The organism is Bacillus sp. 5w2, from assembly GCF_054353775.1.
Genome location: NZ_JBTIWT010000002.1, coordinates 115,344 through 173,014, shown reverse-complemented (window position 1 = coordinate 173,014; position 57,671 = coordinate 115,344). Strand labels below are relative to the sequence as shown.

General features: G+C 36.3%; 64 protein-coding genes and 2 other annotated features (2 of these 66 cut by a window edge). Of the genes, 27 read left to right on the top strand and 37 right to left on the bottom strand.

The window, feature by feature from the left end; translation table 11 throughout:
- On the top strand, positions 1-136 hold the end of the coding sequence (locus tag ACXY7N_RS05125; protein ID WP_016088839.1) for a hypothetical protein. Its footprint begins 293 nt before the window's first position; only the last 136 of its 429 coding nucleotides appear in the window; its start codon lies beyond the left edge, outside the window; it ends in the stop codon at positions 134-136.
- A gap of 37 nt (positions 137-173) precedes the next feature.
- Here the strand turns inward: ACXY7N_RS05125 and ACXY7N_RS05120 are convergent, their stop codons facing one another.
- Positions 174-1,409, bottom strand: a complete 1,236-nt coding sequence (locus ACXY7N_RS05120; protein WP_098885270.1) for a TcaA 3rd/4th domain-containing protein — start codon at positions 1,407-1,409, stop codon at positions 174-176.
- A gap of 19 nt (positions 1,410-1,428) precedes the next feature.
- The gene (locus ACXY7N_RS05115) at positions 1,429-2,214 is read right to left on the bottom strand and encodes a zinc ribbon domain-containing protein (protein ID WP_016088841.1); all 786 of its coding nucleotides are present in this window, start codon (positions 2,212-2,214) and stop codon (positions 1,429-1,431) included.
- A gap of 196 nt (positions 2,215-2,410) precedes the next feature.
- Between ACXY7N_RS05115 and ACXY7N_RS05110 the strand changes: the two genes are divergently transcribed.
- Positions 2,411-3,244, top strand: coding sequence for a hypothetical protein (locus tag ACXY7N_RS05110; protein ID WP_116363186.1), 834 nt, complete (start codon positions 2,411-2,413; stop codon positions 3,242-3,244).
- A gap of 14 nt (positions 3,245-3,258) precedes the next feature.
- Here ACXY7N_RS05110 and ACXY7N_RS05105 read toward each other — a convergent pair whose 3' ends face one another.
- The gene (locus ACXY7N_RS05105; RefSeq protein ID WP_016088843.1) at positions 3,259-3,942 is read right to left on the bottom strand and encodes a DUF2278 family protein; all 684 of its coding nucleotides are present in this window, start codon (positions 3,940-3,942) and stop codon (positions 3,259-3,261) included.
- 248 nt (positions 3,943-4,190) lie between these two features.
- On the opposite strand from ACXY7N_RS05105, the gene ACXY7N_RS05100 reads away from it, so the two are divergent.
- On the top strand, positions 4,191-5,306 hold the full coding sequence (locus tag ACXY7N_RS05100; RefSeq protein WP_001142359.1) for an RNA-guided endonuclease InsQ/TnpB family protein: 1,116 nt from the start codon (positions 4,191-4,193) through the stop codon (positions 5,304-5,306).
- A 263-nt stretch (positions 5,307-5,569) separates the two neighbouring features.
- Here ACXY7N_RS05100 and ACXY7N_RS05095 read toward each other — a convergent pair whose 3' ends face one another.
- The 9 genes from ACXY7N_RS05095 to trpE all read right to left on the bottom strand — a co-directional run bounded on the left by ACXY7N_RS05095 (position 5,570) and on the right by trpE (position 13,981).
- On the bottom strand, positions 5,570-7,069 hold the full coding sequence (locus tag ACXY7N_RS05095) for an L-lactate permease (protein ID WP_016088845.1): 1,500 nt from the start codon (positions 7,067-7,069) through the stop codon (positions 5,570-5,572).
- 109 nt (positions 7,070-7,178) lie between these two features.
- On the bottom strand, positions 7,179-7,538 hold the full coding sequence (locus ACXY7N_RS05090; protein WP_016088846.1) for a DUF4029 domain-containing protein: 360 nt from the start codon (positions 7,536-7,538) through the stop codon (positions 7,179-7,181).
- A 74-nt stretch (positions 7,539-7,612) separates the two neighbouring features.
- Positions 7,613-8,389, bottom strand: coding sequence for a tryptophan synthase subunit alpha (gene trpA / locus ACXY7N_RS05085; RefSeq protein WP_098560793.1), 777 nt, complete (start codon positions 8,387-8,389; stop codon positions 7,613-7,615).
- 3 nt (positions 8,390-8,392) lie between these two features.
- On the bottom strand, positions 8,393-9,586 hold the full coding sequence (trpB, locus tag ACXY7N_RS05080) for a tryptophan synthase subunit beta (protein ID WP_016088848.1): 1,194 nt from the start codon (positions 9,584-9,586) through the stop codon (positions 8,393-8,395).
- Positions 9,583-10,197 (bottom strand): phosphoribosylanthranilate isomerase, encoded by a 615-nt coding sequence (locus tag ACXY7N_RS05075; RefSeq protein ID WP_488592311.1) that lies wholly within the window; start codon positions 10,195-10,197, stop codon positions 9,583-9,585. The genes trpB and ACXY7N_RS05075 overlap by 4 nt, the downstream gene beginning before the upstream one ends.
- Entirely contained in the window at positions 10,194-10,955 is a 762-nt protein-coding gene (gene trpC, locus ACXY7N_RS05070) for an indole-3-glycerol phosphate synthase TrpC (protein WP_016088850.1), read from the bottom strand. Before trpC ends, ACXY7N_RS05075 begins: the two co-directional genes overlap by 4 nt.
- Position 10,956: 1 nt before the next feature.
- The gene (gene trpD, locus ACXY7N_RS05065; RefSeq protein ID WP_488592310.1) at positions 10,957-11,982 is read right to left on the bottom strand and encodes an anthranilate phosphoribosyltransferase; all 1,026 of its coding nucleotides are present in this window, start codon (positions 11,980-11,982) and stop codon (positions 10,957-10,959) included.
- A complete protein-coding gene (locus ACXY7N_RS05060; protein WP_488592309.1) occupies positions 11,979-12,566 on the bottom strand; it encodes an aminodeoxychorismate/anthranilate synthase component II in 588 nt (195 codons plus the stop codon). The genes trpD and ACXY7N_RS05060 overlap by 4 nt, the downstream gene beginning before the upstream one ends.
- Positions 12,563-13,981 carry an anthranilate synthase component I gene (trpE, locus tag ACXY7N_RS05055; protein ID WP_488592308.1) on the bottom strand — a complete coding sequence of 473 codons (1,419 nt, stop codon included), beginning with the start codon at positions 13,979-13,981 and terminating at the stop codon, positions 12,563-12,565. Before trpE ends, ACXY7N_RS05060 begins: the two co-directional genes overlap by 4 nt.
- A gap of 52 nt (positions 13,982-14,033) precedes the next feature.
- Positions 14,034-14,278, bottom strand: a binding site (T-box leader).
- 42 nt (positions 14,279-14,320) lie between these two features.
- Positions 14,321-14,558, bottom strand: a binding site (T-box leader).
- Positions 14,559-14,864: 306 nt separating this feature from the next.
- On the opposite strand from trpE, the gene putP reads away from it, so the two are divergent.
- Together putP and ACXY7N_RS05045 are read left to right on the top strand one after the other, a co-directional pair.
- Positions 14,865-16,337: a sodium/proline symporter PutP gene (gene putP, locus ACXY7N_RS05050; protein WP_488592307.1), complete on the top strand. Its 1,473-nt coding sequence runs from the start codon at positions 14,865-14,867 to the stop codon at positions 16,335-16,337.
- A 161-nt stretch (positions 16,338-16,498) separates the two neighbouring features.
- Positions 16,499-16,897: an Ig-like domain-containing protein gene (locus ACXY7N_RS05045; RefSeq protein WP_016133916.1), complete on the top strand. Its 399-nt coding sequence runs from the start codon at positions 16,499-16,501 to the stop codon at positions 16,895-16,897.
- A 24-nt stretch (positions 16,898-16,921) separates the two neighbouring features.
- On the opposite strand, the gene ACXY7N_RS05040 is transcribed toward ACXY7N_RS05045, so the two are convergent.
- Complete coding sequence (locus ACXY7N_RS05040; RefSeq protein WP_116363187.1) at positions 16,922-17,317, bottom strand: PH domain-containing protein; 396 nt, start codon at positions 17,315-17,317, stop codon at positions 16,922-16,924.
- A gap of 87 nt (positions 17,318-17,404) precedes the next feature.
- Between ACXY7N_RS05040 and ACXY7N_RS05035 the strand changes: the two genes are divergently transcribed.
- Positions 17,405-18,076 carry a DUF4386 domain-containing protein gene (locus ACXY7N_RS05035; protein ID WP_116363188.1) on the top strand — a complete coding sequence of 224 codons (672 nt, stop codon included), beginning with the start codon at positions 17,405-17,407 and terminating at the stop codon, positions 18,074-18,076.
- Here the strand turns inward: ACXY7N_RS05035 and ACXY7N_RS05030 are convergent.
- Together ACXY7N_RS05030 and ACXY7N_RS05025 are read right to left on the bottom strand one after the other, a co-directional pair.
- On the bottom strand, positions 18,066-18,641 hold the full coding sequence (locus ACXY7N_RS05030; protein WP_016133914.1) for a Crp/Fnr family transcriptional regulator: 576 nt from the start codon (positions 18,639-18,641) through the stop codon (positions 18,066-18,068). The genes ACXY7N_RS05035 and ACXY7N_RS05030 overlap by 11 nt on opposite strands.
- A gap of 180 nt (positions 18,642-18,821) precedes the next feature.
- Positions 18,822-19,733, bottom strand: a complete 912-nt coding sequence (locus ACXY7N_RS05025) for a DMT family transporter (protein ID WP_016088859.1) — start codon at positions 19,731-19,733, stop codon at positions 18,822-18,824.
- Between the two features lie 203 nt (positions 19,734-19,936).
- On the opposite strand from ACXY7N_RS05025, the gene ACXY7N_RS05020 reads away from it, so the two are divergent.
- The 6 genes from ACXY7N_RS05020 (at position 19,937) to exsF (ending at position 25,152) form a co-directional block, all read left to right on the top strand.
- The gene (locus ACXY7N_RS05020; RefSeq protein ID WP_016133913.1) at positions 19,937-20,668 is read left to right on the top strand and encodes an alpha/beta hydrolase; all 732 of its coding nucleotides are present in this window, start codon (positions 19,937-19,939) and stop codon (positions 20,666-20,668) included.
- Positions 20,669-20,760: 92 nt separating this feature from the next.
- A complete protein-coding gene (locus ACXY7N_RS05015) occupies positions 20,761-21,279 on the top strand; it encodes a YjcG family protein (RefSeq protein ID WP_016088861.1) in 519 nt (172 codons plus the stop codon).
- A 1-nt stretch (position 21,280) separates the two neighbouring features.
- The gene (locus tag ACXY7N_RS05010; protein ID WP_016133912.1) at positions 21,281-21,703 is read left to right on the top strand and encodes a GNAT family N-acetyltransferase; all 423 of its coding nucleotides are present in this window, start codon (positions 21,281-21,283) and stop codon (positions 21,701-21,703) included.
- Between the two features lie 99 nt (positions 21,704-21,802).
- Entirely contained in the window at positions 21,803-23,869 is a 2,067-nt protein-coding gene (locus ACXY7N_RS05005; protein ID WP_016088863.1) for an ATP-dependent helicase, read from the top strand.
- A gap of 144 nt (positions 23,870-24,013) precedes the next feature.
- The gene (gene cotY, locus ACXY7N_RS05000; protein WP_016088864.1) at positions 24,014-24,487 is read left to right on the top strand and encodes a spore coat protein CotY; all 474 of its coding nucleotides are present in this window, start codon (positions 24,014-24,016) and stop codon (positions 24,485-24,487) included.
- Positions 24,488-24,648: 161 nt separating this feature from the next.
- Positions 24,649-25,152: an exosporium protein ExsF gene (gene exsF, locus ACXY7N_RS04995; protein ID WP_000492933.1), complete on the top strand. Its 504-nt coding sequence runs from the start codon at positions 24,649-24,651 to the stop codon at positions 25,150-25,152.
- 77 nt (positions 25,153-25,229) lie between these two features.
- On the opposite strand, the gene ACXY7N_RS04990 is transcribed toward exsF, so the two are convergent.
- Together ACXY7N_RS04990 and ACXY7N_RS04985 are read right to left on the bottom strand one after the other, a co-directional pair.
- Positions 25,230-25,415 carry a hypothetical protein gene (locus ACXY7N_RS04990; RefSeq protein WP_033659643.1) on the bottom strand — a complete coding sequence of 62 codons (186 nt, stop codon included), beginning with the start codon at positions 25,413-25,415 and terminating at the stop codon, positions 25,230-25,232.
- A 101-nt stretch (positions 25,416-25,516) separates the two neighbouring features.
- Positions 25,517-25,876, bottom strand: a complete 360-nt coding sequence (locus ACXY7N_RS04985; protein WP_016088865.1) for a DUF1360 domain-containing protein — start codon at positions 25,874-25,876, stop codon at positions 25,517-25,519.
- Between the two features lie 125 nt (positions 25,877-26,001).
- Between ACXY7N_RS04985 and exsY the strand changes: the two genes are divergently transcribed.
- Positions 26,002-26,460, top strand: coding sequence for an exosporium assembly protein ExsY (gene exsY, locus ACXY7N_RS04980; protein ID WP_016088866.1), 459 nt, complete (start codon positions 26,002-26,004; stop codon positions 26,458-26,460).
- A gap of 60 nt (positions 26,461-26,520) precedes the next feature.
- Here exsY and ACXY7N_RS04975 read toward each other — a convergent pair whose 3' ends face one another.
- The 10 genes from ACXY7N_RS04975 to ACXY7N_RS04930 form a co-directional block, all read right to left on the bottom strand.
- Positions 26,521-27,048 carry a CotO family spore coat protein gene (locus ACXY7N_RS04975; protein WP_098485906.1) on the bottom strand — a complete coding sequence of 176 codons (528 nt, stop codon included), beginning with the start codon at positions 27,046-27,048 and terminating at the stop codon, positions 26,521-26,523.
- A 141-nt stretch (positions 27,049-27,189) separates the two neighbouring features.
- Complete coding sequence (gene fabI, locus ACXY7N_RS04970) at positions 27,190-27,960, bottom strand: enoyl-ACP reductase FabI (RefSeq protein ID WP_000421885.1); 771 nt, start codon at positions 27,958-27,960, stop codon at positions 27,190-27,192.
- Between the two features lie 108 nt (positions 27,961-28,068).
- Entirely contained in the window at positions 28,069-28,923 is an 855-nt protein-coding gene (gene rfbD, locus ACXY7N_RS04965; RefSeq protein WP_016088868.1) for a dTDP-4-dehydrorhamnose reductase, read from the bottom strand.
- Between the two features lie 11 nt (positions 28,924-28,934).
- A complete protein-coding gene (rfbB, locus tag ACXY7N_RS04960) occupies positions 28,935-29,906 on the bottom strand; it encodes a dTDP-glucose 4,6-dehydratase (protein WP_016088869.1) in 972 nt (323 codons plus the stop codon).
- Between the two features lie 15 nt (positions 29,907-29,921).
- Positions 29,922-30,467 (bottom strand): dTDP-4-dehydrorhamnose 3,5-epimerase, encoded by a 546-nt coding sequence (gene rfbC / locus ACXY7N_RS04955; protein ID WP_098485907.1) that lies wholly within the window; start codon positions 30,465-30,467, stop codon positions 29,922-29,924.
- An 8-nt stretch (positions 30,468-30,475) separates the two neighbouring features.
- Complete coding sequence (locus ACXY7N_RS04950) at positions 30,476-31,213, bottom strand: sugar phosphate nucleotidyltransferase (protein WP_098485908.1); 738 nt, start codon at positions 31,211-31,213, stop codon at positions 30,476-30,478.
- 14 nt (positions 31,214-31,227) lie between these two features.
- Entirely contained in the window at positions 31,228-31,908 is a 681-nt protein-coding gene (locus ACXY7N_RS04945; protein WP_016088872.1) for a glycosyltransferase family protein, read from the bottom strand.
- Positions 31,909-31,920: 12 nt separating this feature from the next.
- Positions 31,921-32,607 carry a glycosyltransferase family protein gene (locus tag ACXY7N_RS04940; RefSeq protein WP_016088873.1) on the bottom strand — a complete coding sequence of 229 codons (687 nt, stop codon included), beginning with the start codon at positions 32,605-32,607 and terminating at the stop codon, positions 31,921-31,923.
- A complete protein-coding gene (locus tag ACXY7N_RS04935; protein ID WP_016133910.1) occupies positions 32,604-33,293 on the bottom strand; it encodes a class I SAM-dependent methyltransferase in 690 nt (229 codons plus the stop codon). The genes ACXY7N_RS04940 and ACXY7N_RS04935 overlap by 4 nt, the downstream gene beginning before the upstream one ends.
- Positions 33,294-33,432: 139 nt before the next feature.
- Positions 33,433-34,533, bottom strand: a complete 1,101-nt coding sequence (locus ACXY7N_RS04930; RefSeq protein WP_016088875.1) for a glycosyltransferase — start codon at positions 34,531-34,533, stop codon at positions 33,433-33,435.
- Between the two features lie 165 nt (positions 34,534-34,698).
- Here ACXY7N_RS04930 and ACXY7N_RS04925 point away from each other — a divergent pair, with 165 nt between their 5' ends.
- The 7 genes from ACXY7N_RS04925 to ACXY7N_RS04895 all read left to right on the top strand — a co-directional run bounded on the left by ACXY7N_RS04925 (position 34,699) and on the right by ACXY7N_RS04895 (position 42,068).
- The gene (locus tag ACXY7N_RS04925) at positions 34,699-35,595 is read left to right on the top strand and encodes a BclA C-terminal domain-containing protein (protein ID WP_488592306.1); all 897 of its coding nucleotides are present in this window, start codon (positions 34,699-34,701) and stop codon (positions 35,593-35,595) included.
- Positions 35,596-35,717: 122 nt separating this feature from the next.
- Positions 35,718-36,563 (top strand): TylF/MycF family methyltransferase, encoded by an 846-nt coding sequence (locus ACXY7N_RS04920; RefSeq protein WP_016088877.1) that lies wholly within the window; start codon positions 35,718-35,720, stop codon positions 36,561-36,563.
- 138 nt (positions 36,564-36,701) lie between these two features.
- Positions 36,702-37,460 (top strand): class I SAM-dependent methyltransferase, encoded by a 759-nt coding sequence (locus ACXY7N_RS04915; protein ID WP_016088878.1) that lies wholly within the window; start codon positions 36,702-36,704, stop codon positions 37,458-37,460.
- Positions 37,461-37,466: 6 nt separating this feature from the next.
- A complete protein-coding gene (locus ACXY7N_RS04910) occupies positions 37,467-38,402 on the top strand; it encodes a glycosyltransferase family 2 protein (protein ID WP_016088879.1) in 936 nt (311 codons plus the stop codon).
- Positions 38,403-38,548: 146 nt separating this feature from the next.
- On the top strand, positions 38,549-39,709 hold the full coding sequence (locus ACXY7N_RS04905; protein ID WP_016088880.1) for an FtsW/RodA/SpoVE family cell cycle protein: 1,161 nt from the start codon (positions 38,549-38,551) through the stop codon (positions 39,707-39,709).
- Between the two features lie 74 nt (positions 39,710-39,783).
- Entirely contained in the window at positions 39,784-40,524 is a 741-nt protein-coding gene (gene prpE, locus ACXY7N_RS04900) for a bis(5'-nucleosyl)-tetraphosphatase PrpE (protein ID WP_016088881.1), read from the top strand.
- A 155-nt stretch (positions 40,525-40,679) separates the two neighbouring features.
- A complete protein-coding gene (locus ACXY7N_RS04895; RefSeq protein WP_488592305.1) occupies positions 40,680-42,068 on the top strand; it encodes a peptidase G2 autoproteolytic cleavage domain-containing protein in 1,389 nt (462 codons plus the stop codon).
- A 49-nt stretch (positions 42,069-42,117) separates the two neighbouring features.
- Here ACXY7N_RS04895 and ACXY7N_RS04890 read toward each other — a convergent pair whose 3' ends face one another.
- The 4 genes from ACXY7N_RS04890 to ACXY7N_RS04875 are packed head-to-tail and all read right to left on the bottom strand — an operon-like array spanning position 42,118 to position 44,883.
- Positions 42,118-43,011: an RluA family pseudouridine synthase gene (locus ACXY7N_RS04890; protein WP_016088883.1), complete on the bottom strand. Its 894-nt coding sequence runs from the start codon at positions 43,009-43,011 to the stop codon at positions 42,118-42,120.
- Between the two features lie 15 nt (positions 43,012-43,026).
- Entirely contained in the window at positions 43,027-43,824 is a 798-nt protein-coding gene (locus tag ACXY7N_RS04885; protein ID WP_016088884.1) for an NAD kinase, read from the bottom strand.
- 18 nt (positions 43,825-43,842) lie between these two features.
- Positions 43,843-44,481, bottom strand: coding sequence for a GTP diphosphokinase (yjbM, locus tag ACXY7N_RS04880; RefSeq protein WP_001081482.1), 639 nt, complete (start codon positions 44,479-44,481; stop codon positions 43,843-43,845).
- A 30-nt stretch (positions 44,482-44,511) separates the two neighbouring features.
- On the bottom strand, positions 44,512-44,883 hold the full coding sequence (locus ACXY7N_RS04875; protein ID WP_016088885.1) for a UPF0738 family protein: 372 nt from the start codon (positions 44,881-44,883) through the stop codon (positions 44,512-44,514).
- Positions 44,884-45,029: 146 nt separating this feature from the next.
- Between ACXY7N_RS04875 and ACXY7N_RS04870 the strand changes: the two genes are divergently transcribed.
- From ACXY7N_RS04870 to ACXY7N_RS04855, 4 genes are all read left to right on the top strand, one after another.
- The gene (locus tag ACXY7N_RS04870) at positions 45,030-45,608 is read left to right on the top strand and encodes a CYTH domain-containing protein (RefSeq protein ID WP_016088886.1); all 579 of its coding nucleotides are present in this window, start codon (positions 45,030-45,032) and stop codon (positions 45,606-45,608) included.
- 181 nt (positions 45,609-45,789) lie between these two features.
- The gene (locus ACXY7N_RS04865; protein WP_000043382.1) at positions 45,790-46,188 is read left to right on the top strand and encodes a globin domain-containing protein; all 399 of its coding nucleotides are present in this window, start codon (positions 45,790-45,792) and stop codon (positions 46,186-46,188) included.
- A complete protein-coding gene (locus ACXY7N_RS04860; RefSeq protein ID WP_098485912.1) occupies positions 46,188-47,081 on the top strand; it encodes a ClpXP adapter SpxH family protein in 894 nt (297 codons plus the stop codon). Before ACXY7N_RS04865 ends, ACXY7N_RS04860 begins: the two co-directional genes overlap by 1 nt.
- A gap of 229 nt (positions 47,082-47,310) precedes the next feature.
- Positions 47,311-47,484, top strand: coding sequence for a hypothetical protein (locus ACXY7N_RS04855; protein ID WP_016088888.1), 174 nt, complete (start codon positions 47,311-47,313; stop codon positions 47,482-47,484).
- A gap of 119 nt (positions 47,485-47,603) precedes the next feature.
- On the opposite strand, the gene pepF is transcribed toward ACXY7N_RS04855, so the two are convergent.
- From pepF to mecA, 4 genes are all read right to left on the bottom strand, one after another.
- Entirely contained in the window at positions 47,604-49,427 is a 1,824-nt protein-coding gene (gene pepF / locus ACXY7N_RS04850; protein ID WP_098485913.1) for an oligoendopeptidase F, read from the bottom strand.
- Positions 49,428-49,477: 50 nt separating this feature from the next.
- Positions 49,478-50,722, bottom strand: coding sequence for a competence protein CoiA (locus ACXY7N_RS04845; protein WP_098485914.1), 1,245 nt, complete (start codon positions 50,720-50,722; stop codon positions 49,478-49,480).
- 81 nt (positions 50,723-50,803) lie between these two features.
- Positions 50,804-52,348 (bottom strand): cardiolipin synthase, encoded by a 1,545-nt coding sequence (locus tag ACXY7N_RS04840; RefSeq protein ID WP_016088891.1) that lies wholly within the window; start codon positions 52,346-52,348, stop codon positions 50,804-50,806.
- Positions 52,349-52,420: 72 nt separating this feature from the next.
- The gene (gene mecA / locus ACXY7N_RS04835) at positions 52,421-53,104 is read right to left on the bottom strand and encodes an adaptor protein MecA (protein ID WP_488592304.1); all 684 of its coding nucleotides are present in this window, start codon (positions 53,102-53,104) and stop codon (positions 52,421-52,423) included.
- Between the two features lie 342 nt (positions 53,105-53,446).
- Here mecA and ACXY7N_RS04830 point away from each other — a divergent pair, with 342 nt between their 5' ends.
- Complete coding sequence (locus ACXY7N_RS04830) at positions 53,447-54,121, top strand: TerC family protein (RefSeq protein ID WP_016088892.1); 675 nt, start codon at positions 53,447-53,449, stop codon at positions 54,119-54,121.
- 49 nt (positions 54,122-54,170) lie between these two features.
- Here ACXY7N_RS04830 and spx read toward each other — a convergent pair whose 3' ends face one another.
- Positions 54,171-54,566, bottom strand: coding sequence for a transcriptional regulator Spx (gene spx, locus ACXY7N_RS04825; RefSeq protein WP_000258267.1), 396 nt, complete (start codon positions 54,564-54,566; stop codon positions 54,171-54,173).
- A 593-nt stretch (positions 54,567-55,159) separates the two neighbouring features.
- Between spx and ACXY7N_RS04820 the strand changes: the two genes are divergently transcribed.
- Positions 55,160-55,363, top strand: a complete 204-nt coding sequence (locus ACXY7N_RS04820; RefSeq protein ID WP_000559978.1) for a hypothetical protein — start codon at positions 55,160-55,162, stop codon at positions 55,361-55,363.
- A gap of 27 nt (positions 55,364-55,390) precedes the next feature.
- Here ACXY7N_RS04820 and ACXY7N_RS04815 read toward each other — a convergent pair whose 3' ends face one another.
- Entirely contained in the window at positions 55,391-57,037 is a 1,647-nt protein-coding gene (locus tag ACXY7N_RS04815; protein WP_000727246.1) for a peptide ABC transporter substrate-binding protein, read from the bottom strand.
- Positions 57,038-57,388: 351 nt separating this feature from the next.
- Here ACXY7N_RS04815 and ACXY7N_RS04810 point away from each other — a divergent pair, with 351 nt between their 5' ends.
- On the top strand, positions 57,389-57,671 hold the 5' end (the start) of the coding sequence (locus ACXY7N_RS04810; RefSeq protein WP_002108704.1) for an MATE family efflux transporter. 1,163 nt of this gene lie beyond the right edge of the window; the window shows 283 of its 1,446 coding nt (coding positions 1-283); its start codon is at positions 57,389-57,391; its stop codon lies beyond the right edge, outside the window.

Here is a 57,671-nt window from a genome sequence, read left to right as displayed (position 1 = left end):
ACCCTATTCTGAAGTAGCTTTATCACCTAGTTCTTTATCCGCCGTACAGGCTAGTACATCGGGAAAAGCAAGTAAAGTCACATTCCTCTTTCATATCTTTTTTTCAAGGGATCCTGGTTCAGCTAAAAAACCATAGAAAAGGTACAGCTATGCACTGTACCTTTTTCACATGTTTATTCTCTTGCTTTAATCAGTTCCACATTATAGGATTCAATATTGGTTAACGTTCCTGAAAAATACGGATTTTCTCTATACCAAGACTGTTTTGAAAAGTACGCTTGCATATCTTTCGTTTGAAAAATATGTCCATGTCTTGCGTATATTTCATTTCTAGCAATTTTCAACTGTTCTTTCGATAAATATGTTAATTCTGCACTCGTTAGTTTTCGAATATCACTATCCGGGAAGATGAAACCATTATATACATACCGAGTCGTAGGCGGCGGAGTAACATTGTAAACAACTGTTTTTTCCGCACTTTTCTTTTGGAATGGAAGATTATAAGACGAAAGTGCCGTTACCGTTTCTACCTTTGTCGTTTCCCTTCCACTTTCTCCATTTCGTTCTAAATAAATCGTCGCACTTCCATCAGTTGCTACCGGTCCCCACTTAATTTCTTCTCCAGCTAGCGCTGTAACTGGTTTTTGGTTCACGTATAATGTTGCACCAGGCGCGTTCGTTTGAACTGTAATATATTGCCCTTGCAACGTTAAATCTATCGTTACGTTATTTTGACCTTGTTTCATAAGTACAACCTTTTCTTCACGTGATAGTTTTACATAGTCATTTTTATATTCTGATTGAAACACTTGAATTCCTGGGAGAAAAGGTCCATATTGCTTCTCAAACTTTTTATCATCTGACTTATCAATTTCTTTTCCGTTCATTTTTAACGCTACGCCTTTTTCATTTGTAAGCAAAGTTGTATAGTACGTCTTCGCTTTCAATTTATACCGATCAAATAAAAAGAAATACTTTCCGTCTTTTGTTAACGAAAAATCTGTTCTTTCGATTCCACTCCCTTGTTTTTCACCTTTTCTCAAATATTCTTTCAATTCACTCACGTAAGATGGATTTTCTTTTATATATGAAAATAGAGGAGTTAAACTCTCTCTCGTTACAATAACTGATGGATCATCTGTCGTGACGATTTTAGCTAACTTCTCCCCGTCCCTCTCTTGTAAAATCGTAATCATTCGGTCTACTTGTGCCGCCTGCTTATAATACGATGATCCGTACAAATACAATCCAACAATCACTACAACAAGTAACGTTAAGAGTGTAATGCCAACTTTTGTACCGCTGCTCATTTTCTTCTTTACTACAAGACTTTCCCTCTGCTGACCGCAGTTTTGACAAAATTGCACACCGTCTTCAAACTGAGTCCCACACTTTGTACATACATTCATCCATTCAACCACCTTTTCTTTAGAGGCCAGTTAATCCCTGAGTAATGGTTTGAATTATCGTGTTTATGTAAGACCAAAACACGATAAACGTTGCAATTCCGATGAAAACATTTGCGATAAAAAGAGTATAAACAAGATCTAATCCACCGTTATCTAGTTTTACTGTAGCTACAATTATACTAATTCCCATATACGTTGTAGCTAGCCCTAATAAGATTGGTAAGAAGAAGATTAATAAAAAACTAAATAGAAAAGAAAGCACTAATATAGCAATTGCCGGAGTTGCTATCGTTCCCCATATTCCAAATACTTCAAGAAACGAAAACGATGATTTCATCATCTTCCCACTTACAAAAATAATAAATCCGACAAATAAAGTTAAAATTAGTAAAAATAAAAAGACCGTTACAGAGTCCAAAAAGAATGTAGGAGTAGGTATATCTGGTGCAAATGTTTTCGTAACAGCTGCAGCAGCACTCATCATTCTATAAAAAATACATGCTCCTAAAAAACAAATAAGAACAAGACTTACAATTCCATTTCGTACTTCAACCTTGCCGCTTTTCATAATCGCTGTCGGTGCTTTGAAAGCATGTTTAAAAAACTGAAAATACCCACTCGCAAATCGCTTCGCTTGCTCTACCGTTTCATTTGGTCGAGTTTCCTTCGCTTGTACCGTGCGCGCTAGTTCCGTCCCTTCTTCTTGACCACTACTTGCCACTACTTCTTCCATTAACGAGTGTCCACAATTTCCGCAAAACTTTGCCTCTGCTACATTTTCTGTATGACATGACGGACATTTCATTCTCTCATCCCTCCTTAAGCATATACCATATAGGGTGTTACAAATTCAATATATGACTTTGGACATAAAACATGACTACAAGAAAAAGATTCTGAAATCCTTCTTTCAAAAGAAAATATATATGCTAGCATTCTTGAAAAATAATGCTATTATGAAACAGAACAAATAACATTTTTAACAGATTGGATGAAAGACAATGGAAGTGGTAAACTCAATTTTTCAAATACTCCTTACAAGCATAATCCAATTATTTTCCTTAATTGGCGTTATCATTGTAATTGGATTGCTATTAGGTTATTTAGAATCTCTCACACGCTTGTATTGGTCGAGAGCTTTCGGAAGAAAAGGATTCCTTTTAACGGCGTGGATTGGTGTTCCTATTCACGAACTTGGACATGCCATTATGTGTGTACTATTTCGTCATAAAATTGTAGCAACGCAGTTTTTCCCAACAGATACAAGTCAAGGTGCTTTAGGCTACGTACAACATCAATACAATCAAAAAAGTGTATATCAACGAATTGGGAACTTCTTCATTGGAATCGGTCCTATTATTTCCGGTATTACTGCGTTAATCCTTTTAATGCGCTATTTCGTACCAAATTCATATTTCTTATTTAATACAGCTCTCGAAAAAACAATCGCTTCTACTTCTATTAATGTAGAAATGGTTCAAAACATGCTCTTGTCGACGTTTGTATTATTGAAAAGCTTATTTACAATAAGTAATTTATTGAATCCTTCCTTTTGGCTATTTTTATTTATCGCCATTTGTATTTCTGCACATATCGCTTTAAGTAAACCAGATATTAAAGGATCGATAGACGGTGTTATCGTCATGTTTATCGTTTTATTTTTATTCAACATAATAGCAGGACTATTTCAGTACGACAGTAACCAGCTCATTGGAAAAGTGATGAAGTATAATATGTACCTCATTGCGTTTTCTAGTGTGGCTCTGCTGTTCTCTTGTCTTTCTACACTTGTTAGTCTTGGATTTTATAAAATAAGAGGAGGGCGTTCGTTTTGAACGCCCTCTTCTTATCAATTATTCCTCTTATAATCACAATGCTCAACCGGAACGCGAGCATGCCCCTCTTCATCGGTACACCATGACTGTGATTGGAAGGCAAGAAAGATACCGATCCATTCTTCTTCCTTTTCAAAATGAATGAGTATTCCTCCGTCTTGCCATATACCATTATCACCTTTCCATTTCTCTACATTCCCTTGATTCATATGAATATCGTGTATACCGTTTCCTGGTTCGAAATGAAAGTAAGAATCAGGTGTATTTTCTTCTGGTCCCCATCTTTCACCAAACGCGTAAATAGTTGCTTTTTCTTCTATCGCTCGTTTTATATAACGCTCTATTTTTTCATTTAAATCATTATCCACTCCTGCTTTTTCAGCTGGTAAAGGAATCATTTGCTGCGAATCAAATACATTACCTCTTACGTAGTCTAAAGCTACTTTCGGTTCATTGTTTTTTATTTCTGTAAAACCGAATGGTAATGTCGGTAAAATATGAATCGCCTCTGACCTGATATTATCACTCGCAAAATATAAAACTTCTGACGGATAACTTTGCGATTTCACGTTAATTGCAATACGATAGTCTACTTCTGCTTCACCTTGTAAATGAACTTGATAATGAGGTGTTTTCCCTTTTCCAATCTTTGATTGTATAACTGTACCTTTTAACACGCCGTAGTTTTTTAGGGGCATACATTTCATCTCCTATTCATCTAAAATCGGCAAGGATACCCCCTACTTCAATCGTGTGAAGGGCGATAGCCCAACGATAAGTGGGGGAGGAATTGCCGGCAGATACGGTATGGTACGTTAAAAATCGTAAGATTCTGTACCATATCAAGTATCTGAAACTTCCACCTTGCCTCCTACTTTCTCTACTTAAGTTGTTTGCTTTCACTAAAAATCTGTTACAATTTAATTAGTGAAAGGCGGTGAAAATAATGCCTACAATTACTGCAAAAATACAAATCCATGTTTCCGATAATCAAGCTGAAAGTCTAAAGATAACAACGAACGCTTACCGCAAGGCTTGTAATTGGTTATCAAAACACATATTTGAAACAAAGAACCTTAATCAAGTAAATCTCAATAACTTATATTATTCTGATTTGCGAAATCAATTTAGGTTAAAAAGTCAAATGGCTCAATCTGTGATGAAAACTGTAATTGCTCGTTACAAGTCGGCTAAATCAAATGGACATGAATGGTCTTTGATTGACTTCAAACTTGCAGAATATGATTTAGTCTGGAATCGAGATTATTCACTAACCAAAAACCAATTTAGTGTAAACACGCTTGAAGGTCGCCTAAAACTAAATTATGAGCGTAAGGCTATGAAGAAATACTTCAACAGCACTTGGAAATTTGGTACTGCTAAATTAGTGCATAAGTACAAAAAGTGGTTCTTACATATCCCGATGACAAAAGAGTACCAAACATTAGATTTCGCAGATGTAAACAACATCGTTGGTGTTGATTTAGGAATCAACTTCCTTGCAACCACTTATGATAGTCAGGGCAAAACAACCTTCTACAACGGAAATATTGTTAAACATAAGCGTGGTAAATTTAAAGCTACTCGTAAGCAATTACAAACACGACAAACACCATCTTCTCGTAAGAAAATAAAACAAATTGGCTCAAGAGAAAACCGTTATGTAACTGATGTAAACCATCAAATTACAAAGGCACTCGTTGAGGCATACCCTAGAGGTACTATGTTTGTTTTAGAAGACTTAACAGGGGTTCGTTCTGCGACAGAGAAAGTACGAGTGAAAAACCGCTATGTTTCTGTATCTTGGGCTTTCTATCAGTTCCGTCAAATGCTTGAGTATAAAGCTGAATTGAATGGACAAAAGGTAATTGTGGTAGACCCCAAATATACTTCCCAAACTTGCCCTAAGTGCGGAAACATTGAAAAAGCGAATCGTAATAAAAAGCTACACACTTTTAAGTGTAAAAATTGCCAATACCAATCAAATGATGACCGTATTGGTGCGATGAATCTACACCGTAAGGGAATTAAGCATATCAGTGTAGTTACCACAGGAGTATAGCTCTTGTGGTAGGGGCGAAGTCAACCGTCCTTATGCTCCACCATACTAAGGTAGGAGAGCATTGCTCGTTCGTACTACTGGGTAGGAATAAGCGTAGTTGCTCTCTATGAGGGTAGAAGCACTGTCGAACTCCGACAGACGCAAGCCCCCACTTCAAACGACCCGTAAGGGTGTTAAGTGGCGGGTTGTTGACTTAGTAGAAGCTTTTCATATTTAAAACATTATCCAATCGTACAAAAAATCCTCCTATGCTAGGAGGATTTTTAATTTCTCAACATATACCAAAAAATAACCTCTACCACTACAAGCAACACCGCGCCAAAGATCATTAACGTCGTCTTCTTTAATAGTTCATTTTCACGATACGGGATGTTACATAAATACGCACCTAGTGTAATACGTGACGGGCAAGCGATAGTCGCTACTGACGATGCAGTGTTTTGCAGTGTTGTGACGTATTGCCACGGGAGGGCTACGTTTTGCGCCGTTTGCATTTGTAGTTTTATAAACATCGCATTTGATCCTGCGTTACTACCTGTTAAAAAGCCACCGATTCCACCGATGAACGGAGCAACGAAAACGAAAAACGTTCCAAATGTTTCACCAGCTGCTTTTGCAAGTAATGAATGCATACCAGATGCACCCATTAGTTCTGAAATGGCGATAAACATCGTCGTTGTAATCGCAAATGGAATCCATTGTTTTATCGTTTGCGAGAGTGATTGTTTAATAATATGAGATGGAATGCGGAAGAAAATAATAGTAAATAAGCATGTCATACCGAGCCAAAATCCTGGTGAATACAGCATTTCTAATTTGTAAGAGTATGATTTTAGATCAAGGACGGCATATGATCTAAATACATCATGCAATGCTGGAACGAGGCGAGAAAGTAAAATACAAACTGTTAGAAATATATAAGGGCTAATAATTTTTATAATAGACACTTCTCTCTCCGTTGCAGCCGCATGCTCTGTCATTAGATTTTGCGCATTTTTTCCTTTTAATTTAATGATAAGAAAGCCAAATGTAATGGTAACGATAGAACTTAATATCCCGGCTAGTTCCACACTTACGTATGCGTTAGAAAGATAGATTCCGAGAGAAAATAATAGAAAGAAACCGAATCCTTCTTTCCACTTTTCAATAACAGCCTGCCAACCACCAACAACGTGTAAAGAAAGAATGACGAAATAAGCAAACATTGGAACGCTTAGTAGTGCGGTATTTGTTCCAAGTATTGTAAGCGGCATATTTATAAGCTGCGAACCGATAATTGTACCTGTTGCCATTGCGCCCCATGAGCTAGCTAGTAAGCCGATAAATGAAAGTAATACAGCTTGAAACGGTTTATAGCCTAATGAAAGAAAAATAGGTGCCGCAACCATGAAGCCAATTCCGAATCCACTTACTGATTCAATCAGCGGACAAATACCAAAACACATAAGAAGCATTTGTAATAAGCGATCCTGCGTAACTTCTTCTAGAAAACGTGCTACTTGATCGATGTACCCCATTTTGTTCATGAGGTGAAATAAAAAAATACCAAAAAACAAAACATACCCGACAATAAAACAAATTAACCATCCTTTAATCGTTGCGTGCACAGTTTCACTTATCCCTAATTGAAACGTTGGCGAGAGTAAAACGATTCCAACAGATACCACATAAGAAATTAATGAGGACTTTAATGACGTTTGTTTAAATAAAAATAAACAAATGAAAATCATCATAATTGGGATAAGTGCCAACAATATGGCCATGTTATCATCTCATTTCGTTTAAAATACAATTTTTAACTATTATATAACAGATGTTATAATTTTCAATTGTTTTTACAACAGTTGTAAAAAGAAGCCAAACGGCTCCTTTTCACTCCCATTTTCTATTATCCTGAAAAACGCTCTGCTGTCCGACTATTTTGTCTAACACAACAAACACAAGATAAGCACATATTACTTGCAATACAACATTTCCAAATTTCATTAATTCAAATAAATGGATCCATCTGAATAATTCATTTAATAATACAATCGAAACGATACTAAATAATTCTATACTAATCGAAAATATACATATTTCTAAAATAGACTGTTCTTGAATGCGATTTAAGTTAGAAAAGATAAATACATATCCTAAAAATAGAGCCATCAACTCTATTTTCGTCATGCTAATGAGCCAAGCGTATAGTGGTACGGTTAAAAGAAGATATAGTAGTTTTCGTCTTAGCATGCTTTCTCACCCTCTAAGTTATATGTATTTTCTGTATATTTTAACATTTATTACGTAAAACAAAAAGAAGAGACTTATGCCTCTTCTTTTTGTTTTGTTACCTGTATTAACTCACATATTTCTTCGCGTTTTTCATTTTCTAACAGCTCAATGACCTTACTTCCAACGACAACTCCGTCACATATTGTAATCATTTCTTCTACATGTTCCTTTGTTGAAATACCGAACCCTGCTACTACCGGTAAATGCGTATGTGATTTTACTTTTTCTAAGTAACTATGAATCTCACCTTTAAAGTTTTGACGTACTCCTGTTACGCCCGCTACTGTAACAGCGTAGACGAATCCTTCTGATTCACTCGTAATTTTTTCGATTCGCTCAATTGGACTTGTTACAGTTACAAGTGGAATTAAAGCAATATTTGCCTCTCGGAGAAACGGCGCAATAATGTCTTGTTCTTCATACGGTAAGTCTGGAACGATGATGCCATCTACACCTGCTTCTATACAGTTTTCGATGAATCGTTCTTTTCCGAATGCGAGTACTGGATTTAAATATGTCATGAGTACAAACGGAATTTGTACTTCTTTCCTTACCTCTATTAATGCTTGAAAAATACCTTTTACTGTTACACCGCTGTCTAGCGCTCGTTTCCCTGCTCTTTGAATCGTTGGACCGTCTGCGACTGGATCTGAAAACGGAATGCCGATTTCAACGATGCTCGCTCCTGCTTCATCTAGAAAACAAATTCTTTCTTTTAATTTTTCAAGGCCACCATCTCCGCCCATTACGTACGGAATAAATGCTTTCTTACCATTTTCAAACGCTGCTTTAATTTTTTCTACTCCCATTTTTTACACCTCTTCCATATAACGTTTTATACTTTCTACATCTTTATCACCACGGCCGGATAAACAAATGACAAGCCCTTCGTCTTTCTTCATTTGCGGTGCTAATTTTAATGCGTATGCGACAGCATGTGAACTTTCTAATGCTGGAATAATCCCTTCTTTTTTCGTTAATAATTGAAATGCTTCTAACGCTTCATCATCTGTAATCGAATGATAAGAAACGCGGCCAATATCTTTTAGCAAGCTATGTTCTGGCCCAACACCCGGGTAATCGAGTCCTGCTGAAATAGAGTGAGCTTCTTGAATTTGTCCTTCTTCATTTTGCAGAAGATACATCATCGATCCGTGTAAAACGCCAACGCTTCCTTTCGTTAAAGTAGCTGCATGCTTTTCTGTATGAACGCCTTTTCCAGCTGCTTCTACGCCGTAAAGAGCGACTTCTTCATCGTGTACGAACGGATAAAACATCCCCATCGCATTACTCCCACCACCAATACAAGCAACGACTGCTTCTGGTAACTTTCCTTCTAACGCTTCATACTGTTTTTTCGTTTCTTTCCCAATTACACTTTGAAAATCACGAACAATTTGCGGAAATGGATGCGGTCCAAGAACGGATCCCATAATGTAGTGCGTATCATGCACATGTGAAACCCAGTAACGAAGCGCCTCGTTCACCGCATCTTTTAACGTACCGCTACCTGCCGCTACACTTTCTACTTTCGCTCCGAGTAATTCCATTCGGAACACGTTTAATTTTTGACGTCTCACATCTTCTTCTCCCATAAAGATGACGCATTCTAATCCGAGAAGAGCACATACAGTAGCTGTTGCAACACCGTGTTGTCCAGCCCCTGTTTCAGCGACAACTTTCTTCTTGCCCATTCGTACTGCAAGAAGTGCCTGACCGATTGTATTGTTAATTTTATGAGCTCCTGTATGATTCAAATCTTCACGTTTTAAATAAATCTTTGCACCGCCGCAATACTTCGTCATATTTTCAGCGAAATAAAGCGGTGTTTCTCTTCCTACGTACGTTTTTAAATAATGATGTAATTCCTTTTGAAACGCTTCATCTTGCATCGCTTCTTTATATGCTTCTTCTAGTTCTAATACAGATTGCATTAACGTTTCTGGAACGTATCGTCCTCCGTATATACCGTAGTGACCTTTTTCATCTGGATATGCGTAATTCATTTGGAACACTCCTTCGCTTTTATAATAAATTGTTTTATTTTCTTTAGATCTTTCTTTCCTTCTGTCTCTACTCCGCTACTTACATCGACCATGTACGGCTGAATAGTTCGAATCGCTTCTTCTATATTAAGAGCGTTTAATCCACCAGCTAATATCGTTTTCTCTCGCAACTCTTTTGGCATATGCACAAGTAGTTCCCATGAAAATTTCTTTCCATTTCCTCCGTGAAACTTTTCTTTCGGGCTATCAAACAATATATAATCCGTTTCATATGTTTGAGCATTTTTCATATCGTCCTCCGAAGTCACTCCGAGAGCCTTTATAGACAGAATATTCAATCTTCTGATTTGATGATTGTCTTCATCCCCATGTAGTTGCACATGCGTTAACCCGCACTCATCTGCAATTTTCTGTATCTCTTCTACTGATTCATTTACGAAAACACCGATTTTTAATACATTTGCTGGAAGCTCCTGAATGATTTCTTTCGCTAGCCCTGGAGTGATTTTTCGCTTACTTTCTGCAAAAACAAATCCGAGTGCATCTGCTCCGTATTCGCAAGCACATTTTGCTGTTTCCATATTAGTAATCCCGCAAATTTTCACTTTCATATGTTCACCTTACAATCTTCAAAAAAGGTACGAATAGAAGATGATGTCATAAGTGCTTCTCCAACTAATACACCTTTTGCTCCGGCTCGTTTGACGCGAATAATATCTTCCTTTGAATGAATCCCGCTCTCACTAATCCAAAGTAATTTCTCCTCATTTAATCGTTTTCCAAGCTTTTCTGTTTGGCTTAAATCGACTTCAAATGTTTTTAAATTACGGTTATTAATACCGATAACGTGCGGATTTAATTGGATTGCAATTTCTAATTCCTGTTCATCATGAACTTCAACAATTGCTTCTAATCCTTTTTCTAGTACGTAGCTATACAGCTCTTTTAACTTCTCTTTCGTTAACGCCGCTACGATTAGTAAAATAATATCTGCTCCTGCTTCATATGCGCTATCAATTTGAATCTTATCAATTATGAAATCTTTGCATAAAAGCGGAATGCTACTTTCTTCTCTTGCCGTTTGTAAATCATGAAAAGATCCTTTAAAAAATTGACCATCTGTTAAAACAGAAATTGCTCCTGCGCCACAATCTTCGTATGTTTTCACTTGTTTTCGTACATCAACGTGTAAATTGATATCTCCTTTTGATGGTGATGCTCGCTTTACTTCGGCAATAACAGTAAACTGCTGTAATGCTTCTACGAGTGAATGTGTCTTTCTACTTTCTTTTATTGGTGTATAGGTTTCATATAATGCCTCAACTTCCTTTTTCTTTTGGTCTACAATTTTGTCTAAAATCGTCCCCACTTTAATTCACCCTTTCTAATTTTTCATTACTTGTTGCAATTAATAAGTTTAGTTTGGCTAATGCTTTTCCAGAGTCAATACTATGCGCTGCAAGTTTAATTCCTTCTTCAATCGTTTCTGCTTTTCCATTTGCGAAAAGGGCCAGACCTGCATTTAATAAAACAGTATCGCGATAGACGCTCTTTTCTCCGCTTAATACTCCAAGCGTAATCTTTGCATTTTCTTTCGAATTCCCGCCTCTTATCTCTTCGTTTTTCACTATTACGAAACCATATTTCTCAGGTTCAATACTCGTTTCTACTATTTCATTATCTTTTAAAATGACAACATGATTTTCTCCTTGCAATGATGCTTCATCTAAAAAACCACTTCCGTTTACGACAAGCGCTTGTTTTCTCCCTAGTTTCTGTAATACTTGCGCAACTGGTAGTAACATATCTCGTTTATAAATGCCGACAAATTGTGTTTCTAAATTCACCGGATTTGTTAACGGTCCAATTAAATTAAAGATCGTCGGAACGTTTAATTCTTTTCTTATTTTCATAATGCGCCTTAATGCTGGATGCATCGCTGGTGCGAATAAAAATGCGATCCCGACATGCTCTAGTAAATAATCAATTTCGTTTGGCGTACTGCTAATATTTACACCGAGTTCTTCTAATAAATCTGCACTTCCTGTTTTACTAGAAACAGCACGGTTACCATGTTTTGCAACCTTTACGCCAGCTCCTGCCAGTACAAATGCCGATGTTGTACTAATATTAAACGTTTGGGCACCGTCACCACCCGTCCCGCAATTGTCCATCGCTCCTTGTATATGGTTCGAAAACGGTAATGCCTTTTCACGAAGAGCTCGAACAAGGCCGTATATTTCTTCTGCTGTTTCACCTTTCGCTTTCAGTAGGACTAAGAAAGCTGCAATTTCACTTTCCAATATGTTTTCATTTAATAAAAGAAGCCCTGCTCTATACATCTCCTCTTCTGTTAAATGTTTCCCCTCCACTAATTTACGAAGATAGTTATTCATACTCTTTCCTCCTCTTTCACTTCGCCTAAAAAGGCACGTATTAACTTTCCGCCTTCTTCTGTCGCGATTGATTCCGGATGAAACTGTAATCCGAAGAGCGGATAATAATTGTGACGAACTGCCATAATTTCTCCATCGTCCATCGCTGTCGCTAGTATGTCAAAACATTGTGGCAAACTCGCTTGTGCTGCAACCAGCGAATGGTAGCGCATCGCTGTTAGCGGCTGTGTCACGTATGAAAAGATTGACGTTCCGTTATGTTTCACGCGTGATGTTTTTCCATGTTTAATGCGCTCTGCTCTAACAATGTCTCCTCCAAATGCTGATATAATTGCTTGATGTCCAAGGCAAATACCTAATATGGGAACGTTCTTATAAAAATGACGGATGACATCGATACAAACGCCAGCATCCTCTGGTTTTCCTGGTCCTGGTGAAAGCACAATTCCTGTTGGATTCATCCCTTCTAGCTGTTCTATCGTTATTTGATCATTTCTTACGACTACAATATCTTCTTCGTATTCCCCTAACAGTTGATACAAGTTATATGTGAATGAATCGTAATTATCAATTAGTACAATCATTTCATTACCTCCAAGAGCGCTCTCGCTTTATTTAACGTTTCTTCATATTCAGCTACTGGGTCTGAATCATAAACAATTCCCGCTCCTGCCTGAACGTATGCTTTTTCATCTTTTACGACCATCGTTCGAATGGCGAGTGCCATGTCAAGATTCCCTGAAAAACTAACGTATCCAACTGCACCCGCGTATACATTCCTTTTTTCATTCTCTAGCTCATTTATAATTTCCATCGCTCTAATTTTCGGAGCGCCTGACACTGTTCCTGCTGGTAGACAATACGCTAATGCATCAAATCCGCTCATCTGTTTTCGCAATGTTCCGTAAACTTCAGATACAATGTGCATAACGTGAGAATATTTTTCTACTTTCATATATTTATCTATCGTCACAGATCCAATTTCACTTACTCTGCCAATATCATTCCGCCCAAGATCCACAAGCATCATGTGCTCCGCTCGTTCTTTCTCATTTTCTAACAGTTCTTTCTCAATTTCCGCATCTTCCTGCTTCGCTTTCCCTCTCGGCCTCGTACCGGCAATTGGGTTCGTCATCACTTTATCGTCTCTTACTGATAACAAACTTTCTGGCGAGGAACCGAGTACAACATAGTCTTGAAAATCGATATAGAACATATATGGTGATGGATTGGCGATCCGAAGTTTTCGGTATAACGCGAATGGATCACCAATACATTCACTTTGCAAACGCTGGGATAATACGACTTGGAATATGTCCCCGGCGCGAATGTATTCTTTCGCTGTTTCTACCATCACGCAAAATTCTTTTTCCGTTATAGAGGAAGTGAATGATAATGTTGATTTTATTTCAGTTACTTCAACTTCTTCTCCCTGTAGCAATTCCTCTTTGTATACTCGCAGCCTTTCGTATACTTCTTCATAAGAAGCTACATCATCTTCCCTGCATACATATACAAATGATAATTTTTGGCGTAAGTGGTCATACACGATAAACTCACGATATAGTAAAAGGTGTACTTCTGGAATATTCAATGGATCGTGTAAATCCGCTCCAATGTTTTCATATTGCCGAATGACGTCATAGCCAATATAACCAACTGCTCCTCCGCAAAATGGAAATGGGCTGTCTACTTGAGCTGACGCGATTTCTTTTTCTAACACTTGTAGTACGTTACCTTGTAGCTTTTCTGTTTGACCATAAATCGTTCGTTCCACTTCTGTACCAATACTTTTCACTTCACCATACGGATTACATCCTAAGTAAGAATAGCGTCCTTTATCTTGATGAAGCTGGGAGCTTTCTAATAAAAACTTTTTCTTTCCCTTCATACGTCTATATAAAGAAATTGGCGTAATGCTATCTCCTTCTTCTTCAGCGATTACTAAAAATGCTTTTCCTTGTTCGTTTTGCTTCATAAATTCGTCTTTTGTCATCATGCCTTTCACCTCACTCCGAAAAATAAAAAAAGTCCCCTACATATCGAAATATGTAGAGGACGATAAATTTACCGTGGTACCACCTCATGTTGGACGCAAAAGCATCCCGCTTTATTCAGGTACAAAATATATACCTTATCCTTGTAACGGCGGAACCCGGGTTGCCTACTGAAAATAATTGTTCAGCATACCTCTCGTAAGCCCATTCCGTATATGGCACCGCACCGGGCTCCCACCTATCCCCGGCTCTCTGTAACGTCTCCAATATACGTACTCTTCTTACTTCAACGATTTCATTTATTTAATTTTTTGTACACAAAAAGGGAGTACTCATCCTATAGAAAGGACGGGTACTCCCGTGGTGCCACCTTAATTCGTTACAAATGTAACGCACTTTACCGTATCAAAAACAATACGTGTCTCTTGTATCGATGAGATCATGTCGCCAAAGCCTACTTCTTTCGTTTCGGTTTGGAAGCTCCGAAGCCCATTCCACATCAATCCCATACTGATTCGCACCAACCATCAGCTCTCTGACATGTTCATCATGTGTACTCTTCTTCATCAACGCTTGCATTTTTTTAAGTTGCACTCATTATAGACCTGACTTTTTTCACAAGTCAATACTTTTTAAAAAAATTTATTTTTCTTTCCTTTCAATATTATATTGACAAAACAACCTCTTTTTATGTAAATATAATAAATACTCTATTAAAAATAAGGTTTTTTGTATGAATATTATATATTAAAAAAGTAAAATGATGTCAAAAAACGCTTACATTTCTGAAAATTCATATTTCCGTATGGATTTTTCAGAATAATCATGATAGATTATAAATATGCATAACGCATCAAAAGACATGACAAAAGGAAGGGGAACTACATGAGTACGCAGATGTTAACTTTAACTTCTATCTCTATTTACATGCTCGGGATGTTAGTAATTGGCTATTTCGCCTATAAACGAACGTCCAACTTAACAGATTATATGCTTGGCGGGCGTACATTAGGCCCCGCAGTAACAGCATTAAGCGCTGGAGCATCCGATATGAGTGGTTGGCTTTTAATGGGCTTACCCGGTGCAATGTTTAGCGTTGGATTAAGTAGTAGTTGGATTGCGATCGGCCTGACACTAGGCGCATACGCAAACTGGCTATATGTCGCTCCTCGCTTACGTACCTACTCTGAAATTGCAAATAACTCTATTACTATCCCAGAATTTTTGGAACACCGTTTCCACGACAAATCTCACATGCTACGTTTAGTATCCGGACTTGTTATTATGATTTTCTTTACTTTCTATGTAGCTTCAGGATTAGTTTCAGGCGCTGTATTATTTGAAAATTCATTTGGCATGAACTATCATGTTGGATTATTCATTGTTGCAGGCGTTGTTGTAGCTTACACATTATTTGGTGGTTTCTTAGCAGTAAGTTGGACAGACTTCGTGCAAGGAATCATTATGGTAGTCGCTCTTATTCTTGTTCCTATCGTAACAATTATGAATTCGAACGGACTTGGACCTGCATTTGATACAATTCAATCTGTAGATCCAACACGTTTAGATATTTTTAAAGGTGCCTCTACTTTAGGAATGATTTCTTTATTCGCATGGGGCCTTGGTTATGTTGGACAACCTCATATTATCGTACGCTTTATGGCAATTTCGTCTGTAAAAGAAATTAAAAGCGCACGAAGAATTGGTATGAGCTGGATGATTTTCTCTGTTGTCGGAGCTATGTTTACTGGTCTTATCGGTATTGCTTACTACTCACAACAAGATTTAACATTATCTAACCCAGAAACAATTTTCCTTGAACTTGGAAAAATTTTATTCCATCCACTTATTACTGGATTTTTATTAGCAGCGATTTTAGCAGCGATTATGAGTACAATCTCATCTCAGCTTCTTGTTACTTCTAGTGCTATAACAGAAGATTTATATCGTACATTCTTTAAACGTTCTGCTTCTGATAAAGAGCTTGTATTTGTCGGTCGTATGGCTGTACTTGTTATCGCCTTAGTTGGGTGCGCATTAGCGTTTAAACAAAATGATACGATTTTAGCTCTTGTTGGATATGCTTGGGCTGGATTTGGTTCCTCATTCGGACCTGCTATTTTATTAAGTCTATATTGGAAACGTATGACAAAATGGGGCGCGCTTGCTGGTATGATTTCTGGTGCTGCGACTGTTATTATATGGACACAATTTAAATTCTTAAAAAACTTCTTATATGAAATGATTCCTGGTTTCGCTATTAGTTTACTAGTGATCATAATTGTTAGTTTACTAACGCAAACTTCAAAAGAAGTTGAAGAACAATTTGAGGATTTCGAAAAACAACATAGTCTATAAGGTGAAAGCTCTGCTGATATCGTAACAGCAGAGCTTTTTTAATCAAAGTTCGACAATCTTCTACTCGAATTTAACAAATTCTTTATGTTTCGTTAAATTTAGCATAACACTACTCCTTTATAGTGTTAGTATCAGCACTTATACAGAAAGGGGACTCCAACATGTTAGCAGCTTTCCAGCAACAACAAACACGAAAATTTTCACCTATCACCAATACTTCTGCGTCTTGTTTGAACATACAACCTAATCCACCTAAAATTTCAATTGCTCCTTCTGTTGTTTCAGTCATCGGTGTTCATATGGAAAAAAACAAGTTAAAAGTAAGAACGGGACAAAGCACTGAGTTATCCGCTTCTGTTTTGCCAGTACAAGCCACCAATAACGAACTTATTTGGACAAATATGAATGCTGATGTTATCACACTGTATCCAAAAGGTGATACGGTAACGATTACTGGAAAAAGTGCAGGAAGAGCAGTCGTAATTGTTACAACTGCTGAGGGAAAGTTCCGTGACCTATGTATTATTCATGTACAACCTTATATGACAAATCCAAAGTAAAAGAGTGGCTATGAAGCCACTCTTTTACTTTATTTCAATGTGTGGATTTTTATTTTTCACATGACTAATAAATTGCTCTTTATCTTTAGGAGAAATAATTTCTGTTTTATGTGCGCCGTAAACAATTTCAATTCGATCAAATGATAAGGCATGAGCTGCTATTGGATTTTTCGTATTTGAAATTTGTTTTATATCTCGTATAAATATACGTTTTTTAACGAGACCCGATCTAATAATAATTGCTTCTTCTCCAATAATATATTTTGTTGAAAACCAACTCCAAATAAATAATATGGCTAATGGGATTGTGAAAAACAAAAGAAAATGTTCTCTTCCTGCAAATATGGGAGCAAAACACGCTCCAATGACAACGAAAAAAATCGGATATAACCATACATCTTTTTTTGATGGAAATTCCACTAAACTTCCCCTCTCTTGATTTAAGTCAATGAATCGCCTCCTCTTCCCTATTACAATGAAAACAACATTAGAATAGGAGGACGTATTATGACTGAGCGAAAATTCGCCTTATTTGCAGGCACTTCTCTTCTTATCATGGCATTCACTGCATTTTTTTCTTACGGTTTTGTTCATGGAAATCTCGTTGTACCAAGTAATGCGAGCACGACACTCCATAATATTCAAACTTCAAGTTTACTTTTCAAAGCAGAAATTTTCGGATGGATTATCATTTTCATTACGGATATTATCGCCTCGTGGGCTCTTTATTTCTTTCTAAAACCTATCCATGCTAGCCTCTCATTACTAGCTACCTGTCTTCGTCTTATGTATACAGCTATACTTGGGATTGCTATATTCAATTTAACATTTGTATTACTTCTTTCAAAAAGTACAGTTGCTAATTCAGAAGCATATACAATGTTATTTCTAGAAGCTTTTAAATACATTTGGTCTGTAGGGTTAATCATTTTCGGCTTACATCTTTTCACTTTAGGATATGTAACTTTTCTATCTAAACAAATACCGAAATTGATTAGTGTATTACTATTCATCGCTGCTATCGGTTATATCGTAATTCACGTCATGAATACAATGTTTTCACAATATGATGCGATGATTTCCATTCTTACTGTTGTCTTTCAACTACCGATGATCGCAGGTGAACTAGGATTTAGTATATGGCTATTGATTAGAGGTGGAAAAGACTCTACTGTTTGAGTCGTTTCTTAATTCTACTTAATGATTCTGGCGTAATACCTAGATAACTTGCCAATTGATATTGAGGAACACGATTGATTAAATGAGGTCGTTTTTGTAATAATGATTTGTAGCGCTCTTCTGGTGTCGATGCAATAAATAATGTAAGTTCTTCTTGTACCTCACCAAAATTGTATTCAATCATTTGACGTGTCATTTCTTCTAACTGTGAATATTTCTTATACATGTCCTTTTCACAATACAGGTCGCCAACTACAACTAGGCAGTCTTCTAGACACGTTAATGTATGTGAGGATGATTTATCTTGTTTATGATGATTGAAATTTGCAATTGCTTGTTCTTCTGTATAAAAATTTGATGTAACTTCTTTCCCGGCTTCATCTATACAATGTTGCCTCACGCATCCTTTTAATACAAAGTAACATTTAGACGGAACATCTCCTTGTCTTAGGAGTACTGTTCCTTTTTTATATTCTTCAATTTGTAATTCTTCCACGATTATACGCTGCTTCTCTTCACTTAATGTTGTAAGCTTTGTCATGTATTTCATTAAAATATCTTTCATTTGGTCTCTCCCTCCCCTTCTATATTTGTATGAGAAACGTATGATGTAACTCCACTATATATTATCTTTTTTCATGCTATATGGCTGGAATTCCCCCTATTGATCTGTTTTATTTTCTGCATAGAACAAAAAAAGAGAAGTTACCAATAACTTCTCTTTTCGTATATTAGAATAGGCTCGTTATAATTCCTGTGTATAAGCCGGTTCGTTCACTACATTTTTTGCTGTTCGTTTTTGTTGCTGTAGTAAGAAAACAGATACACCAAACAATACGAGCATGCTACCGATAATTTGCATTGCGTTTAATTTTTCCCCAAGTAAGAAGAACGCTAGTATAGTTGCTCCAACTGGTTCTCCTAAAATACTCATTGAAATTGTTGTTGCATTTACGTAGTTTAATAACCAGTTATTAATGACATGTGACACTGTGGGTACAATCGCAAGTAAAAGAAAAACGGTCCAGTCCCACTTCGTATAACCTGTAAAAGGCACTTGCAATACTATATTATAAATCCCCATAAAAATACCTGCGAATGCAAAAACTGTAAAGCTGTAAATCCAGTGTGATACTTTCTTTACTGTCGTTTGCCCGATAAATAAATAACCGACAACTGCTATCACACTTAAAAAGGATAATATATCCCCATAAATCGCTTGTTCACTTAGCCCTAAATCTCCCCAGCCAATACACATTACACCTAGTATCGCAATTCCCATTGTCGCAATAGCTGAGTATGTTGTTCTTTCTTTAAATAAGAAAAAACCTCCAACTAAAGATACGATTGGTTGAAGTGCTAAAATAATCGTCGAACTAGCAACTGTCGTATGCTTTAAAGATTCAAACCATAAAAGAAAATGAAGCGCTAAAAAGAAACCCGATCCAATTAAAAATCCCCAATCTTTTCTTTGAATCCTACTAAATTCTTCCCGCTTTTTCCAAACGATTGGCAGCATAATAAGCACGATAATCCATAATCGATACATACTTAAAATAGAAGATGGTGCTGAGGACATCTTTACAAAAACTGCTGCGAATGAAATTGCTATAATTGAAATTGCTAATGGTAGTGCGATTGATTTTTCTTGTTTCAAATTCCGTCTCCCCTCTCACCTGTCAAAAATCCCACTTCATTATATCCGTTTTCTTTCCTAACTTAAATACTAATTTTTTAGATTCTTCGTACCATTATGGTAAAATAGAAACGAAAGCACCTATTAGTGAATATTGCTTTCTTTTTCACTACAAGCGTCGCTCTTACAATCATTACAGTAAATTTTTATTTAGGGGGATCCACATGAATCAAACAATAGGGAGAATTGAAGAAATTTCATTTTATAGTGCATCACTTCAAGAAGATGTTACACTGCTCGTTTACTTACCAGTAAATTACACACCACTGCACAAACATACAGTTGTAATTGCACAAGATGGTAGAGATTATTTTCAGCTTGGGAAAGCACACCGTGTAATTGAGCGCCTTCGTGAAACTGAAGAAATTGACCGTACAATTATTGTCGGTATTCCATATAAAAATGTACACGATCGTAAGGAAAAATATTTCCCGAGCGATGTAAAGAATGCTGCTTACATTCGTTTCCTTGCTCATGAGCTTGCACCATATATCGATGAAAATTATCCAACGTACCAAATGGGAAAAGGTCGTGTGTTAATTGGTGATTCTCTTGGCGGAACAGTTTCCTTTATGACTGCACTTATGTATCCGCATACATTTGGTAAAGTCGTTATGCAATCACCATTTGTGGACGAAACAGTGATGAACTTAGCAAAAGAATTCAAAACTCCGGAAGCGCTAGAGCTTTATCACGTCATTGGGACAGAAGAAACAGCTGTAAAGCGCACTGATGGGCAAGTATCTGATTTCGTACAACCGAACCGTGAGCTCAATACACTTCTGACAGATAGAAATTTCACCACGCATTACGAGGAGTTCGAAGGTAATCATACGTGGAAATATTGGCAAACTGATTTACCGAAAGCTTTCTCTCATATGCTATCAATGAAATAATAGAGAGCAGTATTCAGAATAATTTGATATAATAGATTAAGAGAGTTATTTTCTCAAAATCTAACTAGACTTACAAAGGGAGGAATTGGAACATGAAATTAGGCATTGTAATTTTTCCATCTAAAATGATTCAAGATAAAGCGAACGGATTGCGTAAACGTTATGATCCGCACTACGCATTAGTTCCGCCACATATTACATTGAAAACACCCTTTGAGACGCAAGATGATCAACTAGAATCGATTGTAAACGAGTTACATACAATCGCAAGTAAAACGAACCCTTTCACCCTTCATGTCGGAAAAGTTGGTTCATTCGCACCTGTTAATAATGTTCTTTATTTTAAAGTAGAAAAAACACCTGAACTTACTTTCTTAAATGAGGAAATGCATAGCGAATTCTTCACACAAGAACGCGAATACGCTTTCGTACCTCATTTAACAATCGGACAAGGCTTATCAGATGCAGAGCATGCTGATGTATTAGGTCGATTACGTATGAAAGATTTCTATTATGAACAACCAATTGATCGCTTCCATCTTCTATATCAATTAGAAAACGGAACGTGGACTGTATACGAAACATTCCACCTTGGAAAGGGGAACAACTAATTTGCATGCACAGATCGTACAAACAGACGAACAACTAAGAGATGCATTCTCTGTACGTAAGCAAGTATTTGTGAATGAGCAACAAGTTTCTGCTGACGAAGAGTATGATGAGTTTGAAGAAACTTCGACACACGTTGTTATATATGATAATGATGTTCCAGTTGGTGCTGGTCGTTTTCGCATACTGGATGGAATAGGAAAAATGGAACGCATTTGCGTACTAGCTTCCCATCGTAAAAAAGGCGTTGGAAAAATTGTTATGGATGCACTTGAAGCATATGCGAAGGAACACTCGCTACCAAAATTAAAGTTACATGCCCAAACACATGCTGAAGATTTCTATAAGAAACTTGGATATGTAACGAATTCTGATGTATTTATGGAAGCAAATATTCCTCACATCGTTATGATAAAAGAATTGTAATTTGAAAACAGGAGGTATCCCCTCCTGTTTTTTACATTGCTATTTTCTTTTTCTTCCGCTAAAGTTAAATGTTGATGCTATAGTTTTGAAGGTGAATATATGACACAAGAAAAATTTTCACAAAAATCATTAACGCACGCTGATATTCCACGTGCAACATATCATATTCCGAAAACATCTACCCATTTAATTATGGAAGAAGATGCAGATGCAGCGTATTTCCGCGCTCTCGAACAGCAAAATGTATTTTTAAACGAGAAACAATTAGAAGCCGTCCGAACGACAGAAGGTCCAGTCCTTACATTAGCTGGTGCCGGAAGCGGAAAAACATCTGTTTTAACAACTCGAGTAGGTTATTTAGTAAATGTAAAACAAGTTCATCCACGAAATATTTTATTGCTTACATTTACACAAAAAGCGGCTGAAGAAATCCGAAATCGTGTAGCGAATTTACCAGGTATGAATCATGCAGCGAGTAGCTACGTTGTTGCTGGTACGTTCCACTCTGTCTTTTTAAAATTGCTTCGTAGTCAAGGATATAATCAGCAAATTTTAGCAAACGAAAAACATAAACAAATTATGATAAAGAAAATTTTAAAAGAGTTACGTTTAAAAGATGCTTATGATGCTGAAACGATGCTCGCGATGATTTCACTTGAGAAAAACAAATTGAATCGTCCGAAAGATGTAAAAGCAAAAACACCCGTTGAACAAGAATTTAAAGAAGTATATGAACGTTTTGAAGAAGTGAAACAACGATATAATTATATCGATTTCGATGACATCTTATTAGAAACATATTATATGTTAGAAAATAATGCTCCTTTACTTACCCAATTACAACAACGGTTCCACTATATTGAAGTAGATGAGTTCCAAGATACATCGTATGCACAATATGAAATTGTAAAATTGTTAGCTTCGCCAAGAAATAATTTATTTATCGCAGGTGATGACGACCAGGCGATATATGGCTGGCGAGGAGCAAGTCACCAAATTATTTTATCTTTTCCAAAAGAATTTGATAACACTACGATTATCGCACTTAATACGAATTACCGATCCAATCCATTTATCGTCGGACTTGGAAATGAAGTTATCAAACTAAATCAAGAGCGTTTTGATAAGGAGCTATATTCTGTGCGCGAAGAAGGTGTACAACCTTTTTATGCACGACCGGCTACGACTCTTGATGAAGCAAATCAAATTTTGCAGCTCATTCAAGAAAAGGTAGATAGCGGCGAACGAAACTATAAAGATTTTTGTTTACTGTATCGCACACATTCTGTAAGCCGTTCGTTACTTGACCAGCTTACAATTCACAAAATCCCGTTTATCAAACACGGTGCGAGTCAGTCATTTTATGAACATTCTTTAATTAAGCCTGTATTAGATCATTTACGGCTAGTAATTGAACCGTTTCGACTAGAATCACTTTCAAATATATTGCCAACGATGTATATCGGGCGTGATGATTGTATTTCATTTATTGAACGTGAACAATGGAAATATGGTGAGGGCCGTTTCCCTTCTCTTCTTCATTTCTTACTATTAAATCCGAGCTTGAAACCTTTTCAAGTGAAAAAGGTAAATGAGCGCATCGATTTTATTAAATTTATAAAAGAATTAGAACCGAAAAAAGCATTAAAAGAAATTATTCATGGTAAGGGGAAATATTTAGAGTACTTACAAAGTAACGATCGTTCTTCCTTTACGATGCATAAAGATATACAAGAAGAAATGTTAGAAGAATTAATGGAATCAGCAAATCGTTTCACCGATATTCCAGCTTATTTACAATTTATTGCTGAAGCAATTCAAGGTCAAAAAGAAATGGAAGCATTAAAAACAATGCCGCAAAAAGATGCTGTTTCTCTTATGTCTATTCATAACGCAAAAGGCCTTGAATTTCCATGCGTCTTTTTACTTGGAGCAAGCGATGGTATTTTGCCCCATACTTCTTCTTTAAAAGATGCAAATGATCGCGTTACAGAGACTTCTGAAGCTTTAGAAGAAGAACGCCGACTACTTTATGTCGCAATTACACGTGCGAAAGAAGAACTTTACATTTCCTCCCCACAATTTTTCAGAGGAAAGAAATTAGATATATCCCGCTTTTTATATACAGTACGCAAAGATTTCCCTGAAAAGACATCCACCAAATAAGGATGTCTTTTTTTTTATATTGCATTATGTACATCCCTCTCATATAAATTCCTTGTTTTCATCATGAGAATTAACGTAATATCAGCCATATCCCGTTCATATTGTAATAGTGTATGTCAGAACTCACGATAAGGAGTGAACATAATGAGCTGCAATTGTAACGAAGACCATCATGACCATGATTTTGATTTCAATTGTGTATCCAATGTCGTCCGTTTTATACATGAACTACAAGAATGTGCAACGACAACATGTGGATCTGGTTGCGAAGTTCCGTTTTTAGGCGCACATAATAGTGCATCCGTAGCGAATACACGTCCTTTTATTTTATACACAAAAGCCGGAATACCTTTTGAAGCCTTTGCACCATCTGCAAGCCTTACTAGCTGCCAATCTCCCATTTTCCGCGTAGAAAGTATAGATGATGATGACTGCGCTGTATTACGTGTATTAACTGTAGTATTAGGTGATGGTTCTCCTGTACCACCTGGTGACAACCCAATCTGTACGTTTTTAGCTGTACCAAATGCAAGACTAATATCGACCAACACTTGTCTTACTGTTGATTTAAGTTGCTTCTGCGCTATTCAATGCTTACGCGATGTTTCTATAAACTAAATACTAATTTAAGCATGGATTGGGTGGCAGAGTTTTCTGCCACCCAATCCATGCTTAAAAGGTATTATTATGTATTTTTTATAAAATTGGGAACTTGTCTAGAACATAGAACCTGTCCTTTTCATTAACTGAAAGTAGAAACAGATAAAGGAGTGAAAAACATGTTCTCTTCTGATTGCGAATTTACTAAAATCGATTGTGAGGCGAAACCAGCTAGTACACTACCTGCCTTCGGTTTTGCTTTCAACGCTTCTGCCCCTCAGTTCGCTTCATTATTTACACCACTACTATTACCTAGCGTAAGTCCAAACCCAAATATTACTGTTCCTGTAATAAATGATACAGTAAGTGTCGGAGATGGCATTCGAATTCTACGAGCTGGTATTTATCAAATCAGTTATACATTAACAATTAGTCTTGATAACGCACCTGTTGCACCAGAAGCTGGTCGTTTCTTCTTATCATTAGGTACGCCAGCTAACATTATTCCTGGATCAGGTACAGCAGTTCGTTCTAACGTTATTGGTACTGGTGAAGTAGACGTATCCAGTGGTGTTATTCTGATTAACTTAAACCCTGGCGATTTAATTCAAATTGTACCAGTTGAGTTAATTGGAACTGTAGACATCCGTGCGGCAGCATTAACAGTTGCACAAATTAGCTAGTAAAAAGCGGTATTTCTTCCTTAGAAATACCGCTTTTTATATTTATAATAAAAAACACTCACAGTAATATGAGTGTTTTATTCTTCATAATGTTTTATTGTGTTTTTCTTTTTCCCACAATTACATCCCTTTTTCTTCACAAATCCTTGTTGCTGTAATTGTTCTTGATATGCCTGTTGTTGTGCTTGGTGTTGTTGCTGCATATTATACCATTGCTGCAGGTCATATGAATTTTGCCTTGGATTATTGCTCACAGCAAACATCTCCTCTACTGTCAATTCTGTCTATTTACTATATGAACAACTCTTTATTTCCGTTCCCTCATTCTTTTGAACTCCGCTTTCTCTCGTATTATGAAAATATATTATTCTCCCATAAAATATCCTGTAATCGTTTCAATAATTGCTGCTGCTCCTGCAATAGCTAATAATGCAAGTAACGGCTCTGCAACGATAGGAATCCAATTATATAAAACTAATAAAAAAGCACTAACCCATACACCTGTACACCAATAACAGCTTAATAATTCTCCAATCCACTTTCTTAATCCTTTACCTTTTACTTTTGTAAAAGTTGATACACTTCCATCCGGCTCTGTAATCTCTACTTCATCAATAAACGGTCTTCGCAAAAAAACTGTAATTTTATCATAAACAATTAAACGGGTGAGCCTAAAAGCAGCTAACGCGAAAATGAAAAATAAAAGCCAACTTGTAAACAGCATGATTCCACCTTCCCTTATCTTCTTTCGCCTATTTAAAAAAAAAGCTCTTGAGATTGTGACCAAATCTCCTCGACTCCAATATCTTATTAATGTAAATACAAACAAGAAGATAAGGAGTGACATTAATGAGTTGTAACGAAAATAAACACCATAGCTCTTCTCATTGTGTAGTTGACGTTGTAAAATTCATCAATGAATTACAAGATTGTTCTACAACAACATGTGGATCTGGTTGTGAAATTCCATTTTTAGGCGCACACAACACTGCATCGGTAGCGAATACACGCCCTTTTATTTTATACACAAAAGCGGGAACGCCATTTGAAGCATTTGCACCATCTGCAAGCCTTGTTAGCTGCCAGTCTCCAATTTTCCGTGTGGAAAGTGTAGATGATGATAGCTGTGCTGTGCTACGTGTGTTAACTGTTGTATTAGGTGACGGTTCTCCGGTACCACCTGGTGATAATCCAATTTGTACGTTTTTAGCTGTACCAAATGCAAGATTAGTATCGACATCTACTTGTATTACTGTTGATTTAAACTGCTTCTGTGCGATTCAGTGCTTACGCGACGTTTCTATCTAATAAGTAAAGTGAACTAAAAAACTATTGGGGTGGTAGAAGATTTCTACCACCTTTACATATTTAAAAACCGGCCATATCAATTGATTTTATCTCTTCTATAGATAACCTAATATCTCTCATACTATTTGGCGGCATAATAGCTACAATTCCATTACGATACGATATGATCGATCCAATATAAGAAACTGTGGTCGTTTTTATTCTGCACCTTACTTTAGGAATGTAATGAGGACGGTTTAATAAAAAATGAATTTTCTCTTCATTGTTCATATCCTTAAATGATTTATTATACGGAACAGTTCTCACTGGCTCTTGCTGCTCTTGTACTTGTTCCTCTTCTTCTATTTTTTCTTCTACCTGCTGTTCTTCTTGTTGTTCTATCACCTCTTCCACAGCACTACTTACAGCATTTTCATTTTCATTTCTATTACTTTCCTCTTTCTGATCCTCATTCCTAAAATTTGTTAAGATAATCCTTTTTATTTTCGGTGCAGCAAGTTCTAAACTTACTTGTGCAATATATAACAACGGTTTTCCAACTGTTGAACTTTTATTTTTATTCTTCACACTCGTCCCTCCCACTTCCATACGTAGCTGAATAAATCGTGTACTATTATAGTTATATTCATAACGTGGTAAGAACTTTCGTTAAAAATCGTTCTTTCTAAGAACAAATAAAAAGGACAATCTCAACATTTAGAGATTGTCCTTTAAAAATGAATATTATATTTATCCTAGGATATGATACCCTGAATCAACGTGAATGTTTTCTCCTGTTACGCCGCGTGCTAAATCACTGAATAAGAATACCGCTGTATCCCCAACTTCTTCTGGCGTTGTTGTACGACGAAGTGGTGCGCGCTCCTCAATTTCTCTTAAGATTGAGTTAAAGTCGCCTACACCTTTTGCAGATAGCGTACGAATTGGACCTGCAGAAATAGCGTTAACGCGAATGCCATGTTGACCTAAATCGTTAGCTAAATATTTCACGCTCGCTTCTAATGAAGCTTTCGCAACACCCATAACGTTATAGTTTTTCACAACGCGCTCGCCGCCAAGATATGTTAACGTTAAAATATTTCCGCCTTCTGTCATTACTTTCTTCGCTTCTCTTGCTACAGCTGTTAAAGAGAATGCACTAATATTTTGTGCAAGTAAAAATCCATCGCGAGAAGTATCTACAAATTCACCTTTTAAATCATCACGATTTGCAAAAGCAATACAATGTGCAACACCGTGAATTGTACCAACTTCTTGCTTGATTGTTTCAAAACAAGCTGTAAGTTCTTCATCATTTGTTACATCACAAGGTAATACAAGTGATTCTTGTCCTTCTAATGTATCCGCTAATTCACGAACATTTCTCTCTAAACGTTCTCCTGCATATGTGAAGATTAATTTTGCACCTGCATTATGCAAAGAGCGAGCAATTCCCCATGCAATACTTCTTTGGTTCGCAACGCCCATAACAACAAATGTTTTCCCTTGTAATAGTTCCATGATATATCCTCCCAGAAATACTTATACTTGTTATTAGTACCTGATACTATAATTATAGTAACATAAAACCTCTTAAAGGCAAACAAAAAAGTCATTAACTTAAAATTGTTAATGACTTTTTGTTTCTATAAAAAAACGCTCTAATCCTTCTTCCCAAGAAGGCATTTGTAAAAAACCATTTAATCGTAGCATGTTATGTTGGAAAATAGAATATTTTGGTCTCGCTGCCGCCGATCCAAATTCTTCAGTTGAAACCGGTAATACATCCACTTTCATATTTGCATACGAAAATATTTTCTTTGCAAAATCAAACCAAGAACATGATCCTCTATTGGATACATGATACGTACCGTATAAAGAAGTATGAATGAGCTTATTAATCATTACATTTAAATCCGCCACATACGTAGGAGAACCGATTTGATCCGCTACAACAGATACTTCTTCTCTTTCTTTCCCTAATCGTATCATCGTTTTCACAAAATTATTTCCATACTTACCATATAACCACGATGTACGAACGATAAAGTATTTATTATGTAACTCTTTGATGAACTGCTCTCCCGCATATTTAGAAGCTCCGTATATATTTATCGGCGCCGGATTATGAAATTCATCGTACCCCTCCGGTCTGTCGCCTTGAAATACATAATCCGTACTAATATAAACTAACTTCGCCCCAACTAATTGTGAAGCAACCGCTACATTTCGAGCCCCTATTGCATTTATTACATAAGCAAGATCTCGTTCTTTCTCAGCTTGATCAACCTTCGTATACGCTGCACAATGAATAATGATATGTGGCCTTATTTCTTGTACCACTTGCTGCATTCGAGATATATTTGTTATATCTAGTAACTTTTTATCAAATGGATATATGTCATATTCTTCAGGATTTAACTCTTCTTGTAGTTGCTTTCCCAATTGACCATTTGCTCCTGTTATGATAATCCGTTCTTTCATTGATATGCCCCTTACTTTTCTTTTAGTGGTTTCCACCATTCTATATGATGTTCATACCATTCCACCGTTTCTTCTAGCCCTTTTTCAAACGTATACTGCGGTTCCCACCCAAGCTCATTCTTCATCTTTTGTGCATCAATCGCATAACGACGATCATGACCTAAACGGTCTACCACATATTCAATATCTTTTTCTGTTTTTCCTAAGAGAGTAATGATTTGTTCCACAACATCTATATTTGTTTTTTCATTATTTCCACCTATATTATATACCTCTCCTATACGCCCCTTATGCAGAACAACGTCAATCGCACTACAATGATCCGTAACATGTAACCAATCTCTTACATTTAATCCATCACCATATAACGGTAATCTTTTTCCTTCCAGCACATTCGTAACCATTAACGGAATTAATTTTTCAGGATATTGATATGGCCCATAGTTATTGGAGCAACGCGTTACTATAACTGGTAATTGATATGTTTTATAATAAGATATAGCTATCATATCGGCGCTCGCTTTACTTGAAGAATATGGACTATTTGGAGCCAACGGGGTTTCCTCGGTAAATCGCCCTGTTTTTCCTAAAGAGCCGTACACCTCATCTGTTGATACTTGGACGAATTTAATATGTGGATATTTTTTTACTAATTCTAATAAGGTGACTGTCCCAATTACATTTGTATCATAAAAAGGGATTGGATTTTCAATACTGCGGTCCACATGTGATTCCGCTGCAAAATTGACAATTACTTGCACGTCACGTTCCTGAATAACATATTCTAGCAGCGCTCCATTTTGAATTTCCCCTTTTACAAAATAGTAATTCGGATGATCTTGAATAGACTTTACATTATTTAGGTTTCCACTATATGTTAATGCATCGAAATTAATAATTTTATATGTTTCATAGCTTTGTAACATGTAATGCACAAAATTACTTCCAATAAATCCGGCCCCACCTGTTACTAATATATTCATAAACAACTCTCCTACTCAAAAACTATCTTCACATTCCTGAAGTGATGGTAATATTCGATCCTTGTCAGACAAAATAGGACTTGTTACCGGCCATGGAATTGTTAAGTCTTTATCGTCCCATAGTACCCCTGAGTCATGATCAGCACTATAATACTCATCTACTTTATACATAACAATAGTATGCGGGACAAGTGTACAAAAACCATGTGCAAATCCTTTTGGCACTAATAATTGCCGATGATTATCCGCACTTAAAATATATCCTCTCCACTGCTTAAACGTTGGTGAATCTTTTCGCAAATCAACGATAACGTCATAAATTGCTCCTTGCATAACTTGAATAAGTTTCGTTTGTGCTTTCGGTTTTTTTTGAAAGTGTAATCCCCGAATCGTTCCCGCTTCTGCCGAATACGAAACATTATCCTGTACAAATGAATACATAACCCCTAATGTTTCCAGCACCTTCTTATTATAACTTTCAGTAAAAAAGCCACGCTCATCTCCAAATAACCTCGGTTCTAACAATTTTGCGTCGGTAAAGTTTGTTTCTATAACTTTCATATTCTCACCTATTCTCCGTTAAACTGTTTACCAAAGTTGATATCCCTCGCTAACGTATTCGCCCTTTGAAGAGAAACGTGAGTTCCTGCATCAGTCCACCAACCGCTCATTTCATTATAAGTAAGTACCCCTCGTTTTAAATACCAATTATTGATATCTGTAATTTCAAGTTCTCCCCTTGCGGAAGGTTTTAATTCTTTTATATAAGAAAAGACTTTCGAATCATACAAATAAATTCCTGTGACTGCATAGGAACTTTTCGGCTCTTTCGGCTTTTCTTCAATTTCAATTATTTTGCGGTTTTGAATATTTGCTACGCCGAATCTCTCCGGATCATCTACAGATTGCAGCAGTACTTTCGCACCTTCTTTTTGACTCGCAAACTCCTCAACATACGGACGAATATCATCAGAAAAGATATTATCTCCTAATATAACTACCATACGATCTTTCCCGACGAAATCCTCACAAAGCCCTAATGCTTGCGCAATTCCGCCAGCCTTATCTTGCACACGATACGTAAAGGACACACCAAACTCTTGACCGCTTCCTAAAAAACTAACAACATCTCCCATATGCTCTTTACCTGTAATAATCATAATATCTGTAATTTCGCATTGTTTTAGCTTATACACCGCATGATATATCATTGGATAACGTCCAACAGGAAGCAAATGTTTATTCGTTACTTTCGTTATTGGATATAATCTCGATCCAGTTCCACCTGCTAAAATAATTCCTTTCACCCTGCATCTCTCCCTTATGATGGAGATAATATATCTTTGTAATGTTCTACAAACACTTTCCGATACTTCTCATATGTATCCGCATCAAACTCATCCCCGTTGTAGTGAATACACCATAAATTCGCTTGATTAGGGACACCAATTAAATAACCCGCCTTTTGAAACTCTAAAGACTGCGACACATCATAAAAGTGGAATCCTTGAAACAAGTCTTCTCGCCACGGAATATCATATTGTGTGGCCATTAATAATCCATCAATTGCCTGAACTGACATAAATGATTGATTCCCATAAAACAGCTGATCTAAATTTAATAATTGATAATTCTGTCTTCTGTACTCAATCACTTTCCCTACTAAATTTTTCCCTTCCCACCATATCCCGTTGCTCGGTAAAAACTGAGCACCAGCTACGCCAATTAAACCAAGTTTTTCGTTATCTTTAAAAAGAGAAATGAGTGTATAAAACATCTCTCGATTAACAAGATAAGTGTCTTGATGTATATAAACCTTATACTTCGCGGGATATGAAAGTGCTCGGTTATATGCACTTGCCATACTTTTCGCATCTCGTATCGGAAAAATTTGTACGACATAACCAGGGGGAACAAAAAGGTTTCTTATTTGTCTCTCGCATTGTTCAAATAGCTCTTCATTATTTATACAAACAACGACTAGTATTGTATGATCTTTCATTTTGTAGCCCCTCTATTCGTCTTGATTTACATCTGACATATAGTGCTCCACAAATATCTTTCTATACTTTTCATAGTTGGTCATATTCACATCAATATGATAGTGAATGCACCACGCATCACGCTGTACAGGAACCCCAACTGTATATCCAGCTTTTCTAAATTCAAACGATTGAGATACATCATAAAAGTCAAATCCATCAAACAAGTCTTCTCGCCACGGAATATCGTATTGCGTTGCCATTAATAAACCGTCAATACATTCAACTGGCATAAATGTTTTTGACTCATGGTACGGCTTTTCTTGACTGGCCATATAAAATAAATCATTCATATAACCAATTACTTTTCCAACAACTCCTCTGCCTACATTCCATGTTCCATTTGGAGGAACATATTGGGCTCCAACCATACCAATCATTCCAAGATGTTCATGTTCCTGAAACAATTGAAGTAATCCATATAAAAATCCTACATTTACAATGAAAACATCTTGATGTATATACACTTTATATTTTGCTGGATGCGAAATTGCTTGATTATATCCGCTCGTCATACTTTTCGCATTCCGAATCGGCATAAACTGTATAGTGTATCCTGGAGGAACTGGCAATTGTAATATATGCCTTGCACATTGTGCATACATTTTTCGATCATTTATACACGTAACAAATAATATTGTTTTATCTGCCGTACTCATAATTGTGATTTTTCTGCTTCAATAATATATTGAAATACAACCGTCTCAGCCATGAAGCCACTTCCAAGACGATATTTTTTACAAATTCCATATAACTCCTCAATAAGCGGTTCATACATTTTATGATCAACATATACACGATCTACTTTACTAATCGAATAACCTGCTTTTAAAAACATTCGTAGCATTTCATTAAATGTAAAGAAGCGAATATGCGTTTTATCTAATAATCCATATTCTGTATACGTCCAATTTCCAGCGAGTAAGGGCGCTAATATTGAAATGTGAGAAACGTTCGGTATACTAGCCAAAATTACACCATTTTGCTTTATATATGGCTTTACTTTTTCTATTACAGCCCACGGATCAAATAAATGCTCTAATACATCACCAAATATAACGCAATCAAATTGCTCCTCCTCATACGGCATATCCATTGTTTCTATATCGCCTAAAACAACATGATCTAGTTTTTCTTTTGCTTGTTCTGCCGCCTCTGGGAATGCCTCGATTCCTGATACACGTGTGCCATTTTCTTTTATGGCAGCTCCCAGTGCACCACTCGAGCAACCGATATCAAGAACTTCTTTCCATTCCTTTTTTATATGCTTTAATAAATTCGGATTCACTGCATTATAATAATGCCCAGACTTTTCTTCGTATAAAGAATTTTTTTGGGAATTCATTTCACACACTCCTTATGCAAATTGAATTAGAATTAGAAATATAAATCTCATCTAAAGTCTATAGATGTAACCAATACTTTACTATATAGCCAATCTATTAGAGTTAGAATCCCAATAAGCCATTTCTAAAAAAAGCAACCTATAACGATTTATATTGCTTATCAAAAACACTCCGAAAATATTTGCGGTTATATTCAATTGCAGCATTATTTGGAACATATGAAGCTGCTAATTCATTGTAATAATAAGCTTTATCTTGCTCGCCTAACTTGCTATAACAAATACACATTTGTAAATAAGGAATCCACGTGTAGCTAGCTGGACTGTGAAAAGGACTATCTGTTGCCATTTGCACTTCTGTTGCAAGTTTAAACCAAAAAATTGCTTCATTGTATTTTTGTTGATCCATATATATATATCCTATTCTTGTACAATTCTCTCCTCTAGGGACATCATACCGAAATGACTTTACACAAGATTCAACTGCCTTCTCCCACATTCCAAGCTTTGCATAGCAATCTCCTAATTTACCACATGCATAAATTTTCTCTTCATACCAACCTTCGTCTTGATTAAGAAATGTTTCATATAGTAGAACTGCATCATCATATTTTTGATTATCCATAGATTCATTCGCGTAATAAAACAAATCTCTCGGACTCAATTCTTCTCCAGCTGCTACAGCATCTTGAAAAATTTTTAAATTACGGTTCGTTACTTTCTTTTCTTTTTTATGCGTAATCGCAACATTACTATTAAAAATCTCACCAAAAATAGCTAAATACTCATGCACCTTTCCAAACCATTGAAATTGTTTTTCACGCTTTACAAGTCGATATCTTTTTGTACAATATAAAGGTTTCCCGTTAGAATCCATTACAAGATGATAAGGCATCGAAACAGCATCCACATTAGGATCTAATTCTCTTTTTAATAGGCTCAATGCCTCTTGAGCATCTTCTAATAACACATCATCAGCATCTAGCCATAATATATATTCTTGCGTTGCTTTCGAAAAAGAAAAATTTCTAGCTGCCGCAAAATCATTAATCCATGGAAAGTCATATATGTTAGAGGTATATTGAGTTACAATTTCTTTCGTACGATCAATGGAACCTGTATCAACTACAATAATTTCATCAACAATTTTTTCTACTGCATCTAAACATCGACCTATTGTATCTTCCTCATCTCGAACAATCATACATAAACTAATTGTAATTCCTTGCTTGTTCAACATAATCACCCTCTTCCAAATCAATCATATGTTATACATACAATAAACTTTCCACTTTTTTAACTTGCACAAGCAGTTTAAGATTTCTTTTCAATAATTCAAATGTCCGTGTCATTTTCTTCCGGTTTTGCATCTACTATATAATGAACGCTTTATGGAGGTGAATTTATGTCAAATAATAATTATTCAGATGGATTAAATCCCGATGAATCTTTATCAGCTAGTGCATTTGACCCTAATCTTGTAGGACCAACATTACCACCAATACCACCGTTTACTCTTCCAACCGGGCCGACTGGACCGACTGGACCAACTGGGCCGACTGGACCAACTGTACCAACTGGGCCAACTGGACCGACTGGGCCAACTGGACCGACTGGACCGACTGGACCGACTGGACCAACTGTACCAACTGGGCCGACTGGGCCAACTGGACCGACTGGGCTGACTGGGCCAACTGGACCGACTGGGCTGACTGGGCTGACTGGACCGACTGGGCCGACTGGACCGACTGGACCGACTGGACCGACTGGGCCGACTGGACCGACTGGGCCGACTGGACCGACTGGAGCTACTGGACCGACTGGAGCTACCGGACCAACTGGAGCTACCGGACCGACTGGACCGACTGGGCCGACTGGACCGACTGGACCTTCTGGATTAGGACTTCCAGCAGGATTGTATGCCTTTAACTCAGCTACAGTTTCTTTAGCTCTTGGAATTAATGATCCCGTACCATTTAATACTGTTGGATCTCAGTTTGGTACAGCAATTTCTCAAATGGACCCTGATACTTTCGTAATTAGTGAAACTGGCTTCTATAAAATTACTGTTATTGCGTATACAGCGTCAGTAAGTTTATTGGGAAGTCTTGGAATTCAAGTTAATGGAGTTAATGTACCGGGTGCGGGCACAAGCTTAATTTCACTTGGAGCTCCTATCGTTATCCAAGCCATTACACAAATTACTACAACACCATCACTCGTTGAAGCAGTTGTTACAGGAATTGGATTATCACTAGCTCTTGGTACCAGTGCATCAATTATTATTGAGAAAATCGCTTAATTTTGTACCTAGCAGTAAGGCTGAAATCAGTTTTACTGCTTTTTTATTGGTCAATTCAATCATTAAATCTTTCTTTTCTACATAGTCATAATGTTGTATGACATTCCGCAGGAGGCTCTTATATGGAAAATAAATCTGCTGTCCAGCTTTATCTTGAGTTATTAAAGAAAACAATTTTATTTGAAATATGGTTAGAATACGAACCATACTTACCTGCTTCGTTACATATATCTAAAGAGCTATCATATGAACCAGTTACAGTTCCGCTTCCTTTATTTCTTAAGCAATACGTAGAAAATCACAATTTAAAAATCGTTGATCCTAACGTTTCAAAAAATGAGCGGCAAGGCGGCAAGGATTGGCCAAGAGCAGCACACAGCATGGTTGGTCGAAAACGTATGAATCAATTACATGAGGCTATGGAAACTGTCGTCCGTGAAAATATAGAAGGTGATTTTATTGAAACTGGTGTATGGCGCGGAGGATCATGCATTTTTATGAATGGTTTTTTACAAGCAAACAACATTACGGATCGTACTGTGTGGGTTGCCGATTCGTTTGAAGGTCTGCCAGCACCTAACTTAGAACAATATCCGAAAGATTACGGTGATTATTTACACACATTTGATTACTTACGAGTTTCTTTAGAAACAGTGCAAGAAAATTTTAGAAAATACGATTTATTAAATGATCAGGTGAAATTTTTAAAGGGTTGGTTTAAAGATACATTGCCTTCAGCACCGGTAGAAAAAATTGCAATTGCTCGCCTTGATGGTGATATGTATGAATCAACAATGGATAGTCTTGTAAACTTATACGATAAAGTTTCAACAGGTGGCTATATGATTATTGATGATTATGGATTGGTAACATGCGCAGAGGCTGTAACAGATTTCAGAAATGAAAGAAACTTAAAAGCTCCTATTACTAAAATTGATGATTTCGGTATTTATTGGCGAAAAGAATAGCATACAATTTTATTTTTTGAGGGGTTCTATCACACTACTTATTCATAAGAACCAATCGTGTAAAGTTCCCCTCACTATAAATGATTAACTTATATACAATAGAAATCCCCGACTTTACTACAAGGACGGAGTGAATGTATGAACGAAAATGAGAAAAAAATCACATTAATTCCACCCCCAGAACTCGTTCAATATGTAGGTGGTGACTTTGAAGAGGTTGGAAAAGAATTTATGCAGTATTTTATTGAAATTGGCAACTTAAAATCAAATGAGACAGTGTTAGATATAGGCTGCGGTATCGGCCGAATGGCGGTTCCATTAATGAATTATTTAAACGATGATGGTACTTATTATGGATTTGACTTATTCAATGTGGGAATTACATGGTGCAAAAATAACATTTCAACACGCCGTAACAATTTCCATTTTGAACATGTCGATATATATAACCAATTCTACAATCCCGATGGAAAAGAAGATGCCTCCCAATACAAGTTTCCATATGAAGATGAATCATTCGATTTTATTTTTTTAACGTCTGTATTTACCCATCTCCTTCCGAAAGAATTAGAACATTACGTATGCGAGATTGCACGAGTTCTGAAAAAAGATGGGAGATGTTTTATTACTCTCTTTTTAATTAATCATGAATCTTCCTATTACTTAAATGCAGGACTAAGTACGTTAGGTTTTTATCATCAAATTGACAATTGTTATGTACTAAATAAAGATATCCCGAATTTCGCAGTTGCCTATCCTGAGGAAGATATTCGCACCCTATTAAATAAATATGGGTTAAAAGTACAGACTCCCCCCCATTATGGTTCATGGTGTAGCAGAACTGAACATACAAGCTATCAAGATATTATTCTTACACAAAAAATTGCTGAAAGGTAGTTGTATATGAATATTAAAAATGGTCCGCCTCTCGTTTCCATCCTTATTCCCACCTATAATCGACCACATTATTTTAAAATCGCTCTAGAAAGTGCATTAGCACAAACGTATTCAAATATTGAAATTATCGTAGGAGACGATAGCACAAATAATGAAACAGAAAAATTAATATACAGACATTATTTACATAAGCATAAACATATAACGTACATTCGAAATGCCTCTACTCTAGGACAATTTCATAACGCCCTTATGCTCTTAGAACAGTCAAATGGAGAGTACATAAATTTCTTAATGGACGATGATATATTTTATAATAATAAAATCGAAAAAATGATGTTTTATTTCCAGCAAGACTTAAATAAAAATCTCGCACTTATCACATCCTATCGTACTTGGATTGATGATAATGGCGATACAATTGAACAACATCCCTCCATGAAAAAATTATATGACGAAGATACTCTACTAAGTGGGAAAGATTTTGGAAACCGTATGCTTTTAGCTGGACAAAATATTATCGGCGAACCTACAATCGTACTCTTTAGAAAAAATCTATTAACAGAACCTTTCGGCACTTTAAATGGCAGAAAATATGGTTGTAGTGTTGATATGGCCTCTTGGATAAGTTTACTTTCAAAAGGTGATGCGATGTATATCACTGAGCCTTTAAGTTCATTCCGCCTTCATACTGGACAGCAAGTACGTCACAAATTCCTTGAAGGCTGTGAAGATTTTTCCCAGCTCGTTTTAACCTCAAAAAAGTATGGTTTCTTACAAGACACCAAATATTATAAAAAAGGGTTGATAAGAGCTTACGGATGGTATAAAAATGCGGTCAAATTTTACAATCTATTTCCAAACCTCATTCCAGATATAAATACACATGCACGTCTTTCCTATTGTTTAAATATAATTACAAAAGAACTCCGTGCAATATAGTCCATCACAAGGAAGGAACTATTCCTTCCTCGTGATGTATGACTTCCCACAAATAGTGGAATAAATGTATGCATAGTCTGCTTGTATATTATTTTTATCATGACATGATCCATATACTTACTAGGCGATAGAAAGGAATACATACATTGAAAGATCCAAATTCTCAATATCAAATAGACTACGTATTACTATTCATCTTATTTGCCATTGGGACTGTTAGTTGCTTTGCAATTGCAAGTGCACAAGCCTCTTTACCACCATTTTTGCAAAATGTAAATTTTGTATTAAAGCAAATCCAATGGTACTTCATTGGATTTATAGCCATTGGCATGATTATGATTATCGATTTCGATCGTTATCAAAAAATTGCTTGGTATTTATATAGCTTTGCATTGGTACTACTTATTGGACTAGAACTTCAAGTACCAGGTGCCGTTACAATAAAAGGTGCTACCGCTTGGTACAGGCTTCCAGGCATCGGAAATTTCCAACCTTCTGAAATTATGAAATTGTTTTTAATTATCGTCACCGGACGAATTATAGCAAATCACAATGAGAAATATTTTTTCCGAACAATACACGACGATTTTTTATTACTCGGAAAAATATTCGCAACAAGTTTGCCACCACTACTACTTATTGCAAAGGAACCTGATTTAGGAAACACAATGGTAATTTCAGCTATGCTCGCAGCAATGATACTAGTTTCTGGTATACGTTGGCGCTTTATTTTCGGATTAGTTTCCGGTATTTTTGCAGTTGGCGTTACATTAACTTATATTTTTTTCACGCATGCAAAATTCTTTAAAGCACACATTTTACAAGAATATCAACTAAATCGCTTCTACGGCTGGTTAGCGCCATACAAGTATGATGCGCAAGGCTATCAATTAAGACAAGCTTTCTTAGCTACTGGATCAGGGGAAATGCAAGGAAAAGGTTGGGAAAATGGACAAATATACTTTCCAGAACCACATACAGATTTTATTTTCACCAATGTCGCTGAGCAATTTGGCTTTTTAGGCGCAAGTGTCATCATTTCACTTTTTTTCCTACTTATTTTCCGCATGATTCATATCGCTTTAGAAAGTAATGACCCTTTCGGTAGTTACATCTGCGCTGGTACAATCGGAATGTTTACTTTTCAAGTATTTCAAAATATCGGGATGACCATCGGATTACTACCTATTACAGGAATCACATTACCCCTTATGAGCTACGGAGGAAGTTCCTTACTCACATACATGATAGCAATTGGATTTGTTTTAAACGTTCGCTCCAGAACGAAAATCTTTATGTTCAAATGAAGCATAAAAACGGTATATTTTTATCTCTATCCTTTTTTAGATATACTAATGAAAAATATGATGGAGGTTTAAATATGAAATATGACATTATAGGGGATATTCATGGATGCTTCCAAGAATTTCAAAATTTAACGACGAAACTCGGATATAACTGGAATAGCGGTCTACCGATTCATCCCAATCGACGTAAGCTTGCATTTGTTGGTGATATTACAGACCGTGGCCCTCATTCACTACGTATGATTGAAATTGTATGGGAACTTGTTATAAATAAAAAATTAGCTTATTACGCTCCGGGAAATCACTGTAATAAACTATACCGATTTTTCCTTGGGCGTAATGTGACAATCGCTCATGGACTCGAAACAACTGTTGCCGAATATGAAGCATTACCTTCTCATAAACAAAACATGATAAAAGAAAAATTCATCACACTTTATGAGCAATCCCCTTTATATCACGTACTCGATGAGAAAAGGTTACTTGTATGTCATGCCGGAATTCGGCAAGATTACATAGGAAGACAAGATAAAAAAGTACAAACCTTTGTATTATATGGCGATATTACAGGAGAAAAACATGCTGACGGCTCACCTGTCCGTCATGACTGGGCAAAGGACTATGCAGGAACAGCTTGGATTGTATATGGACATACACCCGTAAAAGAACCTCGCTTTGTAAAGCATACAGTCAACATTGACACTGGCGCTGTATTTGGTGGCAGTTTAACTGGATTACGTTATCCTGAAATGGAGACTGTTTCCGTCCCTTCCTCCCTGCCTTTTGTCCCTGAGAAATTTCGCCCAATTTCATAACTCTCCTTATTTAGGTACCATTCATAAATTACGAGGGATTACCGCATCATTTAGGCGGATCTCATATAAAAACTGGGTGAAGTAATTAAAAAAAGATGCAATAAAGTGCATCTTTTTTTAATTACACCGCATATACTGTCGCAGGAGGTGACAGAATGAAGAAAAAATCTTCTAAACAAAAAAGAAAATGCCCGCCTTTTTATCTGCCCATGTACGGAATTAACAACTGGTGCAGCATTCGAGCTGCAGCTTTAGAAGAACTGGAAGGACAAGAGGCATCCCCCAAAAACAAAACTAGACCAAAATATGTCTCTTTAGAAAATGCTGTAATGAGCCGCATAATCGATAATAGAAAAACAAAGATGCAGCAAAAAAACAAACCTCTCTCTACTCACACAGAACATATAATGCTTTCCGAGCAAACAGAGAAAAATGAGGAAGAAAACATTCCTGTAGCAATAAATAAAAAAGCGGAACCAGAAATTCCAGCTACTATAATAAATCAAGTAAAAAAAATAAAAGAAGCATTAGCTTCATCGAATGATATACAGATAGAAAAACCACTCATAATTGAGACTCCTACATCTGAAAATACAAAAGTAAAAAAGGGCAGTCGATATGCATATGCAGAGGGGCTTCACTCTCATGCTGAAGGCATAGCAACACATGCAGAAGGCTTCTTGACACACGCAAAAGCTTCTTTCTCTCATGCAGAAGGATCAAAAACAAAAGCCACTGGACATAGTTCCCATAGTGAAGGAAGTGAAACGACAGCAGGCGGCTCTTATTCTCATGCGGAAGGTAAACATACGATTGCTTTAGGCGAAGCAGCACATGCAGAAGGAACCGCGACTATCGCTAACGGATTGTCTTCTCATGCGGAAGGTAATCATACATCAACAGCTCATTTTGCAGGTAGCCATATTATGGGACGCTTCGGCACAGCAGAAGAATCTTATTCTTGGTTTATTGCAAACGGCACAAATGAAACCGATCATAATATCGGTGCAAAGTGGCTTGCTCATAATGGAGAAATGTACATTGATGGCGCTTCTTACAATGCAAGCGGAACTGATTTTGCACAAATGTTTGAAACAGTAGACAATAAACTTATTGATGTAGGTTATTTCGTTACATTTAGTAGCGAAGAAAAAATTCGAATCGCTACTTCAAACGATTCATTCATCTTAGGTATATCTAGTGCAACCCCCGCTCTTATAGGAAATAGCGGTGCTTTAAGTTGGCAAAAGCGCTACAAAACAGATAGCTTTGGAAAACGCCAATATGTAAGTACGGAATCGCAAGACATACAACCTCTTTTAAATACCGAATGGGATCCAACTTGCAAATATATAGCAAGAAAAGATCGTACCGAGTGGCTTCCTGTAGGATTAATTGGACAAATGTTAGTACGTGATGACGGCACTTGCGAAACGCATGGATATTGTCGTCCAAATAACGATGGCATTGCTACAAAATCCGAAAGTGGATTTTTCGTTATAAAGCGCACAGGTGAAAACCAAATTTTAATATTATTCCGCTAAGAAAAAAAGGGAACAAAATTCTTCATTACAGAAGAATTTTGTTCCCTTTTTAAGTATGTCTTAATACCTCTTGCATATCGCTTGGAATGATTGTAGTGAAAGACATTTCCTTCTCTAAAATAGGATGATAAAACGTCAAAGATATACTGTGAAGTGCTTGTCGTTTCATTTCATCCCTTTTTCCACCATACAAGTTATCGCCAAGCAACGGATGTCCTATATGCGCCATATGTACACGGATTTGATGCGTTCTGCCTGTCTCAAGCTCAAGTGATACATGCGTCTTATGATAGGCACTATCAATCACTCTAAAATGAGTAACTGCTCTCTGCCCATCCTCACAAACGGTTCGCTCAATAATGCTATCCGATTTTCGTCCAATCGGTGCGTCAATCGTTCCTTCTCGTTCTATCATCTCGCCATGAACGATTGCTTCATATGTCCTTTTCACAGCTTTTTGTTGATGCTGTTTCGATAAAAGATGATGCACGAAACGATTTTTTGCAATAAGCATAAGCCCTGAAGTATCACGATCTAACCTTGTTACAATGTGCACCGTACTTGCAAGATGCTGCTTATCATAATGAGATAAGAGTGCATTAGCAACACTCCCTGCCGGATGTTCTCTAGACGGAATCGTTGACATGTTCGCCTCTTTGTTTATGACAAGAACCGCATCATCTTCATAGACAATACACAAAGGGATATCTTCTGCAATCATCCCTTCACTTCTTTCCTCCACTGGAAAAAAGACACGCAATTCTTCACCAGCTTGCAACTGATGACGAACGCTCGCATGTTGACCATTTACTTCAATAGCTCCGCCGTGAAACTTTATATCCGTTAATGCGGCTTTAGAAATCCCTTTTGTTTTTAAAAATTCTCTAACTAAAGTTCCCTCTTCAGCCAATTTTATATCCCATTTCAATGTAAATCTGTTCAAATATATAAACCCTTTCTATTTATCTGCAACAAACGAGTCACGAACTCGTTTCCAGAACGGGAATGGACGGAAACGAACAAATCGTACTTTCTCATTTGCAACGCGATACTGAATTGATTTCACATCTTGATGAACCATTGTTAAATGGTCCACCGTAATTTGCAAGTTCATTCCTGCAGTCGGCTTCAACACACATGTATGATGTTTCGGCAGTACGAGTGGCGAACCTACAGTACGAAACACACGGTTATTAATGGATGCCATTTCTGCAATTTGAATCGCTTCAATAGAAGGGTGAATAATCGCTCCGCCAAGCGCCTTATTATACGCAGTACTTCCTGAAGGAGTAGAAATACATAGACCATCCCCGCGGAACGTTTCAAAGTACTCTCCGCGTATTTCCACTTCTGTTACTAATGTACCTTCTGCGCTTTTTACAGTTGCTTCATTCATCGCCAAATACTGTGACTCTTTACTCCCATTCACATAGCGAATAATCACTTCTAAAAGCGGATATTCCACCACTTGGAATGGTGTTTTAGCAATTGCAATTACTAATTTCTCTACTTCTGTCGGTAACCAATCTGCATAGAAACCTAAATGCCCTGTATGTACACCAACAAATGCTGTTTCATCCAATCGATTGTAATAACGATGAAACGCATATAAAAGCGTTCCATCTCCCCCAACAGAAATTACAATATCGGGTTCCTGTTCATCCATTATAAATCCAAAATCTAGCAAGTATTCTTTCATCGTGCTTGCCAGTGTATCTGATGATTGATCTCCCTTTGACATAATTGTAAATTTCATCGCCCAACACCCTTTAGTTTATGATTCGGAATCTTTCGTTTCTTGCTTTCTTGAAAAAGCCTTCTGCGCTTCTTGAATTTCAAGACGGATAGAAGACATTTCTTCATCTAATAAAAATGCCGCTTCCGCTGCACGTTGCAAGCGTATTTTAATATCTTCAGGAAAACGTCCACTATATTTATAATTTAAAGAATGCTCAATTGTTGCCCAAAAGTTCATTGCTAGTGTGCGTATTTGGATTTCTACTAATACTTTTTGTTCTCCCTGAATCGTTTGAACAGGGTAACTAATGACAACGTGATAAGAGCGATAGCCACTGTCTTTCTTTTGCGTGACATAATCACGCTCTTCCACGATTTCAAAGTCATTTCGTTTTCGAAGATATTCTACCACAGGCTTAATCTCATCAACAAATTGACACATCATTCGAAGGCCCGCGATATCCTGCATATCTTCTCTGAGCCGGTCTAGCGGTACATTTCTCTTCTCCGCTTTATCAATAATACTGGCAACCGACTTTACCCTTCCTGTTACAAACTCAATTGGAGAATGCTCTGTTAACATTGCAAATTGAGTGCGCATTCCTTTTAGTTTCACTTTCAGCTCTGCCACCGCTTGATGGTAAGGTGCTAAAAATTCTTCCCAATTTCGATTCATTTCAACCACCACCAAAATCAATCCATTTGCTTATAGAAATACTTTTTCTACAGCAGTTACTAGTTCTTCTCCGTAATTTGCATTACCTTCAATATTTTCAACTAAATATTCTACTTCTTCTTTTAAACTTTCTAATTCCATTTCAACGTCATTCACGCGAACGAACATTGCCATATCTTTATTCATCGCTTCATGCATTGCTTCCCAGCATGTGTGCGGAATACTTACATAAATGAAAGACGATTCGTTTTCTAAGATATATAAAAATGATAAATTGTCTGAGTCTACAAGTACATGATTACGCGCACTTAACTCCTTTACCTCTATCTCATTATTTTCCGCACAAAAAATAAGAGCATTCTCTCTCTTTTCTACGCTCTTAACTTGAATTTTATTTTGCATGCTCTAACTCCTCCATCTCAACTTCCTGTCTTACTTAACAGTATTATTGTATCATAACATGGACGCAAACAAATAAAACATTGAACCAAATTTGCGAAAAAGCGATAATGTGTAAAGAATTATTTTTCAAAAGGAGCGCGCATACAATGACACAAGAAATTGAAATTGAATTTAAAAATATTGTTACAGAAGAAGAATTCAATACATTATGTAAATCATTCTCTATTGAGGTATTTACGAAGCAAGTGAATCACTACTTTGAAACACCGGATTTCTCTTTAAAAGAAGCTGGCTCTGCACTTCGTATTCGTCATAAAGGGGAAACTTATACATTAACATTGAAACAACCTGCAGAAGTCGGCTTGTTAGAGACGCATCAAGTCATAACAGAAGACGAAGCAAGAAAGATGATGGAAACAAACGTAATCATTCAAGGGGCCGTACTAGATCAACTACACAAATTACAAATTCCTGTTTCCACTTTAACTTATATGGGTAGTTTAACAACAGAAAGAGCTGAAACATTATTTGAAGGCGGAACGCTTGTCTTTGATCATAGTTTCTATTACAATCACGATGATTATGAAATTGAATTTGAAGTGCAAGATGAAGAAACAGGAAAAGCTGCATTTATTCATTTATTAACGCAGCATAACATACCAATCCGTCATACAAATAACAAAGTAAAACGCTTTTTCCTTGCCAAACAAAACAAAGCACGCTAAAGTGAAAATTCCACTAGTGAATACGTTCTACTAGTGGATACATCTCACTTTTAAAAAAGTGAAAGATTCATTTACACCTATAGAATAAGCAAAGAATGTTATGAAGGCTGTTTATTTGCCCTCCCTAACATTCCATTGCTACAATAGATATACATTTCATGGAAAAAGGAGTTTATAAAGGATGAGCAAGCAACCGATGACACCATTTGAAGCAATTGGCGGTGAACAATGCATTGCAATATTAGTAGACACATTTTATTCCTATGTCAGTAAACACCCTGACCTATCTCCCATCTTCCCGGATGATTTAACAGAAACCGCTAGGAAGCAGAAACAATTTTTAACACAATATTTAGGTGGTCCTAATTTGTACACTGAAGAACATGGTCATCCCATGTTAAGAGCACGCCATCTTCCGTTTGAGATTACCCCAAAACGAGCAGAGGCTTGGCTATCATGTATGGAGCAAGCAATGGATGACACAGGAGTGCACGGTCATATAAGAGAGTTCGTTTTTGAACGTTTAGCATTAACTGCTCAGCATATGGTTAATACTCCAAACGAAACAGGTGAAGTGTAATGGATAAGCAGGAAGCAAAGCATATCAATATGCCATCTCCTTCCGCATGTGAGCATAAGTCTGTAGAAGCATATTTATTTATTGATCCACTTTGTAAAGATTGCTGGGAAATTGAGCCCTTTATTATTAAACTATGGCTTGAATACGGGAAATACTTCTCTATTCGTCATATCGTAACAGGAAAAGTGGACGGAACGAACGCTTCCTCACACAAATGGAATAAACCTGCTAATATTCGATTTGTGTGGGAAAAGACAACAAGTTTACAAGGTTTTTCATGTGATGGAAAGATACATATGCAAGAGGCATCGTCAACACCATATTTAGTTTCTATGGCAATTAAGGCAGCGGAGTTACAGGGCCGAAAAGCAGGTTCGAAGTTTTTGCGAAAACTCCAAGAATACATTTTCCTTGAAAATGTATCAAACCCTGACTGCGAATTATTACTTGCATGTGCAAGAGATAGCGACATTGATGTAGAAGAATTTAAAAAAGACCTACATTCCGCTAGCGCAAAAAAAGCTTTCCAATGTGACTTAAAATTCACAAATGAGATGCATATTACAGAAATACCTTCTCTCGTATTTTTTCATGCGAATTCAGATGAAGAAGGTATTAAAATCGCTGGAACTTATTCCTACGACGTATACGTACAATTATTGAAAGAACTTGTAAAATGTGAAATCGAGCCAGAACCATTACCACCTTTAGAAGTGTTACTAGAAGCAACGCAATTTATATCTTCAAAAGAAGTAGCATTTATATATGACTGCTCGCAGCAAGAGATCGAGCGTGAACTAAAAAAATTACAACTGAAACGAAAAGTACAAATGATTGACGTAAAATGTGAGCGTTATTGGAAATGGATAGTAAAAGAAAAAGACCTGGTGTAAACACCAGGTCTTTTTCTTTACGGCTTATAAAAATATTAAAGGGGATGGGAGAAATTTTCACGTTCAAACAAAGGGGTATATGTTTGTATGTGAATTCGTTCACGCTTATTATATTACAAGATTCGACGTCAGATGACAACCCCTTTTGTCGAATTTCACACTTTTGTCACATTCTAAACGTTTTCATTTCTGAATAAGCTATAAAAAAGCTATTTTGGAGGTGTTCTGTATGAAAAAAACGTATATTTCACTTATCTTTCTAGCTGTCATCGTTTCTTTTTTCTTGTATATCCTCTCTCTACTACAAGCTTTTCCTAAAATTATTGCCTTTCCTCTTTTATTTGGAGTCATTGTCATCGCTCTCTCTTATTTCAACCATAAAAAACGATTTAAAGGATTTTAATTAACTACAAAACTGCCTTCTAATTTAGAAAAAAGAAGGAAACCCACTTTGTTTTTTCGACAAATATCGACAAAATAACATGTAAACAAAAAGACGAGGTAAATCCCTCGTCTTTTCTATTACTTCTCTTCAAATAATAATGCTTCTAATTCATTTAATTTCTCTTCAAATACCTGTAGCGCTTCTTTTACCGGTTCTGGAGATGCCATATCTACTCCAGCTTTTTTCAGCACTTCAATTGGATAATCTGAGCTTCCCGCTTTTAAGAACTCATTAATGTAACGTTCTACTGCTGGTTGCCCTTCTTCTAAAATTTGTTTAGATAGAGCCGTTGCTGCACTAAATCCTGTTGCATATTGGTATACGTAATAGTTGTAGTAGAAGTGCGGAATACGAGACCACTCTAAGCCAATTTCTTCATCGATTACTAAAGCATCACCGAAATATTTCTTATTTAAATCATAGTAGATTTCCGTTAACATGTCTGGCGTAACCGCATGTCCCTCTTGTACTTTCTTATGAATAATATGCTCAAACTCTGCGAACATCGTTTGACGGAACACAGTACCACGGAATCCTTCTAAATAATGATTTAATAAGTATAGACGCTCTTTCTTATCTTCTGTCGTTTTTAATAAATAATCGTTTAGAAGCGCTTCATTACAAGTTGATGCTACTTCCGCAACGAAGATTGAATAATCACCGTATACGTGCGGCTGCGTCTTTCTTGTATAGTAACTATGCACGGAATGACCGAACTCATGAGCCAGTGTAAATAGATTATTTACATTATCATGCCAGTTCATTAAAATATACGGATTTGTTCCATATGCACCAGATGAATATGCTCCGCTTCGTTTTCCTTTATTCTCATACACATCTACCCAGCGATTTTCATATGCTTCTTTTAAAATGTCAACATACTCATCACCAAGTACGTTTAAAGACTTTAATAACATGTCTTGTGCTTCTTCATACTTCACGTTCATTTTCACTTCTGGTACAAGTGGTGTATATAAATCATACATATGAAGCTCCTCAAGTCCTAGTGCACGCTTACGAATATCAATGTAACGATGTAGCAAGTGTAAATTATCATTTACAGATTCAACAAGTTGATCATACACCGCTTCAGGAATATTATTATTACTCAATGCCGCTTGACGTGCAGAATCATATTTACGAACACGCGCATTGAAATTATTACGCTTCACAGCTCCGCTTAACGTACTTGCAAATGTGTTCTTATACTTTCCGTACGTTTCATATACAGCTTTGAATGCATCTTCGCGCACACGACGATCATCACTTTCTAAAAACTGAGTGTAACGACCATGTGTAATTTCTACTTCTTCTCCATCCTCATCTTTAATAGATGGAAATTTCAAATCCGCATTATTCAACATACCAAATGTATTACTTGACGCACTCATTACTTCAGATGCTTCTGCTAATAGAGCCTCTTCCGCTTCAGATAATACGTGAGGGCGTTGACGCGTAATTTCTTCTAATGCATGTTCATATACACTTAAGTCTCTATTTTCTTTCAAGAATGTTTGCAGTGTATCTTCTGAAATCGATAAAATTTCAGGCACAATATATGCTGTGCTACTAGATACTTGTGAATATAAATTTGTCGCGCGGTCATTTAACGCTTGATACACAGAGTTTGTTGTATCTTGATCGTAACGCATATGTGCATATGTATATAACTTACCTAATCGCATTGAAATTTCATCCTCATATTGCAATGCTTCAAGTAAATTGTTCGCAGAACCACCAAGTTTCCCTTTAAATTCAGTTAACTTCGGTAATAGCTCTTTAATAGCTTGGAATTCCTTTTCCCATTCTGCATCTGTTTGGAAAATATCCTCTAGTCGCCATGTGTTTGCTTCTTCAATCTCACTGCGATTTGGTAATGTTTTTGTGTTTTGTTCAGACATCCTTTAAGCCCTCCTTTAAATATCTCTACTTACATACAATTCGATTTTTCTTATGTAATTCCTTCACGATCAGTCTTTATTATATCCCCTTTTCCTTCTCTCATGTTGTACTTTGCCTCAAATAAAGATAAGGCATACGCTAAGCAAATTTCATCATATTTCATGATTTCCTCCTCTGTTTTTAACATAACTATCCCCCTTTTTTTCCGGTACTTATAAGTCCCTACTTTCTGCAATACACCTGCATAACATAAAAATGTCATATATTCAGTAACTGCTACTTTCCATATATGCTGTGAAAAGTACGGGAGCATGCGCCTTTTCGTATACGTTTTCACATAACTACACACATATTGAAGGGAAATATAATCCCCTACCGCAAACTTACCTATACACTTCATATATAGAAAAGCTTGCCATACAAACGGATTTGTTTGAAAAGCAAATGAGGACGGGAGCGGCACACCGATTTCAGAAGGAAAATTCGCTGGGGTACATTTACATTGATATAAGAGGCGTAATAGTGACTTATGATTATAACTCCAAATAGGCAAAGCATTTTGCCGAAAGTAGCTCTTTCGCTTTTTCCATTCCTCACCTAATGTTTCTTTTCGGAAAGAGATGGGGGAAAATAGCATTTCAAAAGTAGTCGTTTCAGTTGATAAATATATAGTATGTGAAAAAGAGACATTTGTAGAAAATGGAGTAACAAATGCGCATTTCATAAATGATTTTTGTTTCGAACAGAAGAAAATAAGAAGTGGCTGAGGATAAGACTGTAAGGAGAAAGCCAGAAGTGAGGAGAATTTCATCCAGTATGCAGAGTGCTTTTTCAATTGATTTCCACCAATGATCCAAATAACTTGTATACCAGCTCGCCAATACGAATAGGTTCGCTTGTACAACTGCTCTATGGAGAGATTTGCGCATTGGTATTCAATCGCAATTTTTTTGCCCATTCTCTCTAAGAAAATATCGGGTCTTTGTTGAATCTCCGGAAGATAATGCTCTATATCTACATGAAAGTTTTGACGTTTGAACCACCTATATAACAATTCTTTACCGTGCATATGATACATAGATTCCGCTTCATAAAAGGCTAAACATGAATCCACTTTCTTATGAGCAAAATGCCAACTTTTTTGTTTCCCTAATTTCATTTGCACTTCCTTCCCGCAAGCTATGCAAAAGAAGCTTTCCGTTTTACGCATACGGTGTAAAAGCTCTTCATCATGATGATAGAGTAGATGAATTTTTTCTCCGTTTTCTCTTTCGGCGATAAACATCGGAATCACACCCTTTCAGCTCCTTATATTCTACAATTTATTACAAATTCCTTTTTAAAAAAGAGATGTCCCAATTTCGGACATCTCTTTTTATAATAAAGGTGATAATAACCGATACGTTGATTCAACAATTCGTCTATGAAGACGCCTTTTATGAAAACGATCGACATGAATTTCACTTGATTCTTCTATATCCTCTTTAAAATCTTGAACAAGTTTTCTAATGCTATCTGTATCATATAAAAAGGCATTTACTTCAAAGTTCAAATGAAAACTTCTCATATCCATATTAGCGGTCCCAATTGACGCTAAATCAGAATCAACAATGACAACTTTACTATGAAGAAAACCTTTTTCGTATTCATATATCTTTACCCCTGCATCTAAAAGCTCTGGGAAGTACGATCTTGATGCGTAAAAGACAGTGCGCTTATCAGGCTTACTCGGCATTAGCAAACGAACATCAATACCAGCAAGTGCCGCTACCTTTAATGCGGATAAAATATCATCATCCGGAATGAAATACGGCGTCGCAATCCAAATGGATTTCCGCGCAGAAGCAATCATGGCAAAATATAAATGTTTAATTGTTTCCCATTTATTATCCGGTCCACCTGCAACGAGCTGCACGCCTCCCCAATGATCACCCTCAACTGCTTTCGCTTGTAAATATTCAGGGGCCAGCACAGCCTCACCAGTCATATAAAACCAATCTTGAAGGAAAATAAGCTGTAAACTTTGTACAGCTTCACCACGCAAATATAAATGCGTGTCTCGCCAAAAACCGAAGTACTTATCTTTCCCTAAATATTCATCACCAATATTTAATCCACCTACAAATCCTTCATTTCCATCAATAATAACGATTTTTCGGTGGTTTCGATAATTAATCTTATCGTTTAAAATCGGAAAGCGCACAGGGAAAAATGGAACCATTTCTACTCCTGCATCATTCAATTCTTCAATATACGAATTCGATAATTTAAAACTTCCAACCGCATCATATAAAAAACGAACGACTACGCCTTCTTTTGATTTTTGTATTAAAATATCTTTAATTTCTGTTCCAAGCTTATCATCACGTACAATGTAATATTCCATATGAATGTGATGTTTCGCTCGTTTTAATCCATCTAAAATGGCTTGAAATGTTTCATCTCCATTTGTTAATGTTCTCGTTTCAGTTTGAAATGAAATATTTAAAGCGCCTAAGCGGTCCGCTAAACGAAATAACAGCTCTTGATGTTTATGATTGCGCAAAATCCGTTCTTCGTAATCTTCATGCCCCTTATATTGTAAAAATGCTTGTTCATCGAGCAACGCCTTCTTTTGGAACATTCTCTTCCTCCGAAAATTCTGTCCAAATAATAAATAAGCGAAAAATCCAAATACCGGAAAAATACCTAACACAATGAGCCATGTAAGTGTTTTAGACGGATGACGGTTCTCTAAGAAAATAACGCAGCCAATTAAAAATGCAGATACTGTAAATAAAATACTAATAATACCTAAAATCGAAACATCTTTTATCCCAATTACATCCGAATAAAATGCTACATCAATAAACATACGTAACGAAACAAATAATGCGAACAATAGTAGAACAAAGAAAATCAACTTTAACGTATTTTTCATCTCTTACCTCCTTACTAAGAAAGCTTTCCTATTCTTCATATAAAAAGCCGATTTCATACTACAGAAATCGGCCTACGTTTTAGCAGGAAAATTATTGCGAATTGTTTCAAGCGCATGCTCTTTCACAATTTGTTTTCCATACTCACTTACACGATGAATTGTTAAAGTTGATTCTTCTCCGTATTCTAAAACAATACTTAAAATACGATCAATTTCTTCTTCATCATGTAGCACTTCATCGAATTGCACATATACATAATAGCGGTTCTCAAATGAATATAGCTCATCTTTTATATCTTCAAAGATCAGACGGTGGCTTAATGAAATGACATCTTCAAAATCATTAAATTTAATTAAAAAGCCAAACGTACCATCTTCGTTAAAGTTTGTTCCTGCTTGTTCTTCTACCTCTTCCACTAATTCTTGCTGGAATAATGATTCAATGCCTTCATCTAGAGGAATGTCTATAATTTTATCTACACCTATTGGTAGTTCTAGCTTTTGTCCATCCTTTGAAAGCTCTGCTTTCGTTACAAGTACTTCAATCCCTTTATCGACTGCTTGCACTTGAATCCATAACGGTCCATCAATAAAGAAATCATCATGATCACGAGCTTCGTCCATCATCTCCCAAAAGAGCTCTTCACTTCGTTCGCGGTCATACCAAATCTCCTCACGATTAAACCCTCTGTCCTCTATATCAATGTACGTAATAAAAAATTTCATCGTATGGTCATTAATTCTTTCAATATCCAAAATACAACTCTCCCTTCCTGCTTAGAATTGTTATGAAGGGATTCCCCACTCATATGACAAATCAATAGATTCTTGTACTCTCATTTTATGATAAGATTCTCCAGAATGGAAATAAAATCGATTTATTTTACAAAAATAGTTATATACCTATCTTTATTCGACCATCTACACAAATATATCATTATAGCGATTTCTCACTCACAAAAAATTTGGACATACATTTCCCCCTTCCCCCGTACACTGTAATAAAGTGAAACTTTTATTAGAGAAGATTATTTAGTCTCTTTCTTCACCACATACATATAGTTCGCTTATTAAAACATCATAAATGGAGGCAGACGAATGGACTTAGAGTTTTTAACATCTGTACTAATGATTGTCGGTATCGATGTTGTACTAGGGGGTGACAACGCAATCGTCATCGCACTAGCTAGCCGAAATTTACCTGAATCGAAACGAAATAAAGCTATTTTAATTGGTACTCTTTTAGCAATCGTACTAAGAATTATCCTCACTATACTAGCTGTCTATTTACTCGATATTCCATTTCTGCAACTTATCGGGGGCGTTTTACTTACATTAATTGCAGTAAATTTACTAACTGATAATAGCAACGATCTTTCTTCTATTCAAGGAAAAACAACTTTATTTCAAGCTGTGCGTACAATTGTATTCGCGGATCTCGTTATGGGATTTGACAATGTTATTGCCATTGCAGGGGCAGCTCACGGAAGATTTTTACTCGTAATAATCGGCTTACTCATTTCGATCCCGATTATTATTTGGGGCAGCAAACTCATTTTAATACTGATGGAACGCTTTCCATTCCTCATTTATTGCGGGGCAGCGATTCTCTCCTATACAGCAGGAAAAATGGTCACACATGAAGACAGACTTGCAACCTTTTTTCATAACAACCCAAGTTTCACTGCAAGCATTCCATACTTGTTTATTTTCACCATTTTATGTATCGGCTTTATCGTTCAACAAGTTCGATTACGAAATGTGAAACATTAAAAAAAACCTTCTACTATATAATAGGTAGAAGGTTTTCATATTATTATAATTAATTTACAAGACGCTGTGCTTCACGTAATTGGAACGTTCTTACTGTACGTGGTAAGAAACGGCGGATTTCGTCTTCATTGTAACCTACTTGAAGGCGTTTCTCGTCAATCATAATTGGACGACGTAAAATCCCTGGATAGTCACGAATCATCTTATATAAATCTTGAAGTGGTAAAGACTCTAAGTTTACATTTAATTCTTGGAAAACTTTTGAACGAGTAGAAATAATCTCATCCGTTCCGCTTTCTGTCATACGTAAAATCTCTTTAATTTCCTCAATCGTTAATGGATCTGAGAAAATATTACGTTCTGTATAAGGAATATGATTTTCCTCTAGCCATAATTTCGCCTTTCTACAAGACGTACAGCTTGGAGAACTATATAATGTTACCATACAAAGCTCACTCTCCTTAAAGAGTACAAATTCTGTACTAATTACAGTTTAAATTTCTAAATTCAGCAATTTTTCGCGATACCTTGTCTTAAAACAAAGTGCAAAAATCGCATTTCATGTAAGCAACAACTTTAAGCAAACAACAATTACTTTTAATAAGTAACTTCTATAATCATTATACAATAGATTTTGCAAGAAATATACAGTAAATTTCCTTCTAATTGAGAAAACTCTTCCGTGCATTCCACTGCTATGTAACAAGATTACACTCACATTACCTGTTCTTTAACAATAACCTTTAACCCTTTTAACACTCAGTTTTCATAGATTCCTCATATGATATATAGTTATTTTCTCATAATCTTTCCTATGAAAAAGAGAACGTTTTCTTACCTTTTCCTGATAAATCAATTAAGAAATGTAAGACTGTACAAGTGAGAATTGAAAGGAACATTTGTTCTTATTTTAACAAATATTCTCATTCATGTCTATACGATTTCTAAAATAAATCCATTATTTTTCTGACAGTTCTTTCTTTTTTATCTTTTATCTCATACAATAAAAATACAGACAGGCAAAGGGGGAATTTGCAAATGATTGCTTTTTTTATTGATTTTGTCACTGTTGCTGCCCTCATCATCGGAATAACAGCATTGATTGGTGTCATTACAAATAGCATTGGTGAAAAACTCTTTGGCGGAAAAGAAAAGATGAAGTTTGTTAATAAAAGCTTGGATGTACAATCCGGCTGGAACCAAGTTGGCGGAAAAGGTATTTATAAGAAACGTACGTATTAAAAAAAGCAGGCGGTCAGCCTGCTTTTTTTATTTTTCTACAGATGCCCACTTAAAGCTTAATTCGCCGCCATATTTGTGGATATATACATCTTTAATTGTTTCTCTTTCTAATATAGATCTACCGCGTTGGAATACTGGTGCAATTGCTGCATCCTCAAATAAGATTTTTTCCGCTTTTAACAGGTCATTCCAACGTCCTTTTACATCTGAACCTTCTTGCTTTGCCTTTTTAATAAGGCCATCATACTGGGCATTAGAATAACTCATTTTATTTTGTGAACCATCTGTTATAAACATATCAAGGAATGTGATTGCATCAGGGAAATCAGGCCCCCATCCAGTAAATGAAATATCAAACTGTCCACTATCTTCAAGTTTTAATTTTTGTGCAAATGGTTGCATCTTAATCGTTACTGTTAGACCTGGTAAATTCTTTTCTAATTCTCCCTTTACATACTCACCAATTTTCTTAGATTCTTCATTATCAAAGTTTAAAAATTCTAGTTCTATTTTATCCTTACCTAATTCTTTCTTTCCTGCTTCCCAGAATTTTTTAGCTTCCTTCACATCTACTTTTGAAAGTTTTCCATTTTCTTTTCTGAAATCCTGCTTATCTGGTCCCTTAACAAAATCAGATGGTACTAAACCATAAGCTCCCTTAGAACCATTGTTTAAAATAACCTCACCAATACCATCTCGATCGTATGCACTAGAAATAGCCTTACGAATATTTTTGTTAGCTAACGCTGGATTTTTTTGATTAAAACGCAAGAAGAACACAGTTGGATCATTAATTGTTTTAAAATCTTTTTGCCCTTTATACTTATCAACTAATTCCGCTGATAAACCAACTCTGTCAATCGCATTCGTATTATATAAATTAACAGCTGCTCCTGTATCTTTTACAACATTAAAATTAACTTCTTCTAATTTCACTTCTTTTTGATCCCAATAACCTGGATTTTTCTTTAGTTGGAAACTTTGTTCATGCTTCCATTCATTTAATACAAATGGACCGTTATACAACGTTGTATTTGCTTCCAAACCAAATTTTTCTCCCTGTTCTTTCATATACTTCTCATTTAATGGGAAAAATAGTGGATACACCGTTAAATCAAGAAAATATGGAACTGGATTATCCAATTCAACTTCTAATGTATAATCATCTATCGCTTTTACACCTAATTGATCCGGTGATAGCTCTCTTTTATTAATTTTCTCTGCATTTTTCACATCTAACATAATATATCCTGATTTCGCTGCCGTATCCGGGTTAACAGCTCTTTGCCATGCATATACAAAATCTTTTGCTGTTACAGGATCACCATTCGACCATTTAGCGTCTTCACGCAATTTAAATGTATATTTTTTACCATCTTCAGATTTCGTATGGGATTTCGCTACACCTGGAACTAACTTATCGCCTTTCCCAAGTCGATATAGCCCTTCCATTGTATTATTCATAACTTTTGAAGAAGCAGCATCCGAGGCAAGTGTTGTATCCATTGTCGGAATTTCAGACACTTCTGTTAGATTAATAACTTGCTTCGCACCGCTTTTCCCGCTATCCCCTTTTGCGTTCGCTTGCGGTTCATCTTTTTGATAGCTACATGCCCCTAACATCATGCTCATTGCTACTGTTGACGCTACAAAAACTGGTATCTTTTTTTTCATACTTCCACCCTCCAAAAAATGTTAGCCCTTTCATTTTCAAACAGAAAGAAATATATATATGTTCTAATAATTCATATTATACACACAAATATATTTTTTGTATATTTATATTTCTATTTCATTAAAATTTTCTGTTAAAAAATGTATCCATGTAAACGTTTCATATTACTATTTTTCCTCGCTAAAGTGTCGATAATAACTATTTTTATATTTTTCTAAATTATCAGAGAAAAATAAATTTTATATTTCATAATACTTTGTGCATAATTATCCTTCTCTTTTTAACATAAAATTGCAGGCCCTTCATATTAAAAATATGTAGGCTCAAATGGGTGCAAAGGATAAGAAAGTATGTTACGATACACCTTGCTAAAAATAGATATCGGTAAAGAGGGGACGGACATGACAGCAATTCAGGCAAAAAACGGGCCAACAGAGAAATTAAGTTTATTCTTATTAACATGGCCTATTTTTCTAGAAGTTTTTCTATTTATGTTAATGGGTATCGCTGATACTTTCATGTTAAGTGCATTATCAGACGATGCTGTATCTGGGGTTGGTGCAGCGAATCAATATCTCCATATCGCTATTTTGGTACTAGAAGTCATCGGGAACGGCGCAGCTATCGTCGTAT

Coding starts and splice junctions, on each gene's coding strand:
- ACXY7N_RS05120 (WP_098885270.1), bottom strand. CDS start 1,409: ATGAATGTATGTACAAAGTGTGGGACTCAGTTTGAAGACGGTGTGCAA.
- ACXY7N_RS05115 (WP_016088841.1), bottom strand. CDS start 2,214: ATGAAATGTCCGTCATGTCATACAGAAAATGTAGCAGAGGCAAAGTTT.
- ACXY7N_RS05110 (WP_116363186.1), top strand. CDS start 2,411: ATGGAAGTGGTAAACTCAATTTTTCAAATACTCCTTACAAGCATAATC.
- ACXY7N_RS05105 (WP_016088843.1), bottom strand. CDS start 3,942: ATGCCCCTAAAAAACTACGGCGTGTTAAAAGGTACAGTTATACAATCA.
- ACXY7N_RS05100 (WP_001142359.1), top strand. CDS start 4,191: ATGCCTACAATTACTGCAAAAATACAAATCCATGTTTCCGATAATCAA.
- ACXY7N_RS05095 (WP_016088845.1), bottom strand. CDS start 7,069: ATGGCCATATTGTTGGCACTTATCCCAATTATGATGATTTTCATTTGT.
- ACXY7N_RS05090 (WP_016088846.1), bottom strand. CDS start 7,538: ATGCTAAGACGAAAACTACTATATCTTCTTTTAACCGTACCACTATAC.
- trpA (WP_098560793.1), bottom strand. CDS start 8,389: ATGGGAGTAGAAAAAATTAAAGCAGCGTTTGAAAATGGTAAGAAAGCA.
- trpB (WP_016088848.1), bottom strand. CDS start 9,586: ATGAATTACGCATATCCAGATGAAAAAGGTCACTACGGTATATACGGA.
- ACXY7N_RS05075 (WP_488592311.1), bottom strand. CDS start 10,197: ATGAAAGTGAAAATTTGCGGGATTACTAATATGGAAACAGCAAAATGT.
- trpD (WP_488592310.1), bottom strand. CDS start 11,982: ATGAATAACTATCTTCGTAAATTAGTGGAGGGGAAACATTTAACAGAA.
- ACXY7N_RS05060 (WP_488592309.1), bottom strand. CDS start 12,566: ATGATTGTACTAATTGATAATTACGATTCATTCACATATAACTTGTAT.
- trpE (WP_488592308.1), bottom strand. CDS start 13,981: ATGATGACAAAAGACGAATTTATGAAGCAAAACGAACAAGGAAAAGCA.
- putP (WP_488592307.1), top strand. CDS start 14,865: ATGAGTACGCAGATGTTAACTTTAACTTCTATCTCTATTTACATGCTC.
- ACXY7N_RS05045 (WP_016133916.1), top strand. CDS start 16,499: ATGTTAGCAGCTTTCCAGCAACAACAAACACGAAAATTTTCACCTATC.
- ACXY7N_RS05035 (WP_116363188.1), top strand. CDS start 17,405: ATGACTGAGCGAAAATTCGCCTTATTTGCAGGCACTTCTCTTCTTATC.
- ACXY7N_RS05030 (WP_016133914.1), bottom strand. CDS start 18,641: ATGAAAGATATTTTAATGAAATACATGACAAAGCTTACAACATTAAGT.
- ACXY7N_RS05020 (WP_016133913.1), top strand. CDS start 19,937: ATGAATCAAACAATAGGGAGAATTGAAGAAATTTCATTTTATAGTGCA.
- ACXY7N_RS05015 (WP_016088861.1), top strand. CDS start 20,761: ATGAAATTAGGCATTGTAATTTTTCCATCTAAAATGATTCAAGATAAA.
- ACXY7N_RS05005 (WP_016088863.1), top strand. CDS start 21,803: ATGACACAAGAAAAATTTTCACAAAAATCATTAACGCACGCTGATATT.
- cotY (WP_016088864.1), top strand. CDS start 24,014: ATGAGCTGCAATTGTAACGAAGACCATCATGACCATGATTTTGATTTC.
- exsF (WP_000492933.1), top strand. CDS start 24,649: ATGTTCTCTTCTGATTGCGAATTTACTAAAATCGATTGTGAGGCGAAA.
- ACXY7N_RS04990 (WP_033659643.1), bottom strand. CDS start 25,415: ATGTTTGCTGTGAGCAATAATCCAAGGCAAAATTCATATGACCTGCAG.
- ACXY7N_RS04985 (WP_016088865.1), bottom strand. CDS start 25,876: ATGCTGTTTACAAGTTGGCTTTTATTTTTCATTTTCGCGTTAGCTGCT.
- exsY (WP_016088866.1), top strand. CDS start 26,002: ATGAGTTGTAACGAAAATAAACACCATAGCTCTTCTCATTGTGTAGTT.
- ACXY7N_RS04975 (WP_098485906.1), bottom strand. CDS start 27,048: ATGGAAGTGGGAGGGACGAGTGTGAAGAATAAAAATAAAAGTTCAACA.
- fabI (WP_000421885.1), bottom strand. CDS start 27,960: ATGGAACTATTACAAGGGAAAACATTTGTTGTTATGGGCGTTGCGAAC.
- rfbD (WP_016088868.1), bottom strand. CDS start 28,923: ATGAAAGAACGGATTATCATAACAGGAGCAAATGGTCAATTGGGAAAG.
- rfbB (WP_016088869.1), bottom strand. CDS start 29,906: ATGAATATATTAGTAACAGGTGGGGCCGGATTTATTGGAAGTAATTTT.
- rfbC (WP_098485907.1), bottom strand. CDS start 30,467: ATGAAAGTTATAGAAACAAACTTTACCGACGCAAAATTGTTAGAACCG.
- ACXY7N_RS04945 (WP_016088872.1), bottom strand. CDS start 31,908: ATGAAAGATCATACAATACTAGTCGTTGTTTGTATAAATAATGAAGAG.
- ACXY7N_RS04940 (WP_016088873.1), bottom strand. CDS start 32,607: ATGAGTACGGCAGATAAAACAATATTATTTGTTACGTGTATAAATGAT.
- ACXY7N_RS04935 (WP_016133910.1), bottom strand. CDS start 33,293: ATGAATTCCCAAAAAAATTCTTTATACGAAGAAAAGTCTGGGCATTAT.
- ACXY7N_RS04930 (WP_016088875.1), bottom strand. CDS start 34,533: ATGTTGAACAAGCAAGGAATTACAATTAGTTTATGTATGATTGTTCGA.
- ACXY7N_RS04925 (WP_488592306.1), top strand. CDS start 34,699: ATGTCAAATAATAATTATTCAGATGGATTAAATCCCGATGAATCTTTA.
- ACXY7N_RS04920 (WP_016088877.1), top strand. CDS start 35,718: ATGGAAAATAAATCTGCTGTCCAGCTTTATCTTGAGTTATTAAAGAAA.
- ACXY7N_RS04915 (WP_016088878.1), top strand. CDS start 36,702: ATGAACGAAAATGAGAAAAAAATCACATTAATTCCACCCCCAGAACTC.
- ACXY7N_RS04910 (WP_016088879.1), top strand. CDS start 37,467: ATGAATATTAAAAATGGTCCGCCTCTCGTTTCCATCCTTATTCCCACC.
- prpE (WP_016088881.1), top strand. CDS start 39,784: ATGAAATATGACATTATAGGGGATATTCATGGATGCTTCCAAGAATTT.
- ACXY7N_RS04895 (WP_488592305.1), top strand. CDS start 40,680: ATGAAGAAAAAATCTTCTAAACAAAAAAGAAAATGCCCGCCTTTTTAT.
- ACXY7N_RS04885 (WP_016088884.1), bottom strand. CDS start 43,824: ATGAAATTTACAATTATGTCAAAGGGAGATCAATCATCAGATACACTG.
- yjbM (WP_001081482.1), bottom strand. CDS start 44,481: ATGAATCGAAATTGGGAAGAATTTTTAGCACCTTACCATCAAGCGGTG.
- ACXY7N_RS04875 (WP_016088885.1), bottom strand. CDS start 44,883: ATGCAAAATAAAATTCAAGTTAAGAGCGTAGAAAAGAGAGAGAATGCT.
- ACXY7N_RS04870 (WP_016088886.1), top strand. CDS start 45,030: ATGACACAAGAAATTGAAATTGAATTTAAAAATATTGTTACAGAAGAA.
- ACXY7N_RS04865 (WP_000043382.1), top strand. CDS start 45,790: ATGAGCAAGCAACCGATGACACCATTTGAAGCAATTGGCGGTGAACAA.
- ACXY7N_RS04860 (WP_098485912.1), top strand. CDS start 46,188: ATGGATAAGCAGGAAGCAAAGCATATCAATATGCCATCTCCTTCCGCA.
- ACXY7N_RS04855 (WP_016088888.1), top strand. CDS start 47,311: ATGAAAAAAACGTATATTTCACTTATCTTTCTAGCTGTCATCGTTTCT.
- pepF (WP_098485913.1), bottom strand. CDS start 49,427: ATGTCTGAACAAAACACAAAAACATTACCAAATCGCAGTGAGATTGAA.
- ACXY7N_RS04840 (WP_016088891.1), bottom strand. CDS start 52,348: ATGAAAAATACGTTAAAGTTGATTTTCTTTGTTCTACTATTGTTCGCA.
- ACXY7N_RS04830 (WP_016088892.1), top strand. CDS start 53,447: ATGGACTTAGAGTTTTTAACATCTGTACTAATGATTGTCGGTATCGAT.
- spx (WP_000258267.1), bottom strand. CDS start 54,566: ATGGTAACATTATATAGTTCTCCAAGCTGTACGTCTTGTAGAAAGGCG.
- ACXY7N_RS04820 (WP_000559978.1), top strand. CDS start 55,160: ATGATTGCTTTTTTTATTGATTTTGTCACTGTTGCTGCCCTCATCATC.
- ACXY7N_RS04815 (WP_000727246.1), bottom strand. CDS start 57,037: ATGAAAAAAAAGATACCAGTTTTTGTAGCGTCAACAGTAGCAATGAGC.